This is a genomic window from Caldimonas sp., assembly GCF_046291045.1.
Classification (GTDB): Bacteria; Pseudomonadota; Gammaproteobacteria; order Burkholderiales; family Burkholderiaceae_C; genus Caldimonas.
Genome location: NZ_JBKBSL010000014.1, coordinates 1 through 56,700 on the forward strand (window position 1 = coordinate 1; position 56,700 = coordinate 56,700).

At 67.7% G+C, this 56,700-nt stretch carries 48 protein-coding genes (1 of these 48 only partly in view); 22 read left to right on the top strand and 26 right to left on the bottom strand.

The window, feature by feature from the left end:
* Together ACK4ZD_RS06870 and htpG are read left to right on the top strand one after the other, a co-directional pair.
* The coding region (locus ACK4ZD_RS06870; protein ID WP_409659935.1) for an Imm72 family immunity protein at positions 1-962 on the top strand (962 nt) is incomplete at its 5' end.
* Positions 963-1,184: 222 nt separating this feature from the next.
* Positions 1,185-3,056 (top strand): molecular chaperone HtpG, encoded by a 1,872-nt coding sequence (gene htpG, locus ACK4ZD_RS06875; protein ID WP_409659936.1) that lies wholly within the window; start codon positions 1,185-1,187, stop codon positions 3,054-3,056.
* A 4-nt stretch (positions 3,057-3,060) separates the two neighbouring features.
* Here the strand turns inward: htpG and ACK4ZD_RS06880 are convergent, their stop codons facing one another.
* From ACK4ZD_RS06880 to ACK4ZD_RS06890, 3 genes are all read right to left on the bottom strand, one after another.
* Positions 3,061-4,065 carry a serine/threonine protein kinase gene (locus tag ACK4ZD_RS06880; protein ID WP_409659938.1) on the bottom strand — a complete coding sequence of 335 codons (1,005 nt, stop codon included), beginning with the start codon at positions 4,063-4,065 and terminating at the stop codon, positions 3,061-3,063.
* Positions 4,066-4,093: 28 nt separating this feature from the next.
* Complete coding sequence (locus ACK4ZD_RS06885; RefSeq protein WP_409659940.1) at positions 4,094-4,864, bottom strand: DUF2726 domain-containing protein; 771 nt, start codon at positions 4,862-4,864, stop codon at positions 4,094-4,096.
* 148 nt (positions 4,865-5,012) lie between these two features.
* A complete protein-coding gene (locus tag ACK4ZD_RS06890; RefSeq protein WP_409659942.1) occupies positions 5,013-5,759 on the bottom strand; it encodes a GNAT family N-acetyltransferase in 747 nt (248 codons plus the stop codon).
* Between the two features lie 400 nt (positions 5,760-6,159).
* Between ACK4ZD_RS06890 and rplM the strand changes: the two genes are divergently transcribed.
* The 6 genes from rplM to erpA all read left to right on the top strand — a co-directional run bounded on the left by rplM (position 6,160) and on the right by erpA (position 9,885).
* Positions 6,160-6,588 (top strand): 50S ribosomal protein L13, encoded by a 429-nt coding sequence (rplM, locus tag ACK4ZD_RS06895; protein WP_019561105.1) that lies wholly within the window; start codon positions 6,160-6,162, stop codon positions 6,586-6,588.
* A 9-nt stretch (positions 6,589-6,597) separates the two neighbouring features.
* A complete protein-coding gene (gene rpsI / locus ACK4ZD_RS06900; RefSeq protein WP_409659944.1) occupies positions 6,598-6,990 on the top strand; it encodes a 30S ribosomal protein S9 in 393 nt (130 codons plus the stop codon).
* Between the two features lie 138 nt (positions 6,991-7,128).
* Entirely contained in the window at positions 7,129-8,181 is a 1,053-nt protein-coding gene (argC, locus tag ACK4ZD_RS06905; protein ID WP_409659946.1) for an N-acetyl-gamma-glutamyl-phosphate reductase, read from the top strand.
* A 22-nt stretch (positions 8,182-8,203) separates the two neighbouring features.
* Positions 8,204-8,911 (top strand): DUF6776 family protein, encoded by a 708-nt coding sequence (locus tag ACK4ZD_RS06910; protein WP_409659948.1) that lies wholly within the window; start codon positions 8,204-8,206, stop codon positions 8,909-8,911.
* A gap of 144 nt (positions 8,912-9,055) precedes the next feature.
* Positions 9,056-9,481, top strand: a complete 426-nt coding sequence (locus tag ACK4ZD_RS06915; protein WP_409659950.1) for a polymer-forming cytoskeletal protein — start codon at positions 9,056-9,058, stop codon at positions 9,479-9,481.
* A gap of 38 nt (positions 9,482-9,519) precedes the next feature.
* Positions 9,520-9,885 carry an iron-sulfur cluster insertion protein ErpA gene (gene erpA, locus ACK4ZD_RS06920; protein ID WP_409659952.1) on the top strand — a complete coding sequence of 122 codons (366 nt, stop codon included), beginning with the start codon at positions 9,520-9,522 and terminating at the stop codon, positions 9,883-9,885.
* An 80-nt stretch (positions 9,886-9,965) separates the two neighbouring features.
* On the opposite strand, the gene ACK4ZD_RS06925 is transcribed toward erpA, so the two are convergent.
* Positions 9,966-11,078 carry an anhydro-N-acetylmuramic acid kinase gene (locus tag ACK4ZD_RS06925; RefSeq protein WP_409659953.1) on the bottom strand — a complete coding sequence of 371 codons (1,113 nt, stop codon included), beginning with the start codon at positions 11,076-11,078 and terminating at the stop codon, positions 9,966-9,968.
* A gap of 22 nt (positions 11,079-11,100) precedes the next feature.
* On the bottom strand, positions 11,101-12,474 hold the full coding sequence (locus ACK4ZD_RS06930; RefSeq protein ID WP_409659955.1) for a M23 family metallopeptidase: 1,374 nt from the start codon (positions 12,472-12,474) through the stop codon (positions 11,101-11,103).
* A gap of 295 nt (positions 12,475-12,769) precedes the next feature.
* Here ACK4ZD_RS06930 and tyrS point away from each other — a divergent pair, with 295 nt between their 5' ends.
* The 3 genes from tyrS to dtd are packed head-to-tail and all read left to right on the top strand — an operon-like array spanning position 12,770 to position 15,304.
* Positions 12,770-13,948, top strand: coding sequence for a tyrosine--tRNA ligase (gene tyrS / locus ACK4ZD_RS06935; protein WP_409660047.1), 1,179 nt, complete (start codon positions 12,770-12,772; stop codon positions 13,946-13,948).
* A 22-nt stretch (positions 13,949-13,970) separates the two neighbouring features.
* A complete protein-coding gene (locus ACK4ZD_RS06940) occupies positions 13,971-14,864 on the top strand; it encodes a cation diffusion facilitator family transporter (protein WP_409659957.1) in 894 nt (297 codons plus the stop codon).
* Complete coding sequence (gene dtd / locus ACK4ZD_RS06945) at positions 14,864-15,304, top strand: D-aminoacyl-tRNA deacylase (protein WP_409659958.1); 441 nt, start codon at positions 14,864-14,866, stop codon at positions 15,302-15,304. Before ACK4ZD_RS06940 ends, dtd begins: the two co-directional genes overlap by 1 nt.
* 67 nt (positions 15,305-15,371) lie before the next feature.
* Here dtd and ACK4ZD_RS06950 read toward each other — a convergent pair whose 3' ends face one another.
* From ACK4ZD_RS06950 to ACK4ZD_RS06990, 9 genes are all read right to left on the bottom strand, one after another.
* A complete protein-coding gene (locus ACK4ZD_RS06950; protein WP_409659961.1) occupies positions 15,372-16,346 on the bottom strand; it encodes a tripartite tricarboxylate transporter substrate-binding protein in 975 nt (324 codons plus the stop codon).
* Positions 16,347-16,493: 147 nt separating this feature from the next.
* Entirely contained in the window at positions 16,494-17,765 is a 1,272-nt protein-coding gene (locus ACK4ZD_RS06955) for a phenylacetate--CoA ligase family protein (RefSeq protein WP_409659963.1), read from the bottom strand.
* Positions 17,762-18,055 carry a hypothetical protein gene (locus ACK4ZD_RS06960; RefSeq protein ID WP_409659965.1) on the bottom strand — a complete coding sequence of 98 codons (294 nt, stop codon included), beginning with the start codon at positions 18,053-18,055 and terminating at the stop codon, positions 17,762-17,764. The genes ACK4ZD_RS06955 and ACK4ZD_RS06960 overlap by 4 nt, the downstream gene beginning before the upstream one ends.
* A gap of 4 nt (positions 18,056-18,059) precedes the next feature.
* Entirely contained in the window at positions 18,060-18,866 is an 807-nt protein-coding gene (locus ACK4ZD_RS06965; RefSeq protein ID WP_409659966.1) for an ABC transporter ATP-binding protein, read from the bottom strand.
* A 67-nt stretch (positions 18,867-18,933) separates the two neighbouring features.
* A complete protein-coding gene (locus ACK4ZD_RS06970) occupies positions 18,934-20,271 on the bottom strand; it encodes an ABC transporter substrate-binding protein (RefSeq protein WP_409659968.1) in 1,338 nt (445 codons plus the stop codon).
* A gap of 72 nt (positions 20,272-20,343) precedes the next feature.
* Positions 20,344-21,408, bottom strand: a complete 1,065-nt coding sequence (locus ACK4ZD_RS06975; RefSeq protein ID WP_409659970.1) for a branched-chain amino acid ABC transporter permease — start codon at positions 21,406-21,408, stop codon at positions 20,344-20,346.
* 17 nt (positions 21,409-21,425) lie between these two features.
* On the bottom strand, positions 21,426-22,355 hold the full coding sequence (locus tag ACK4ZD_RS06980; RefSeq protein WP_409659972.1) for a branched-chain amino acid ABC transporter permease: 930 nt from the start codon (positions 22,353-22,355) through the stop codon (positions 21,426-21,428).
* A gap of 9 nt (positions 22,356-22,364) precedes the next feature.
* Positions 22,365-23,228 carry an ABC transporter ATP-binding protein gene (locus tag ACK4ZD_RS06985; protein ID WP_409659974.1) on the bottom strand — a complete coding sequence of 288 codons (864 nt, stop codon included), beginning with the start codon at positions 23,226-23,228 and terminating at the stop codon, positions 22,365-22,367.
* On the bottom strand, positions 23,228-25,162 hold the full coding sequence (locus ACK4ZD_RS06990; RefSeq protein WP_409659976.1) for an AMP-dependent synthetase/ligase: 1,935 nt from the start codon (positions 25,160-25,162) through the stop codon (positions 23,228-23,230). The genes ACK4ZD_RS06985 and ACK4ZD_RS06990 overlap by 1 nt, the downstream gene beginning before the upstream one ends.
* Positions 25,163-25,297: 135 nt before the next feature.
* On the opposite strand from ACK4ZD_RS06990, the gene ACK4ZD_RS06995 reads away from it, so the two are divergent.
* Positions 25,298-26,032, top strand: coding sequence for a Crp/Fnr family transcriptional regulator (locus tag ACK4ZD_RS06995; protein ID WP_409659978.1), 735 nt, complete (start codon positions 25,298-25,300; stop codon positions 26,030-26,032).
* Between the two features lie 6 nt (positions 26,033-26,038).
* Here the strand turns inward: ACK4ZD_RS06995 and ACK4ZD_RS07000 are convergent, their stop codons facing one another.
* From ACK4ZD_RS07000 to ACK4ZD_RS07010, 3 genes are all read right to left on the bottom strand, one after another.
* Positions 26,039-26,704, bottom strand: a complete 666-nt coding sequence (locus tag ACK4ZD_RS07000) for a hypothetical protein (RefSeq protein WP_409659980.1) — start codon at positions 26,702-26,704, stop codon at positions 26,039-26,041.
* Between the two features lie 84 nt (positions 26,705-26,788).
* Positions 26,789-30,082, bottom strand: coding sequence for a fused isobutyryl-CoA mutase/GTPase IcmF (gene icmF, locus ACK4ZD_RS07005; protein ID WP_409659982.1), 3,294 nt, complete (start codon positions 30,080-30,082; stop codon positions 26,789-26,791).
* A gap of 127 nt (positions 30,083-30,209) precedes the next feature.
* Positions 30,210-31,070 (bottom strand): PPK2 family polyphosphate kinase, encoded by an 861-nt coding sequence (locus tag ACK4ZD_RS07010; RefSeq protein WP_409659984.1) that lies wholly within the window; start codon positions 31,068-31,070, stop codon positions 30,210-30,212.
* Positions 31,071-31,124: 54 nt separating this feature from the next.
* Here ACK4ZD_RS07010 and ACK4ZD_RS07015 point away from each other — a divergent pair, with 54 nt between their 5' ends.
* Entirely contained in the window at positions 31,125-31,907 is a 783-nt protein-coding gene (locus tag ACK4ZD_RS07015) for a type III pantothenate kinase (RefSeq protein WP_409659985.1), read from the top strand.
* A gap of 20 nt (positions 31,908-31,927) precedes the next feature.
* On the opposite strand, the gene hslU is transcribed toward ACK4ZD_RS07015, so the two are convergent.
* The 5 genes from hslU to ACK4ZD_RS07040 all read right to left on the bottom strand — a co-directional run bounded on the left by hslU (position 31,928) and on the right by ACK4ZD_RS07040 (position 37,720).
* A complete protein-coding gene (gene hslU / locus ACK4ZD_RS07020; RefSeq protein ID WP_409659987.1) occupies positions 31,928-33,259 on the bottom strand; it encodes an ATP-dependent protease ATPase subunit HslU in 1,332 nt (443 codons plus the stop codon).
* The gene (gene hslV, locus ACK4ZD_RS07025; protein ID WP_409659989.1) at positions 33,256-33,792 is read right to left on the bottom strand and encodes an ATP-dependent protease subunit HslV; all 537 of its coding nucleotides are present in this window, start codon (positions 33,790-33,792) and stop codon (positions 33,256-33,258) included. Before hslV ends, hslU begins: the two co-directional genes overlap by 4 nt.
* A gap of 116 nt (positions 33,793-33,908) precedes the next feature.
* The gene (locus ACK4ZD_RS07030) at positions 33,909-35,606 is read right to left on the bottom strand and encodes a hypothetical protein (RefSeq protein ID WP_409659990.1); all 1,698 of its coding nucleotides are present in this window, start codon (positions 35,604-35,606) and stop codon (positions 33,909-33,911) included.
* 22 nt (positions 35,607-35,628) lie between these two features.
* Positions 35,629-36,495 (bottom strand): RNA polymerase-binding protein DksA, encoded by an 867-nt coding sequence (gene dksA, locus ACK4ZD_RS07035; RefSeq protein WP_409659992.1) that lies wholly within the window; start codon positions 36,493-36,495, stop codon positions 35,629-35,631.
* Between the two features lie 181 nt (positions 36,496-36,676).
* Positions 36,677-37,720 (bottom strand): CobW family GTP-binding protein, encoded by a 1,044-nt coding sequence (locus ACK4ZD_RS07040; protein ID WP_409659994.1) that lies wholly within the window; start codon positions 37,718-37,720, stop codon positions 36,677-36,679.
* Positions 37,721-37,883: 163 nt separating this feature from the next.
* Here ACK4ZD_RS07040 and ACK4ZD_RS07045 point away from each other — a divergent pair, with 163 nt between their 5' ends.
* The 7 genes from ACK4ZD_RS07045 (at position 37,884) to ACK4ZD_RS07075 (ending at position 45,744) form a co-directional block, all read left to right on the top strand.
* A complete protein-coding gene (locus ACK4ZD_RS07045; protein ID WP_409659995.1) occupies positions 37,884-38,765 on the top strand; it encodes an HlyC/CorC family transporter in 882 nt (293 codons plus the stop codon).
* Positions 38,765-40,270: an apolipoprotein N-acyltransferase gene (gene lnt / locus ACK4ZD_RS07050; RefSeq protein WP_409659997.1), complete on the top strand. Its 1,506-nt coding sequence runs from the start codon at positions 38,765-38,767 to the stop codon at positions 40,268-40,270. The genes ACK4ZD_RS07045 and lnt overlap by 1 nt, the downstream gene beginning before the upstream one ends.
* A 74-nt stretch (positions 40,271-40,344) precedes the next feature.
* Complete coding sequence (gene glyQ, locus ACK4ZD_RS07055; protein ID WP_409659999.1) at positions 40,345-41,262, top strand: glycine--tRNA ligase subunit alpha; 918 nt, start codon at positions 40,345-40,347, stop codon at positions 41,260-41,262.
* Positions 41,263-41,264: 2 nt separating this feature from the next.
* Positions 41,265-43,418: a glycine--tRNA ligase subunit beta gene (gene glyS, locus ACK4ZD_RS07060; protein WP_409660001.1), complete on the top strand. Its 2,154-nt coding sequence runs from the start codon at positions 41,265-41,267 to the stop codon at positions 43,416-43,418.
* A gap of 10 nt (positions 43,419-43,428) precedes the next feature.
* Positions 43,429-44,067, top strand: coding sequence for a D-glycero-beta-D-manno-heptose 1,7-bisphosphate 7-phosphatase (gene gmhB / locus ACK4ZD_RS07065; RefSeq protein WP_409660002.1), 639 nt, complete (start codon positions 43,429-43,431; stop codon positions 44,065-44,067).
* Positions 44,067-44,834, top strand: a complete 768-nt coding sequence (locus ACK4ZD_RS07070) for a lysophospholipid acyltransferase family protein (protein WP_409660003.1) — start codon at positions 44,067-44,069, stop codon at positions 44,832-44,834. Before gmhB ends, ACK4ZD_RS07070 begins: the two co-directional genes overlap by 1 nt.
* A gap of 16 nt (positions 44,835-44,850) precedes the next feature.
* On the top strand, positions 44,851-45,744 hold the full coding sequence (locus ACK4ZD_RS07075; protein ID WP_409660005.1) for a M48 family metallopeptidase: 894 nt from the start codon (positions 44,851-44,853) through the stop codon (positions 45,742-45,744).
* Between the two features lie 69 nt (positions 45,745-45,813).
* On the opposite strand, the gene ACK4ZD_RS07080 is transcribed toward ACK4ZD_RS07075, so the two are convergent.
* Complete coding sequence (locus tag ACK4ZD_RS07080; protein ID WP_409660007.1) at positions 45,814-46,923, bottom strand: ABC transporter substrate-binding protein; 1,110 nt, start codon at positions 46,921-46,923, stop codon at positions 45,814-45,816.
* A gap of 49 nt (positions 46,924-46,972) precedes the next feature.
* Positions 46,973-48,094: an ABC transporter substrate-binding protein gene (locus tag ACK4ZD_RS07085; RefSeq protein ID WP_409660009.1), complete on the bottom strand. Its 1,122-nt coding sequence runs from the start codon at positions 48,092-48,094 to the stop codon at positions 46,973-46,975.
* Between the two features lie 222 nt (positions 48,095-48,316).
* On the opposite strand from ACK4ZD_RS07085, the gene uvrA reads away from it, so the two are divergent.
* On the top strand, positions 48,317-54,010 hold the full coding sequence (gene uvrA, locus ACK4ZD_RS07090) for an excinuclease ABC subunit UvrA (RefSeq protein ID WP_409660010.1): 5,694 nt from the start codon (positions 48,317-48,319) through the stop codon (positions 54,008-54,010).
* A gap of 82 nt (positions 54,011-54,092) precedes the next feature.
* On the opposite strand, the gene ACK4ZD_RS07095 is transcribed toward uvrA, so the two are convergent.
* Positions 54,093-54,848 carry a LytR/AlgR family response regulator transcription factor gene (locus ACK4ZD_RS07095; RefSeq protein ID WP_409660012.1) on the bottom strand — a complete coding sequence of 252 codons (756 nt, stop codon included), beginning with the start codon at positions 54,846-54,848 and terminating at the stop codon, positions 54,093-54,095.
* A gap of 12 nt (positions 54,849-54,860) precedes the next feature.
* Positions 54,861-55,952, bottom strand: coding sequence for a sensor histidine kinase (locus ACK4ZD_RS07100; RefSeq protein WP_409660014.1), 1,092 nt, complete (start codon positions 55,950-55,952; stop codon positions 54,861-54,863).
* Between the two features lie 163 nt (positions 55,953-56,115).
* On the opposite strand from ACK4ZD_RS07100, the gene argH reads away from it, so the two are divergent.
* Positions 56,116-56,700, top strand: partial view of an argininosuccinate lyase gene (argH, locus tag ACK4ZD_RS07105; protein WP_409660016.1) — the start only. It continues 813 nt past the right edge of the window; only the first 585 of its 1,398 coding nucleotides appear in the window; its start codon is at positions 56,116-56,118; the stop codon falls past the right edge of the window.

Below are 56,700 nucleotides of genomic sequence, written 5' to 3' on the forward strand. Positions count from 1 at the left end.
CAGCCGACGATGCGGACATCGACGAGTTCAATCAGGACGCCACCAAGAGCATCCTCACCGGCCGCATCGGCTTCGAGAAAGGGCTGGCCCGGCTGAAGAAGGGCGACCGGTCGGTGTGGCGCGGCAACTATGACCGCAGTTTTGCGGCCTGGGGGGCCCTGCAGCAAGCGTCCTACGAGATCGACTTCATCCGCAAGATCATGGACCCGGTGGAGTACGTTTTCGACTGGATGAAGAACAAGGAGGAGGTGATTGCTGCTGCGGCGGCCTTGAAGGACATGCGATTCGGGCAGGAGTCGGTGATGGAGCGGCTGGAAGAAAACGTTGCGCCCGGGTCACCCTGGAATGCGCTGGCCACCTTCCACCCGGTGTACCAGTTGCCGATGAACGACCCCAAGCACCTGAACTTCCCTGCTCAGTTGCCCGAAGTGCCCGCTCCCACGGACCTCACCGTGAACACCGGCGAGGAGGTGCCTGTTGATGGCATCTATGAGCCCGAATGGGGCGAACCCGTGCAGCCCGACCCCGGACTGTGGGCGCGCATGCAGGCGGCCCTGGGCATGCGCCCCAGCCTGTTCGAACCCGCCCCCCAGCCCCTGGTTCGCCGCCGGCACATCGGCTGCATGAACTACCTGGTGGCGCACACGGTGGCGCCCACCTATCGGGATGAGGAACGAGACAAGCCCTGGCCGGTGACGTGGCGGCTGATCTGGAAGGACGAGCGCTACCTCGACGGCACGATCCCCGAGGAAGAAGCGCAGTACATGGCCGCGGTGGAACCGGCGGCCAATGAACGGCCTGCTTCGACCCCCGCCGGCCAGCCCTGCCCGCGCACGGGCTGGTGGTTCACCCCCGCCAAGGCCGGCAGCCGCCGGCACTTCCAGGCCGGCCAGATCATGCCCGACTTGCACGCCGACTACGGCTTGACCCTCTGGCAGTGGGATGAGCAGCAGGGGGATTGAGCCGCCGTTCTTTTCTTTTGAGTCACTCCGCCCGGCCAATGAGTCATCACCTCCCTGGAGGGCCGGGCCCTGGCCCCTGCAGGCTCGGCCTGCGGGGGCATTTTTTTGGGTTCGGATCCTACGGGTCTTGAAATCGCCTCAACCGCCCCCAGATAAAAGGGTCGCTTGGGCGCGGAATTGCTTTGCGCCCTTCTTCCTCTCACCTGACGCCGTGACGCCGCCATGGACAAAAAAACCCTCTCGTTCCAAGCCGAAGTCAAGCAGCTGCTCCACCTCGTCACCCACTCGCTGTACTCCAACAAGGAAATCTTCCTGCGTGAGCTGATTTCCAACGCCTCGGACGCCTGCGACAAGTTGCGCTTCGAAGCCTTGAACCACAACGAGCTCTACGAGGACCAGCCCAACCTCGAGATCCGTGTGAGCTTCGACAAGGCCGCGCGCACCCTCACCATCAGCGACAACGGCATCGGCATGAGCGCCGAAGAGGCCATCGCCCATCTCGGCACCATTGCCAAGAGCGGCACCCGTGAGTTCATGGACCGGCTCTCGGGCGACCAGCAGAAAGACGCCCAGCTCATCGGCCAGTTCGGTGTGGGCTTCTACAGCGGCTACATCGTGGCCGACCGCATCACCGTGGAATCCCGCCGCGCGGGCCTGAAGCCCGAAGAGGGCGTTCGCTGGAGCAGCGAGGGGACCGGCGACTTCGAGGTCGAGACCATCACCCGCGCCCAGCGCGGCACCGACGTCATCTTGCATTTGCGTGAGAGCGAGACCGATTTTCTCAGCCGCTGGCGCCTGAAGTCCATCATCGGGAAGTATTCCGACCACATCTCCTTGCCCATTCTGATGCGCAAGGAGGAGTGGGACAAAGACAAGGGCGAGTACGTCCTGAAGGACGAGTGGGAGACAGTGAACCAGGCCGCGGCCCTGTGGACGCGGGCCAAGGGCGACATCACCGAAGAGCAGTACCACGAGTTCTACAAGCAGATCAGCTACGACACCCAGGCGCCGCTGGCCTACACCCACAACCGCGTCGAGGGCCGCACCGAATACACCCAGCTGCTCTACATCCCGGCCAAGGCCCCCTTCGACCTATGGAACCGCGACAAGCGCGGTGGCGTGAAGCTCTATGTCAAGCGCGTCTTCATCATGGACGACGCTGAGGCGCTGATGCCCGTCTATCTGCGCTTCGTCAAGGGCGTGGTGGACAGCGCCGACTTGCCGCTCAACGTCTCGCGCGAACTGCTGCAGGAAAGCCGCGACGTCAAGGCCATCCGCGAGGGGTGCACCAAGCGTGTGCTGTCCATGCTGGAGGATCTGGCCGAGAACCACCCGGACAAGTACGCGACCTTCTGGCGCGAGTTCGGCGCCGTGCTCAAGGAAGGACTGGGCGAGGACAACGCCAACCGCGAGCGCCTGGCCAAGCTGCTGCGCTTTGCCTCCACCCAGGCCGAAGAGGGCATGGTGTCGCTGGCCGACTACGTCTCGCGCATGAAGGCGGGCCAGGAGGCCATCTACTACCTCACTGCCGACACCCTGGCCGCGGCCAAGAACAGCCCCCAACTCGAGATCTTCCGCAAGAAGGGGATCGAGGTGCTGCTGCTGACCGACCGTGTCGACGAGTGGATGCTCAACTACCTCTATGAGTTCGACGGCAAGCCCCTGCACAGCGTGGCCAAGGGTGCGGTCGACCTCGGTTCGCTGCAGGACGAGGACGAGAAGAAAAAGGCCGAACAGGCCGCCGAGGCCTTCAAGCCCATCGTCGAGCGCCTGAAGGAGGCCCTCAAGGACAAGGCCAAGGACGTGCGTGTCACCACCCGCCTGGTGGACTCCCCTGCCTGCCTGGTGGCCGACGAGGGCGAGATGAGCGCTCACCTGGTGCGCCTGCTCAAGCAGGCTGGCCAGAGCGCGCCGCAGACCCGCTTCATCCTCGAAATCAACACTGAGCACCCGCTCGTCCAGCGCCTCGATGGCAGCGAGCGCTTCGAGGATCTGGCCCACATCCTGTTCGACCAGGCCCTACTGGCCGAAGGCGGACAACTGGACGATCCAGCGGCCTACGTCAAGCGGGTCAACGCCTTGCTCGTCGGCTGATCCTTCACCCCGCCAGAGGCGGCTCGGCCATGGCCTCCAGCTGCTCGCGCAGCTGAACCACCTGGCCGCTCCACCAGGCCGAGCTGCCGAACCAGGGGAAGGCGGCCGGGAAGGCCGGGTCGTCCCAACGCCGCGCCAGCCAGGCGCTGAAGTGCAACTGGCGCAGCGTGCGCAAGGCCTCCACCAGGTGCAGCTCGCGCCGGTCGAAGGCCATGAAATCCTCATAGCCGGCCAGCACCTCACCGAGTTGGCGCGTCATCGCGCCGCGGTCGCCCGACAACAGCATCCACAGATCCTGAACCGCCGGGCCCATGCGTGCATCGTCCAAGTCCACGAAATGTGGGCCAGCCTCGGTCCACAGGATGTTGCCCACGTGACAGTCGCCGTGTAGGCGCAACCGGCGTACATCCCCGGCCGCATCGAAGCAGCGGCGCACACCGTCCAGCGCCGAGCGCGCGGCCGCCGTCCAGGCCGGCGCCACATCGGGCGGTACGAGGCCGTGATCGAGCAGCCAGGCCAGCGGCTCCTCGCCGAAGCTGCTCGCGTCCAGCGTGGGCCGGTGCACGAAGGGCTGCAACGCTCCCACGGCATGGATGCGGCCGATGAAACGCCCCAGCCATCGCAGGGTCCGGGCATCGTCGAGTTCGGGCGAGCGCCCGCCGCGCCGTGGGCTCACCGAGAAGCGCAGTCCCCCGAGGTGGCCCAGGGTCTGCCCGGCCGCCGCCCCCGACAGCACCAGCGGAGCCACCACGGGAACCTCGGCCTGGGCCAGTTCGCAGGCATAAGCATGTTCCTCGAGGATCTGCGCATCGTTCCAGCGCTGCGGCCGGTAGAACTTCACCACCACGCTGCCACCGTCTTCCAGATGACACAGGAACACGCGGTTTTCGTAGGAGTTGAGCTGCAGCAAGCGCCCGTCACCGCGCATCCCGGCGTGCTCCAGGGCGTCGAGCACCCGATCGGGAGTCAGGTCGGCATAGGGGTGTGCACAAGACGTGGGATCGCTCATCCCGACATGCTACGCGCTCGGCTGCCGCTCAGCGGGCAGGACCTGCCGGTGCCGGTTCGTCCACCACCACGCCGCCGATGTCGTCGTGTCGCCCGGCCGGCCGCGCGGCAGAGGCCGGGGGCAAGGGGGTGAAGCCGCTTTCGACCATGCCGTCCAGCCGGCTGTCGGGCGCGAAGAAGGAGTCCTGGGCGAACGTCGAGTCTTGCCACAGCGCGCTGCGCTGCTCGCGGCGCTGTCGCACCGTGCGCTCCAGCGTATGGCGGGCATCGTCCAGCGGCGACGGGGCGCTGGCTGCTCCGCGCGCGGCCGGCATCGACATCGGGCCGTCGTGCAGCACCAGGCGCTGCACCTCCAGCAGCGAAGGCAGGTCGTCCACCATGAAGCACAGATAGCGCACCCGACAGGCGTTGAGCACGCCCGTCTTGATGGCCGTGGCGCGCCGCGATCCGCCGCGCGCGCCCTCGATGTCGATGGCCGCGATCACCCGGCCGTTGAGATTGCAGATCGCAAAGGTGACATGCAAGTTGCCGATGAGCTGGTGCCAGTAGCCGGCACGCTCGGGCTCGCTGGCCTGGGTGAAGCGCGTCAGCGGCAGCTTCACCAGGATGGCGTGTTCAGGAAAGGCCTCACGCAACTGGCGGTACATGCGCCGCTCGTCGGCCGTGAACACCGGACGCAGCGTCAGGTGCCATTCGCGCGGCAGGGACTCGGCGCGATGCCGATGGGTGATCCACAGGCTCAACCCTGCTCCCAGCAGCACGGAACTCACCACGACGAGGATCAGGGTCAGGGATTGCATGGCCATTGCGGACAGGGCCCGCAACGTCAGGGGTGCTCGCGCTACCGCGGGCCGCCCGTGGGGCCATCACACAGGCGGCATGCTAAGGGGGCCCGGCCGGGTCGGCCATCGCCCAGTTGAGGGGCTCGGTCGCCGGCAGGGTGCCCGTTCAACTGCTGCTCGGGTGATGTGGCCCGATGTTGGCCTTCACTTCGGCCAAGGCATCCAGCCACTCGGCGAATCGGCGGGCGTGGAGCTTGAGCCGGTAGTCCATTTCGGCAGCCTGGGTCTCCAACAGCGCCTCGAAATGCGTGGCCAGCGTGTCCGGCGGCAGCTTCAGCCAGGCCTCGGACTCGCTGCCGTCGCGCACCACGGTGGCGCCAGCCTTGCGGGCGATTTTCAGCATGGCCGTGTTCTCGCTCAGGGCGTGGATGTAGAGCGTGTCGACCTGCCGGTTGCGGGCATGCATCACCGCCCGCTGGAACAGCCGGGCCCCGTAACCGCGTCCGCGGGCCGACTTCGACACCGACACCCCGAACTCGACCATGGCCGGCTGCCCGCGGATCTGCTGAGGCGCCTGGTAGGCCAGATGGGCCACCGCAATCAGCTGAAGCCGCCGATTGAAGATGCCGAACACCTCGTCGCGCTCGAAGTCGAGCTTGCGCACGTACTGTTCGATTTGAGCGTCACTGGCCGGGTAGCCGAAGCGCAGATAGCGATCCTGCTCGTCCAGGCTCAACAGGTGAGCCAGGATGCGGGGGCGGTGCCGCGGAGCCAGCGCTCGGATCGGCACCCAGCTCGCCAGCCAGGACGGCGTCGAGCTGCCCCGGGTCGGGGTCTGCGCTTCGGACGGGGGCCGGTCGTGCCGGTCCAGTCCATACTTCGGCCGGCTCAGGATGTCGCCGGGATAGCCCATGACATGCTCTCCGATAAGGGTAAACCCTAGTATGCCTCGAAATCGAGGATCTGGCCACACCCGGGCTGCCGCTGCCCAGATGTCCGTGAGGTTTTGTCCGTGAGGTTTTGTCCGTGAGGTTTTGTCCGTGAGGTTTTGTCCGTGAGGTTTTCATCTGGCCCCCACGGGGGCGCTGGAAGCGCACTCCGGGAGCCTGTATACTTGCGCGTTTTCCCGAGAACGACCCCGGGAAAAGCGCTGCCTGGGCTTGCGGCTTCTGCGGTTGACCGTGGGGGCTTCGGGCTTGGGGCGTGAGGAAGATTTGCGTTGTCTAAAGAGGGCCTAAGAGGCTGCGAATCACAAGCAGCACCGACCGCCCGCGCAGGCCTTCCAGGGTTGAACCTCACTGATCGGAACTTCCATGAAAACCTTCAGCGCCAAGCCCGCTGACGTGAAGCACGATTGGTTTGTGATCGACGCCACCGACAAGGTGCTCGGACGAGTGGCCAGCGAAGTCGCTCTGCGCCTGCGTGGCAAGCACAAGCCCATCTACACGCCCCACGTCGACACGGGCGACTACATCATCGTCGTCAACGCCGACAAGATCCGCGTCACCGGCAACAAGGCCGAAGACAAGATCTACTACCGTCACTCCGGCTATCCGGGCGGCATCTACGCCACGAAGTTCAAGGACATGCAGGCCAAGCATCCGGGCCGTGCCCTGGAGAAGGCGGTCAAGGGCATGCTGCCCAAGGGGCCCCTGGGCTACGCGATGATCAAGAAGCTGAAGGTGTATGCCGGGGCCGAGCACCCGCACACCGCCCAGCAGCCCAAGACGCTGGAAATCTAAGGAGCGGCGATGATCGGCAATTGGAACTATGGCACTGGCCGCCGCAAGTCGTCGGTGGCCCGCGTCTTCCTCAAGAAAGGCACTGGCCAGATCCTGGTCAACGGTCGCCCGGTGGACCAGTACTTCGGCCGCCAGACTTCTATCATGGTGGTCAAGCAGCCGCTGGTGCTGACCAACAATGACGGGGCCTTCGACATCAAGGTCAACGTGCATGGCGGTGGCGAGTCCGGCCAAGCCGGTGCGGTGCGCCACGGCATCACCCGCGCCCTGATCGACTACGACGCGGCCCTCAAGCCCGCGCTCAGCCAGGCTGGCTTCGTGACCCGCGATGCCCGCGAAGTCGAGCGCAAGAAGGTCGGTCTGCACGGCGCCCGTCGCCGCAAGCAGTTCAGCAAGCGCTGACACGCCCACTTTCTGCGGCCCGCGCCCGTCCCTCGAAGGGACGCGCTGCTGGCGAGGCAGTTTGCAACAAAGGCCACCCCAGGGTGGCCTTTGTGTTTGGGCTCCTACAATGGCAAATTCTTTGCGGGAGAGTGATCCATGATCAAAGTCGGCATCGTCGGAGGAACGGGTTACACCGGGGTGGAGTTGCTGCGCCTGTTGTCTCAGCACCCTCGGGTGAGCATCACGGCCATCACCTCGCGCAAGGAAGCGGGCATGCGGGTGGCCGACATGTTCCCCTCGCTGCGTGGCCGGGTAGACCTGGCTTTCACCACGCCCGACGAGGCCCGACTGACCGCATGCGACGTGGTGTTCTTCGCCACGCCCCATGGGGTGGCGATGGCGCAGGCCCGCGAGCTCTTGGCCGCGGGCGTCAAGATCATCGACCTGGCGGCCGACTTCCGCCTCAAGGACACGGCCGAGTTCGAGCGCTGGTACGGCATGCCCCATGCCTGCCCGGACCTCCTGGCCGAGGCGGTCTACGGTCTGCCCGAACTGCACCGCGAGGCCATCCGCCAGGCCCGCATCGTGGGCAACCCGGGTTGCTACCCCACCAGCGTCCAGCTCGGCTTTGCGCCGCTGCTCAAGACCCCGGGCCTGGTCGATGCGGCCCACCTGATCGCCAACTGCGCCTCGGGCGTGTCGGGCGCGGGCCGCAAGGCCGAGGTTCATACCTTGCTGGCCGAAGCGTCCGACAACTTCAAGGCTTACGGCGTCAGGGGCCACCGTCACGGCCCCGAGATCAACCAGCAGTTGCGTGTGATCGCCGGCGTGCCTCCAGGGTCTGCCGAGGTGCACTGCGTGTTCGTGCCGCATCTGATCCCGGCCATTCGCGGCATCCACGCCACGCTCTACGCCCGCCTCACGCCCGCCGGCCAGCAGACCGACCTGCAGGCCCTGTTCGAGGACCACTATCGCCACGAACCCTTCGTGGACGTGATGCCGGCCGGTTCGGCACCCGAGACCCGTTCGGTGCGCGCCTCCAATGTCGTGCGCATCGCGGTGCACAAGCCCGCGCCCGATTTGGCCATGGTGCTGGTGGTGGAAGACAATCTCACCAAAGGCGCCTCGGGTCAGGCCGTGCAGTGCATGAACCTGATGTGCGGTCTGGACGAAACCACCGGCCTGCTGCAAGTGCCGGTGCTGCCCTGAGCCGCGTCGCCGGAGGCTGCGCGTGCGCTGGAAGCTGATCAGGCGGCGGCTGTCGGTCAGTGCCCCGCGCATGATCGTGCGCAGCCATCTGCCCTGGCCGCTGCGCTGGGCCGCCCTGGCACTGATGCTGGGCTTTTCCGGCGCGATCGCGCTGTGGGCCTTCGAGTTCGGCAAGGACATTGCCGGGCTGGACAGGGTCGAGCGCGCTGAGCTGGCGCGCCTGCAGGCCGAACTGCGCCAGTTGCGTGAGGAGCGCGACCAGGCCCAGTCGATTGCCAACACGGCCGAGAGCCTGCTGAAGATGGAGCGTGCCGCCCAGGAACGTCTGGTCGAGCAGATGCGGCAGCTCGAAGCCGAGAACCTTGCCTTGCAGGACGACCTGGGGTTTTTCGAGCGTTTGTTGCCGGCCACGAGCGGGCCGCTGGCCTTGCGGGGACTGCAGGCCGAGGTCGCCCAGCCCGGGCAGATGCGTTACCAATTGCTCATCATGCAAAACGGCCGCGCCCAGCCCGAATTCCGCGGACACTATGAGATCCGGCTCGTGGGCACGCTCGACGGCCGGCCGTGGAACCAGACCCGGGCGGATGGAGCGCGTCCCGTGGCTGTAAAACATTACAAACGTGTGCAGGGCGTCATCGACTTTCCCCCGACGGCCGTGGTACAACAACTCGAAGTCCGCGTGACCGATGCCGACGGCACGGTGCGGGCTCAGCAGACGCTCAAGCTCTGAGCCGCGGCGCCGCCGGAAGCTGCTTTCGGCGGCCTTGCAGGCCGCAGCCACACCAGAGCCGGGCGGGACATCGACATTCGCACGAGCGACCCAGGCTGCGCCTTGCCGCTGACGCCTCGGGGAGCCACCACGTTGGAGAGCACCATGTTCGGACGCAAGAAGCAGCCCCCCATCCGCACCCTCATCGGCGAGGGCACCCGTATCGAAGGGCGCGTGGCTTTCGCCGAGGGCTTGCGTATCGACGGCGAGGTGCTGGGCGACGTCGTGGCCCAGGGCGAGGCGCCGAGCGTGCTGGTCGTCAGCGAGAAAGCCCGGGTCCGTGGCAAGGTCAAGGCCGGCCATGTCATCATCAATGGCACCGTTGAAGGCCCCGTGGAGGCCGAGGATCTGCTGGAACTGCAGCCGCGGGCTCGCATCTTCGGGTCGGTGCGTTACGAGTCTCTGGAGATGCACCAGGGGGCCACGATCGACGGGGAGTTGCACCCGCTCAAGGGCGATGCGCCCGGGCTGGCCGCCGAGTCGGCCGGCAGCGGATCTGTTGCGTTGAAGCTGGCGTCCAATAACGGATAATCCCGCCATCGGCCCAAGATGGGCCCCCAGGAGTTTGCATGAGTGCCGCCCTTGAATCCCCCACCGCCGAGATGCCCGCCCCGCTGATCTTCACCGACAGCGCCGCCGACAAGGTCAAGCAGCTCGTCGACGAGGAAGGCAATCCCGACCTGAAGCTGCGCGTGTTCGTGCAGGGGGGTGGCTGCTCGGGCTTCCAGTATGGCTTCACCTTCGACGAAGTCGTCAACGAAGACGACACCCAGATGCAGAAGAACGGTGTCACCCTGCTGATCGACGCGATGAGCCTGCAGTATCTCGTGGGCGCCGAGATCGACTACAAAGAAGACTTGCAAGGCGCTCAGTTCGTGATCAAGAACCCGAATGCCACGACCACCTGCGGCTGCGGTTCGAGCTTTTCGGTCTGAGGGCCCTGCGGGGTCTGAGGTGCCGCACGGCGCGCCTGCGTTGGAGGAGCGGATCGAATGGCCTGGGGTCGGAAACAGGCTCAGGCGTGATGCACGGCGCCCAGCACGCGCGGGCCCGCTGCCCCGGTGACGGCGGGCAGGTTGCCCGGGCGGCCTCGCAGGCGCGCACGGGCCAGCCAGGCGAAGGCGGCGGCCTCCACCTGTAGCGGGGGCAGGCCGCGTTGGCCGGAGTCCAGCACCGCCACCCCGGGCAGCCGCGCGCGCAACCGTTCGAGCAGGTCGGTGTTGAACGCTCCACCGCCGCAGACGATCAGCTCCCGCGTGGCCGGGGCATGTCGCTGCAGGTGGGTGGCGGCGCAGGCGGCCGTGAACTCGCATAGCGTGGCCTGCACGTCCATCGGCGCGCTGCCCGGTAGCAGGTCGAGCCGGGCTTGCAGCCAGTCGGCATGGAAGAGGTCGCGCCCGGTGCTCTTGGGCGGAGGCAGAGCGAGCCAGGGTTCGGCCTCCAGGGCCTGGAGGAGTCCAGGGAGCACCCGGCCCTGAGCCGACCAGCGGCCCTGCGCGTCATACGGCTGTCCGAGATGGCGCTGGCACCACAGATCCAGCAGCACATTGCCCGGACCGCAGTCGAAGCCGCGCACCTCGCCGTGCGGGCCGAGCAGGCTGAGGTTGGCGATGCCACCCAGGTTGAGCACAGCCACCCAGACGCCGGGCCGGGCGAAACAGGCGGCATGGAAGGCCGGCACCAGCGGAGCACCCTGGCCCCCGGCGGCCACGTCGCGGCTGCGCAGATCGGCCACCACGTCCACGCCGGTGAGTTCGGCCAGCAAGGCGGCGTTGAGCAGCTGAAGGGTGTAGCCCTGTCCATCGAATTCGCCGGGGCGGTGGCGCACCGTCTGCCCGTGGGCTCCGAGGGCTCGCACGGGACCGGCGTCGCTGGGCAGCGAGGCTCGAAGGCGCTGCACCACGTCGGCATAGGCCCGGGCAAGGGCGTTGCCTGCGAGGGCGGCGCGATGCAATTCGTTGTCGCCCGGCGTATTCAACGCCAGCAGCTCCTGGCGCAGCGTCTCGTCGAAGGGGCAACAGGCATGGGCGAGCACCCGGGGGCTGCCGTCCTCGCCAAAAGTGGCGGCCACGCCGTCCACGCCGTCCAGCGAGGTGCCGGACATCAGGCCGATGTAGAGCTCGCTCATGTGCCCTCCATCGGGCCTGGAATCATTCAGCCTGAGCGAACTGCTGCTGCGAGGCCAGGGCGAGCTGGTTCCGGAAGGCCAGGGCCTGGGCCTGAAACTGCACGCGCGAGGCCGGGGCGATCGAGAAGGCCTCGGAGCTGCGGGCCACGCGCAGCGGATCCACATGCTGGCCGTTCTCGCGGATCTCGAAGTGCAGGTGCGGGCCGGTGGCCCAGCCGGTGGCGCCCACGGCGCCGATGTGTTGGCCCTGCTCGACGCGCTGGCCCTGGCGCACGTTCATGCGGCTCAGGTGGGCATAGACGGTGACGCGACCCCCGGTGTGGCGGATGAAGACCACGTTGCCGTAGCCGTTTTGCCAGCCGGCGAACTCGACGACGCCATCGGCCACGGTGCGCACGGGGGTGCCCGTGGGGGCGGCGTAATCCACCCCCAGGTGGCGGCGCCAGGTCTTCAGGATGGGGTGGAAGCGCATCGCGAAGCCCGAGGACACCCGCGAGAATTCCATCGGCGAGGCCAAGAAGGCGCGGCGCAGGCTTTCGCCTCGTCGGTCGAAGTAGGCCGCTTTGCCCAGCACCGGATCGCGGAACCAGTAGGCCTCGTGCACCCGGCCGGCGTTGGTGAACTGGGCGGCCAGCACGCGCCCGGCCGCCTGGTTCCAGGTGATGGGTTCACCGTCGGCTTCGAGGGACTCGAAGACCACGGCGAAAAAGTCGCCACGGCGCAGGTCGCGCCGGAAGTCGATCTCGTTGGCGAAGATCTCCGCCATCTGGATGGTGATGGTGTCGGGGATCTGCGAGGCCGCGGTGGCCGCCCACAGTGAGCTTTCGATGGTGCCGCTGCGCAGGGCCACCTGGGCCTTGAGTTCGGCCTGCTCGACCCGGGCGGTGAAGCCTGCGGCTTCCCGCTCGATCGTCAGGCGGGTGAAATGGGTGGCGAACTGCTCGGTCTTTTCGGCCGGGTAACGGGCGACGAGCTGATGCAGCTGCCCCGAGGGGCCCACCTGGACTTGCACCATCTTGCCCGCCCGGCCTTGCATCAAGCGGCGGGCGACAGGGTCGTTGCGCAGGAAGGCCGCTGCCTGGGCATCGGTGACGTTCAGCCGTGCCAGCAAGGTGTCGATGGTGTCGGTGCTGCGGGTGAGATCGTTGCGGGTGAGCTGCAACTCGAACTCACCGAGGGCCTCGATCTGGGCCTGCCAGTCGGGCGGCTCGACTTGCTCGGCGATCAGACGCTTGGGCAGGTCGGCAGCATCCGGGGCGAGCGGCGCCACGCCGAAGGCCGTGACGGCCGAGCCGAACAGGGCGGCCAGCACGACACCGGCCAGACTGCGGTGATGACGATGCGCCCACGAGGCGGCGCGGCGCGCTTCGCGCTCCCAAGACTCCAACAACTTCACGGATCTTCTGATGACTTGAGGAGCGACACGCCGCACCGGTCGAACCGGCCCGGGGCCCCGCCCGCGAGTTGAACCACCCCTGGCGTTCCGGCAGAGGGCTTGGCCGCTCCACTAGAATCCAAGGCGCCTGCCAGGGGCTGCTTATGAAGCGTTGCAGTATATCAACCGCCTCTTGCTCCAACCCTCTGAAATAACCCGTATGTCCACCTCCTTGGCTCAGTCTTCCGCCTCGGGCAGCCCCTCCTCGTCAAGCCCGTCGCCGCGCTACCCCGTGACTGACAAAGTGCGCGCCGCGATGAACATTTCGTTACGAGGTTGCGAGGAATTGTTGCCGCAGGAAGACTGGCTGAACAAACTGGCTCGTTCTGAAGCAACTGGCGTGCCACTGCGCATCAAGCTCGGCCTGGACCCGACGGCGCCGGACATCCATCTGGGCCACACCGTGGTGCTGAACAAGATGCGCCAGCTCCAGGATCTGGGTCACACGGTGATCTTCCTGATCGGCGACTTCACTTCGATGATCGGCGACCCGTCCGGGCGCAACTCCACCCGTCCGCCGCTGACGGCCGAGCAGATCAAGGCCAATGCCGAGACCTACTACCGCCAGGCCAGTCTGGTGCTCGACCCCGAGAAGACCGAGATCCGCTACAACTCGGAATGGAGCGATGCGCTGGGGGCACGCGGCATGATCCAGTTGGCGGCCAAGTACACGGTGGCGCGCATGATGGAGCGCAACGACTTCCACGACCGCTTCAAGGCCGGCACACCGATCTCGGTGCATGAGTTCCTCTACCCGTTGATGCAGGGCTATGACTCGGTGGCGCTCAGGAGCGACCTGGAGCTGGGCGGCACCGATCAGAAGTTCAACCTGTTGATGGGCCGCCACCTGCAGCAAGAGTACGGCCAGGAGCCACAGTGCATCCTGACCATGCCGCTGCTGGAGGGCCTGGACGGTGTCGAGAAGATGTCGAAGTCCAAGGGCAACTACATCGGCATCACCGAGCCGGCCAACGCGATGTTCGGCAAGCTCATGTCCATCAGCGACACGCTGATGTGGAAGTACTTCACGTTGCTGAGCTTTCGCAGCGAGGCCGAGATCGCCGCACTGAAGGCCGAGGTCGAGGCCGGGCGCAATCCGCGCGACGCCAAGGTGATGCTGGCCAAGGAAATCACCACCCGCTTCCACAGCGCCGCCGCGGCCGATGCGGCCGAGCAGGACTTTGTCAACCGGTCCAAGGGGGGCATTCCCGAGGACATTCCCGAGGTGCAGCTTGGCGGGGCGCCGCTTGGCATTGGAACCTTGCTCAAGCAGGCGGGGCTGGCACCGTCGACGAGCGAGGCGCTGCGCCTGATCGAGCAGGGTGGGGTGCGCATCGATGGCGCCGTGGTGTCCGACAAAGCCCTGAAGGTCCAGGCGGGCCGCTTCGTCGTGCAGGTGGGCAAGCGCAGGTTTGCGCGTGTGACGCTCTCTTGAGCCTCAGGCGTAGGCCGCTGCGATGAAGGTTGCCCGCTACCTGCAGTGGTCGGTCGTTGCGGCACTGGCGACGATCGCGTTGAAGACGGCGGCTTGGGGGCTCACCGGATCGGTGGGCCTGCTGTCCGATGCGATGGAGTCCTTCGTCAACCTTGCCGCGGCCGTTTTCGCGTTGGCGATGGTGACGGTCGCCCACGCCCCGGCCGACGACGAACACCCCTTCGGGCATGGCAAGGCGGAGTATTTCTCCAGCGGCTTCGAGGGCTTGCTGATCCTGGGGGCGGCCCTGGCCATCATCTGGGCGGCGCTGCAGCGCCTGATGGCTCCCCAGCCGCTGGAGGCCCTGGGGCTGGGCGTGGCGCTGTCGGTGCTCAGCTCGGCGATCAATGGCGGCGTGGCCTGGATGCTGCTGCGTGCCGCTCGCGAGCACGACTCGATCGCGCTGGAAGCCGACGGCCGCCATCTGATGACCGATGTCTGGACGTCCATCGGTGTGGCAGGCGGGGTGCTGCTGGTGCCGCTGACGGGCTGGTGGTGGCTGGATCCGCTGCTGGCCATGGCGGTGGCGCTGAACATCACGCGCGAGGCCTGGGGCCTGCTGCGCCGATCGATCGACGGGCTGATGGACCGGGCGCTGGGCGAATCCGAGCAGGCGGTGATCCAGCGGGTGCTGGCGGAGCTGGCCAGCGAGGAGGTCCGCTTCGATCACCTGCGCACGCGGCGGGCGGCGCGTCACAAGTTCTGCGAGTTCCACATGCATGCGCCCGGGCGCTGGAGCTTGTCGCTGGCGGCGGCCCGGCGGGCCGAGGTCGAACGCGCGTTGACCGAGGCGGTGCCGGGCCTGAAGGTGACGATCGAGTTGCTGCCGCAGTCGGTGGAGCCGGTGGGGCTGCACGAAGCGGCGAGGGGGGCCTGATGCTGGCGCTGGTGCAGCGTGTGCGCGAAGCTCGTGTGGAGGTGGCCGGTGACGTGGTGGGTGCGATCGGCCGCGGCCTGCTGGTGCTGGTGTGCGCGCAGCCTCAGGACACTGAGATCCAGGCCGCGCGCTTGGTGGACAAGCTGCTCAAGTTGCGCATCTTCGGCGATGAGACCGGCAAGATGAACCGCAGTGTGGTGGACGTCGGAGGGGGACTGCTCATCGTCTCGCAGTTCACCTTGGCGGCGGACGTGTCGGGCGGCAACCGGCCCAGCTTCACCGGCGCTGCGCCGGCCGGGCAGGGGCGGGCGCTGTACGAGCAGGTTCTGGCCTGCGCCCGCGCACGCCACACCCCGGTGGCGGCCGGCGTCTTCGGTGCAGACATGCAGGTGCACCTGGTCAACGACGGGCCGGTGACGATCCCCTTGACGGTGGGCTGAGCCCTGGCGCACAGCACAACGGCCCGCCGAGGCGGGCCGTGGGTTCAGACCATGAGCGGCGGGGCGTTCAGTCGGCGTACTGACCGGCGGCCTTGATGACCGGGCCCCACTTGTTGATCTCGGACTCGACGAACTTTTTGTGCTCGGCGGGGTTGACGCGGTTGTCGGTGACGACCACGGCCCCCAGGGCGGCTTGGCGCTTGATGAACTCGGGATCCTTCAGCGCTTCTTTGAGCGCGGCGTTCAGTTTGTCGAGAACCGGCTTGGGCGTGCCCTTGGGGGCGTACAGGCCGTGCCAGATGCTCACGTTGAAGCCCTTCAGGCCGGATTCATCCAGCGTGGGCAGGTTGCGCAGCTCGGGCGTGTTCAGACGTTGCAGCGAGGTGACGGCATAGGCCTTGACCTTGCCCGCGGCGATCTGCGGCGTGGTGTTGGTGGTCTGGTCGCACATGATGTCGACCTGGCCGCCGATCAGGTCGGTCATGGCCGGGCCGGTGCCCTTGTAGGGCACGGTGGTCATGTCGGCCTTGAGCTGCGACATGAAGAGCAGGCCGCACAGGTGCGAGGCCGCGCCCAGGCCGGCGTTGGCCAGGTTGACCTTGCCCTTGTTCTCGTTGATCCACTTGACCAGTTCGGCGTAGTTGTTGGGCGGCAGGTTGGGGCGGCCCAGCAGGGTCATCGGCACTTCGTTGATCAGGCCGAGGTATTCGAAGTCTTCCAGCGGCTTGAACTGCAGGTTGCGGTACAGGGCCGGCGAGGTGGAGATGCCGATGTGCCACAGCAGCAGCGTGTAGCCGTCTGGGTTGGCCTTGGCTACGCGCGTGCCGCCTAGCGTGCCGCCGGCACCGGCGACGTTCTCGACGATGATGTTGCCACCCAGGGGTTTGCGCATCGCCTCGGCCAGGTCGCGAGCGACCTTGTCGGTCGGGCCGCCGGCGGCAAAGGGCACCACGAAGGTGACGGGCTTGCTGCCGGGGAAGTCCTGGGCAGCGACGCCGCTCATGGCAAGGGCCGCGGTGGCGGCCAGCAACAGGCGTTTCATGGCTTGATCTCCTGGATGGGCGAAAGGCGGAAATGGTACAACGAGGCGATCGTAGGCTTGCGGCGCGTTCGCGCCATGACGGAAACTACGTAAGCGGGGCTGCGAGATGGCCCTGGCCCCGTGCCGCACCCGGCAGGATCAGCCGTATCAGTCGTAACGGCGGGCGTCCTCGATGAGCTTGCCGTCGTTGGGCAGACTGCCGGGAGGCACCACGACGACATCCCCGCGCAGCTTGGTGACCTCGCGGATCGATTCGGCCACCCGCTCGGCCAGCCCTTCGGGCGCCCGGGCGCATTCGACGTGCAGGCGCATGCGGTCCTGCGCCATCTCACCCTCCACCACCAGGCGCACCCGCCCCAGCTCGGGATGACGGCGGGCGATCTCGGCCACCTGGCCCGGGTGCACGAACATGCCGCGCACCTTGGTGGTCTGGTCGGCCCGCCCGAGCCAGCCCCGGATGCGAGTGTGGGTGCGGCCGGTGGGGCAGCGCCCTGGCAGCACGGCCGAGAGGTCGCCTGTGCCAAAGCGGATCAGCGGGTAGTCGGGGTTGAGGGTGGTGACCACCACCTCGCCGACCTCTCCGTCGGCCACGGGGTCGCCGGTGCCGGGGCGCACGATCTCGACGATGACGCCTTCGTCGAGCACCAGGCCCTCGCGCGCAGCCGTCTCGTAGGCGATGAGCCCCAGGTCGGCCGTGGCATAGCACTGATAGCCCTCGATGCCTTGATCACGCAGGTGCTCGCGCAAGGCCGCGGGAAAGGCCTCGCCCGACACGAGGGCCTTGCGCAGGCTGGGCAGGCTCAGGCCGGTCTCGCGTGCCCGGTCGATCAGGATCTTCAGGAAGCTGGGGGTGCCGGCGTAGCCTTGGGGGCGCAGCTCGGCCATGGCCTGCAGTTGCAGCTCGGTGTTGCCCACGCCGCCAGGGAAGACCGTGCAGCCCAGGGCATGGGCGCCAGTCTCCATCATCGAACCGGCCGGGGTGAGGTGGTAGCTGAAGCTGCAGTGTACGAGGTCGCCGCGCCGGAAGCCCGCGGCAAACAGCGCGCGGCCCATGCGCCAGTAATCGGTCGCCTCGCCCTCGGGCTCGTAGATGGGCCCCGGGGACTGGAACACCCGGCGTGCGCCGGCGCCGCCGGCCATGCCGCGCCAGCCGATGGTGGCGAAGCCGCCGAAGACGTCATGGCTGCGCTGGGTCTTTTGGCGCTCGAGCAGCTCGTGCTTGCGCGTCACGGGCAGCCGGGCCAGGGCTTCGCGGCTCGTGACCGAGCGGGCGTCGATGCCCTCGAGGATCTGGGCAAAGGCCGGCGAGCGGGCCTGGGCATGAGCCACCTGGCGAGGCAGTGCGGCCATCAGAGCGGCTTCGCGCTCGGCCGGATCGCGGGTTTCCAGCGCGTCAAAGAACTCGGGCGTGGCACTCATTCCTCACTCCATTGGGCCAGGCGGCGCTTGACTTCGTCGATGAAGCTACGCACCTCGGCGGCGTTCTTCAGTTGTCGTGTCTCCCATTCGGGGCTGCGTGCCGGTCGTTTGGCGATGCGGATGTGCACGTGGTCGCCAAGGGCCGACAACTGCAACACCGGCAGGCCCTGCAGCTCGAAGCCTTCGCCGCGCTCGACCAGCGGCCGCAGCTCGCGCAGGCTGCGCTTGAGCTGGACCAGCGCCGCATCGGGCTTGAAAGGAGGCGGCGCGAAAAAGCTGTCGTCGCTCATGTCGTCAGGCCAGCCAGCGCTTGCGGCGCTTGTAGCTCTTCACGTCGCGGAAGCTCTTGCGATCACCGCCGCCCATGCCGAGGTAGAACTCCTTGACGTCCTCGTTCTCGGCCAGGGCCTTGGCCTCGCCGTCCATCACGATGCGGCCGTTCTCGAGGATGTAGCCGTAATCGGCATAGCGCAGCGCCATGTTGGTGTTCTGCTCGGCCAGCAGGAAGGTCGTGCCCTCCTTGGTGTTGAGGTCTTTCACGATCTCGAAGACCTCTTCGACGATCTGCGGCGCCAGGCCCATCGAGGGCTCGTCGAGCAGCACCATCTTGGGGTTGGCCATCAGCGCGCGGCCGATCGCGCACATCTGCTGCTCGCCGCCGGAGGTGTAGGCGGCTTGCGAGTTGCGGCGGGTTTTGAGGCGGGGAAAGTAGTTGTAGACCTTCTCCAATGTGGCGTTGATCGCGGCCTTGCCGTCCTTGCGGGTGTACGCGCCGGTCAGCAGGTTTTCCTCGATGGTGAGGTGGCCGAAGCAGTGCCGGCCCTCCATCACCTGGATCACGCCGCGCTCGACCATGTCGGCAGTGGTGAGCTTTTCGATGCGCTCGCCGCGCAGCGTGATCGAGCCCTTGGTGACTTCGCCGCGCTCGCCGGCCAGCAGGTTGCTCACGGCGCGCAGCGTGGTGGTCTTGCCGGCCCCGTTGCCGCCCAGCAGCGCGACGATGCGCCCCTCGGGCACCTGCAGGGACACGCCCTTGAGCACGAGGATCACATGGTTGTAGATGACCTCGATGCCGTTGACGTTGAGTAGCGGTGTGGCCATGAAACCTGTCCTTGTCGGGTGTATGCCCCGCAGCGGGGCGAGCCACTGCGGGGGAGAGGGGTGAGGATCAGCCCTGGCAATCCGCGGGGGTGCGGCGCTGGAGCTTCTTCTCGGCGGCGTACTTGTCGGCCGCCGCCTTCACCATGGGCTTGAGGATCTGTTCGTCGGCCTGATACCAATCAGACGTGAAGTTCCACTTGGCGCCATCCCAGGTGTGGATGCGTGCCCAGGCCGACCCCATATGGTCGGTGCAGGACGTGCTGACCGGGCGCATCACACCGGCAAAGCCCAGAGCGTCGAGCTTCTTCTGGTCCAGGGCCAGGTTCTCCAGGCCCCAACGGACCTGCTCGCCGGTCATGACCTTGCCGCGGCCGTACTTCTCCTGGGCGCGCTTGACGCCTTCGACTCCGAGCATGGCCGAGATCAGGCCGCGCATGTAAAGCACCGAGCCCACCTCCTCGCGCGGGCCGGTGCCCTGGCCCTTGCCGTGCACCAGGGACAGGATGTCCTTGACGACCTTGGCATTGGGCTCGGCGCCATGCTGCATGGCCAGGCCGTTGTAGCCCTTGGCGGCGTCACCCACGTCCTTCACATCCGGCTCGGCCGCGGCCCACCATACGCCGTAGATCTTGTCGCGCGGGTAGCCGGTGGCCACCGCCTCCTTGATGGCGGTGGAGTTCATCACCCCCCATCCCCAGAGGAAAACGTAGTCCGGCCGCTGCTGGCGGATCTGCAGCCAGGCGGCCTTCTGTTCCACGCCCGGATGGGTGACGGGGATGGTCGTGAGCTCGAAGCCGTGCATCTTGGAGCGTTCCTGCAGCAGCGGGATGGGCTCCTTGCCATAGGGGCTGTCGTGGTAGACGAGCGCGATCTTCTTGCCGCGCAGCTTGTCCAGACCGCCCAGCTGCTTGCCCACGTGCTGCACCAGGATGTCGGCTGCCACCCAGTAGGTGCCCAGCAGCGGGAAGTTCCACTTGAAGACGCCGCCATCGGCCGATTCGGAACGGCCATAACCGGCCGTGATCAGCGGGATCTTGTCGATGGGAGCCTTCTCGGTCAGCGCGAAGGTGATGCCCGTGGACAGCGGCTGGAACACGGTGGCGCCGCCGTTCTTACCCTTCAGCCGCTCGTAGCATTCGACGCCGCGGTCGGTGGCGTAGCCCGTCTCGCATTCTTCCCAGCTGATCATCACGCCGTTGATGCCACCTTGGGCGTTGACGAGCTTGAGATAGTCGACGTAGCCATTGGCGAAGGGCACGCCGTTGGGAGCATAGGCGCCTGTGCGGTATACCAGCACGGGGAAGAACTGTTCTTTGGCCTGGGCCTGAGCGGCGGTGGTGGTGACCAAGGCGGTGGCACCGGCGGCGGCCAGGGTGGCGGCAAGAGCGAGCGACTTGAGTTTCATGCCTGTCTCCTAGGGGTGGATGCACTCGAGGTGCGTAAGGGTGGTTGTTGGTGAGGGAAACGTCCGGGGGACTCAGTGGGGGAAAGGCCACAAGCGCAGCTTTTCCTTGCCGATGGACCACAGCCTTGCCAGGCCGTGAGGTTCGACGATCAGGAAGAAGACGATCAGGGCGCCGAAGATCATGAACTCCAGGTGCGAGGCCAGGGCCGTGGAGATCGGCACCCCGAGCCACAGCGGCACCTGGTTGAGCAGGATGGGCAACACCACGATGAAGGCCGCACCGAAGAAGCTGCCCATGATGGAGCCCAGGCCGCCGATGATGATCATGAACAGCAACTGGAAAGAACGGTCGATGCTGAAGGCGGCCGGCTCCCAGGAGCTCAGGTGCACGAAGCCCCACAGCGCGCCGGCCACGCCCACGATGAAGGAGCTCACCGCAAAGGCCGTGAGCTTGGCGTACACCGGTCGGATGCCGATGACGCTGGCGGCGACGTCCATGTCGCGGATGGCCATCCACTCGCGTCCGATCGCGCTGCGCACCAGGTTCTTGGCCAGCAGCGCGAACACCACGACGAAGACCAGGCAGAAGAGGTACTTCTCCATCGGGGTGTCGATGCGCCAGCCCAGCACCTCGAGGTTGGACACCGACACCGAACCCGAGGCCGAGTTGTTGGTGAACCACTTGATGCGCAGGAAGGCCCAGTCGGCGAAGAACTGCGCCGCCAGCGTGGCCACGGCCAGGTACAGGCCCTTGATGCGCAGCGACGGAATGCCAAAGAGCACGCCCACCGCCGTGGCGCACACGCCGCCCATCAGCAGCGAGGCGATGAGCGGCATGCCCTCGATGCGGATCTGGAAGTTGTAGGCCGCGTAAGCGCCCACCGCCATGAAGGCGCCGGTGCCCAGGGAGATCTGGCCGCAGTAGCCCACCAGGATGTTCAGGCCCAGCGCTGCCAGCGACAAGATCAGGAAGGGGATGAGGATCGCGCGGAAGAGGTACTCCGAGGCGAACGCCGGCACCACGATGGCCGCAAAGACGAGGATCAGGCCGATGGCGATGCGGTCCTGCCGGATCGGGAAGATGGCCAGGTCTGCCGCGTAGCTGGTCTTGAACTGGCCGTTTTCACGGTAGAGCATGTTGTTCTCCCTCTCGCTCAGACGCGATCGATGATTTTCTCGCCGAACAACCCTTGGGGCCGGAACAGCAGGAAGACGAGGGCCAGCACGTAGGCGAACCAGATCTCGATGCCGCCGCCCAGAATGGGGCCGAGGTAGATCTCCGAGAGCTTCTCACCCACGCCGATGATCAGCCCGCCGATGATGGCGCCGGGCACCGAGGTCAGGCCGCCCAGGATCACCACCGGCAGGGCCTTGAGCGCCACCAGCGACAGCGAGAACTGCACGCCCAGCTTGCTGCCCCAGATGATCCCCGCCACGAGGGCGACGAAGCCGGCCACGCTCCAGACGATGACCCAGATGCGCCCGAGCGGGATGCCGATCGACTGCGCGGCCTGGTGGTCGTCGGCCACCGCGCGCAACGCACGGCCGGTGCCGGTCTTCTGGAAGAAGAGCGTGAGCGCGATCACCAAGGCGGCGGCGATGCCCGCGGCGTAGAGGTCCTCCTTGCCGATCAGCACGCCACCCTGGAAGGTGTTCTCGAAGAGGAAGAGCGGGTCCTTGGGCAGGCCGACGTCGATCTTGTAGATGTCCGATCCGAAGATCGTCTGGCCAGCGCCGTCGAGGAAGTAGGTGATGCCCAGCGTGGCCATCAGCAGCGTGATGCCCTCCTGGTTGACGAGCTTGCCCAGCACCAGCTTCTCGATGAGCCAGGCGACGATCACCATCACCGCCATGGCCAGGACGAAGGCGCCGACGTTGGCGAAGAGGCGGCTCTCGATCCCCGTCCATTGCGGAATCCATTCCGAGAAGCGCGCCATCGCCATCGCAGCAAAGAGCACCATCGCGCCCTGGGCGAAGTTGAACACGCCCGAGGCCTTGAAGATGAGCACGAAGCCCAGGGCGATGAGCGAGTACAGCATGCCGGCCATCAGGCCGCCGAACAGGGTTTCGAGGAAGAATCCCATCGCAAGTCCTCAGTGGCTGGTGCCCAGGTAGGCGCGGATCACGTCTTCGTTGCGGCGCACCTCGTCGGGCGTGCCGTCACCGATCTTCTTGCCGTAGTCGAGCACCACGACACGGTCGGAGATGTCCATCACCACGCCCATGTCGTGCTCGATCAGCACGATGGTGGTGCCGAACTCGTCGTTCACGTCGAGGATGAAGCGGCACATGTCCTGCTTTTCCTCCACGTTCATGCCGGCCATCGGTTCGTCGAGCAGCAGCACCTGGGGCTCCATGGCCAGCGCGCGGCCGAGGTCGACGCGCTTTTGCAGGCCGTAGGGCAGGCGCCCCACGGGCGTCTTGCGGTAAGCCTGGATCTCCAGGAAGTCGATGATGCGTTCGACGAATTCGCGGTGGGCGATCTCCTCGCGCTCGGCCGGTCCCCAGCGAAGGGCCTGCCAGAAGAGGTTGCTCTTCATGCGCAGGTTGCGACCCGTCATGATGTTGTCGAGCACGCTCATGCCCTTGAACAGGGCCAGATTCTGAAAGGTGCGCGCCACCCCCATCTCGGCCACCTGGCGCGAGTTCATGTGCTTGAAGGTCTGGCCGCGGAAGACGATCGACCCTTCCTGGGGCTGGTAGACGCCGTTGATGCAGTTGAGCATCGAGCTCTTGCCCGCGCCGTTGGGGCCGATGATGGCGCGGATCTCGTGCTCGCGCACGTTGAAGCTGATGTCGGTCAGCGCCTTGACGCCGCCGAAGCTCAGCGAGATGTTGCGCACATCCAGGATCACGTCGCCGACCTTGCGGCCGGCCGCGGGCGGGGCCGCGTCGTTGGCGGCCGGGAGGTCGTCGCCCACCGGCAGGGGGGCGCGCAGTGCAGTGGCGGTGGTCATCAGGCAGCCCTTTTCACGGCAGGGTAGGTCTTGGTATCGACGATGCGCAGGTCTGCACTGACGACGCCGGTGCGGCCGTCCTCGAACTTGACCTGGGTCTCGATGTACTGCGAGGTCTTGCCGCCGTACAGCGCATCGACCAGGACGCCGTATTTCTCGGCGATGTAGCTGCGGCGCACCTTGCGCGTGCGGGTGAGCTCGCCGTCGTCGGCATCGAGCTCCTTGTGCAAGATGAGGAAGCGGCTGATCTGGCTGCCTGCGAGCTTCTCGTCCTGTGCGAGGTCGGCGTTGACCTTCTCGACGCATTCGCGGATGAGCTCATACACCTGCGGCTTCTGCGCGAGGTCGGTGTAGCCCGCGTAGGGCAGGTTGCGTTTCTCGGCCCAGTTGCCCACGGCCTCGAAGTCGATGTTGATGAAGGCGCAGACCTTGTCGCGCTGGTCGCCGAAGGCCACGGCCTCCTTGATGTGGGGGAAGAACTTGAGCTTGTTCTCGATGTACTTGGGCGCGAACATCGAGCCGTCGGCCATGCGGCCCACGTCCTTGGCGCGGTCGATGATTTTCAGGTGGCCGGTGGCGTCGAGGAAGCCGGCGTCGCCGCTGCGGTACCAGCCGTCCGCGGTCTTGACCTCGGCGGTGGCCTGAGGATTCTTGTAGTACTCCTTGAGCAGGCCGGGCGAACGGATGAGGATCTCTCCGTTCCCATCGAGCTTGATCTCCACGCCCTCGATGGGTACGCCCACGGTGTCGGCCTTGACCTCGTGGTCGGGTTGCAGGCAGACGAACACGGCGGTCTCGGTGGAGCCGTAGAGCTGCTTGAGGTTGATGCCGATGGAGCGGTAGAAGGTGAACAGGTCCGGGCCGATGGCCTCGCCGGCGGTGTAGGCCACGCGGATGCGGCTCATGCCCAGGTTGTTGCGTAGCGGGCCGTAGACGAACAGGTTCCCGAGGGCGTAGGCGAGCCGGTCGCCCAGCGACAGGGGTTTGCCGTCCATGCGGGCCGGCCCCACGCGGCGTGCCACGTCCATGAAGTGGTGGAAGAGCCAGCGCTTGAAGCGCCCAGCGTCTTCCATGCGGATCATCACGCTGGTGAGCAGGCCCTCGAAGATGCGCGGCGGTGCGAAGTAGTAGGTGGGACCGATCTCCTTCAGGTCGATCATCACGGTGGAGGCCGATTCGGGGCAGTTCACCACGTAGCCGCACACCAGCCACTGGGCGTAGCTGAAGCAGTTCTGACCGATCCAGGCCGGTGGCAGGTAGGCCAGCACTTCTTCGTGCTCGGTGAGCCGATCGAACTTCGCGCCGGCCAGGGCCCGGTCGATCAGCGCATGGTGCGTGTGGACCACGCCCTTGGGGTTGCCGGTGGTGCCCGAGGTGAAGAACATCGCGGCGACGTCGTCGGGACGGGCCTTGTCCACCTCGGCCTGGAAGAAGCTGGGGTGTTGGGCGTCGAAGGCCCGGCCGGCCTCGATGAGGTCATCGAGGCTGGCCAAACCGCTCTCGCGGTAGTTGCGCAGGCCGCGCGGGTCGTCATACCAGATGCGTGCGAGACGGGGACACTGCTCGCGCACCTCCAGCATCTTGTCGACCTGCTCCTGGTCCTCGACGATCGCGAAGGCCACCTCGGCGTTGTTGAGGGGATAGACAAACTCGGCGGCCACCGCGTCCTGGTACAGCGGGACGGGAATGGCGCCCAGCGACTGCGCCGCCAACATCGTGGCATACAGGCGGGGGCGGTTCTCGCCCACCACCACGAGATGCTGGCCGCGCTGCAGGCCCGCCTGCGCCAGGCCGCCGGCCAGATGCCTCACGAGCGTGGCCAGCTCGGCCCAGCTCATCGTCTGCCAGATGCCGTATTCCTTCTCGCGCAGGGCCGGCGCGCCCGGTCGGCGCGCCGCGTGCTCGAGCATGAGCTTCGGAAAGGTGGTCTGCACCGTCGTCTCCTGGTGGGGCCGGCGCTTGCCGGCTCATCGCATGCCAGGGATGCTAGGAAGGTGTTTGACGTCGTGTTGTCGTTCTGACGACAATCCTAGGGTCGCCCCCCTGGGGAATTACCCGCGTCTGCCGCCGTGTCCAAGGACTTGCCGCCCGCCGGTGCCCTGTTGCGCCGAGCCCGCTCGCCCAGTGACGCCGAACTGGCCGACGTGCCCTGGCTGGTGCACCTCGACGAGGGCGACCGCGCGCTGGCGGCGGCGCGCATTCAGGTGGTGCGGGCTGAACCGGGAGAACTGGTGTGCCGCATCGGGCGGGCCCCCACCTATTGGTTCGGTGTGATCGACGGCCTGCTGAAGATGAGCAACGACTCCTCGGCCGGCACGCCCATCACTTTCACCGGCTTGCCGCCGGGTGCCTGGTTCGGCGAGGGCACGCTGCTCAAGCGCGAGCCCTACCGCTACAACGTCCAGGCCCTGCGGGCCAGTTTGGTGGCGGGGCTCGACATCGAGACCTTCCACTGGCTGCTGGACAACAGCATTCCCTTCAACCGCTTCGTGATGCGCCAGCTCAACGAACGTCTGGGCCAATTCATCGCCGCGCGCGAGATCGACCGCATGAACGACCCGGATGCCCGCGTGGCTCGCAGCCTGGCGGCGCTCTTCCATCCCGTCCTCTATCCCGGCGTGGGTACCTTGCTGCGCATCACCCAGCAAGAGCTGGGGGCGCTCGTCGGGCTTTCGCGCCAGCGGGTCAACGAGGCGCTGCACGTGCTGCAGGGGCAGGGCCTGATCCGCATCGAGTACGGCGGCGTGCGTGTGCTCGACCTGCAGGGGCTGCAGCGGCAGGTCTTCCGTGCGCTGCAGGAGTGAGGGCGCTCAGCGCATCAGGTCCAGGTGGCGCAAGAAGAACTCGCGTACCGTCTTGCGATGGAACCGGCGCCACTGCCATGCGCCGGCGGCGATCAGCCCGATGGCGCTCAGTTCGAGCAGGTGGTTCAGCGTCAGGCCCGCCAGGCCCCGGCCCAGCAGGAGGTCGATGTGGTGGAAGGTGGCGGCGCGAATCACGATGAAGGCCAACAGCAGGGCCACGCCCACCGCGCTGAGGCGGTAGCCTTGCCAGCGCCGGCGCAGTTGGCGCCACAGCAGCACCGAGACGCCGGCCGCCCCTGAGGCCAGCACCAGGATGAAGCCGGCCTGCACGACGCGCCGCTGCTCGTACCAGCCCTGGGCCAGGGCCAGGTCGCGCCCGACCTGGGTGAACCAGGTCTGCAGGTCGAGCTGCTTGTTCAGAGCCAGCAGGGCCATCAGGGCCGCCACGAAGGCCCAGTAGAGCCAAGGCAGCCGGGTGCGACGCGCCGCGCACACGTTCAACCAGGCCAGCCAGGCCGTGACCAGGTAGGCCAGCACGGTCAGCCAGCCCATCACGGTCGGGTCGCCGATGCCGGGCGCCCAGCGGCCCGTGGCAGGGTCCACGACGGCCAGGGCAGGGCCGCCGGCCAGGGCCAGCAACCAAGGGGTCGCGCGAACGGCGGGGCGGTTCATGGGACCATTGTCGCCGTGCCTTGGCGCAGGGCAATCCCACGCCAAGGGGGGCGGACGTCGAGCAGCCCCATGTCGGGCACAGGGTCACATGTTGCGCCGGTACTGTCCCCCCACCTCGAAGAGCGCGTGCGTGATCTGGCCCAGCGAGCAGCAGCGCACCGCGTCCATCAGCACCTCGAAGACGTTGCGGTTGTCGATCACGGCCTGCTTCAGGCGCTGCAGCATCGCCGGCGCCTCGTGGGCGTGGCGCGCATGGAAGTCCTGCAGGCGCCTGAGTTGCGACTGCTTCTCCTCCTCGGTCGAGCGCGCCAGCTCCAGCGACTCGGGGATGGGGTCGCCGTGCGGGTTGCGGAAGGTGTTCACGCCGATGATGGGCAGCTCGCCGGTGTGCTTGAGCATCTCGTAATGCAGCGACTCCTCCTGGATCTTGCTGCGCTGGTAGCCGGTCTCCATCGCACCCAGCACGCCGCCGCGCTCGGCGATCTTCTCGAACTCGGCCAGCACCGCTTCTTCCACCAGTTCGGTCAGCTCGTCGATGATGAAAGCGCCCTGGTTGGGGTTCTCGTTCTTCGCCAGCCCCCACTCGCGGTTGATGATGAGCTGGATGGCCATCGCGCGGCGCACCGATTCCTCGGTGGGCGTGGTGATGGCCTCGTCGTAGGCGTTGGTGTGCAGGCTGTTGCAGTTGTCGTAGATGGCGATCAGCGCCTGCAGCGTGGTGCGGATGTCGTTGAAGGCGATCTCCTGCGCATGCAGGGACCGGCCGCTGGTCTGGATGTGGTACTTGAGCTTCTGGCTGCGCTCGTTGGCACCGTACTTCTCCTTCATCGCCACGGCCCAGATGCGCCGTGCCACCCGGCCGAGCACGGTGTACTCCGGGTCCATGCCGTTGCTGAAGAAGAAGGACAGGTTGGGCGCGAAGTCGTCGATGTGCATGCCGCGGGCCAGGTAGGCCTCGACGAAGGTGAAGCCATTGGCCAAGGTGAAGGCGAGCTGGCTGATCGGGTTGGCGCCGGCTTCGGCGATGTGGTAGCCGCTGATGGACACCGAGTAGAAGTTGCGCACCTTGTGGTGGACGAAGTACTCCTGGATGTCGCCCATGACCTTGAGGCTGAACTCGGTGGAGAAGATGCAGGTGTTCTGGCCCTGGTCTTCCTTCAGGATGTCGGCCTGCACGGTGCCTCGCACGTTCTCGAGCACCCACTCGCGGATCTTCTGGGCTTCGTCGTCGGTGGGCTCGCGGCCGTTGTCGGCGCGGAACTTGTCGAGCTGCTGGTCGATGGCGGTGTTCATGAACATCGCCAGGATGGTGGGCGCCGGGCCGTTGATGGTCATCGACACCGAAGTGCTCGGGTTGCACAGGTCGAACCCGCTGTAGAGCACCTTCATGTCGTCCAGCGTGGCGATGGACACGCCCGAGTTGCCCACTTTGCCGTAGATGTCCGGGCGCGGGTCGGGGTCGGCGCCGTAGAGCGTCACCGAATCGAAGGCGGTGGACAGGCGCTTGGCCGGCATGCCTTCGGACAGCAGCTTGAAGCGCCGGTTGGTGCGCGCGGGATCCCCCTCGCCAGCGAACATGCGAGTGGGATCCTCGCCCTCGCGCTTGAAGGCGAACACGCCGGCGGTGTAAGGGAAGGAGCCGGGCACGTTTTCCAGCATCAGCCACTTCAGGCGTTCGCCGTGATCCTCGAAGCGGGGCAGGGCGACCTTGCGGATCTTTTGGCCCGACAACGTGGTGTGCACCAGCGAGGTGCGGATCTCCTTGTCGCGGATCTTCACGACATATTCATCGCCCGCGTAGGCCTGCTGCATCTGCGGCCACTGGGCCAGCAGCTTCTTGGCCGTCGGATCGAGCCGATCCTCGCGCCGCTGCGCCTGTTCGAGCAGGGCTTCCACGGCCTTGTTCTTCTCGGGGATGGCTTCCTTGAGCATGCGCGCCGATTCGCGCAACTGCTGGATCTCCCGCGCGAGCGTGGACTGTTGGCGCGCCCGTGCTTTGTAGCCACGCACCGTTTCGGCGATCTCGGCCAGGTAGCGAGTGCGTGCGGGCGGCACGATGGGGTTTTGGTGGGTGCTATGGCGGGTCGATACCGCCGGCAGGCGGCCCTCCTTCACCGGCAGGCCCAGCTCGGCCAGCCGGACACGCAGCGCCTGGTACAGCGCGGTCACGCCGTCATCGTTGAAGCGGCTGGCCATGGTGCCGAAGACGGGCATGTCCTCGGGGCGCTGGCCGAAGGCCTCGCGGTTGCGCTGCACCTGCTTGGCCACGTCACGCAGGGCGTCCAGCGCGCCCTTGCGGTCGAACTTGTTGATGGCCACGAACTCGGCGAAGTCGAGCATGTCGATCTTTTCGAGCTGGCTGGCCGCACCGAATTCCGGCGTCATCACGTACAGGGGCACGTCCACGTGCGGCACGATGGCCGCATCGCCCTGGCCGATGCCGGAGGTCTCGACGATCACCAGGTCGAAGCCGGCTGCCTTGCAGGCGGCCACCACGTCGGGCAGGGCCTGGCTGATCTCGCTGCCGGCCTCGCGGGTGGCCAGGCTGCGCATGTACACGCGCGGCCCTTGCTGCCAGGGGCCGATCGCATTCATGCGGATGCGGTCGCCCAGCAAGGCGCCGCCGCTTTTGCGCCGCGAGGGGTCGATGCTGATGACCGCGATGCGCAGCGAGTCGTCCTGGTCCAGGCGCAGGCGGCGGATGAGCTCGTCGGTGAGGCTGGACTTGCCCGCTCCGCCGGTGCCGGTGATGCCTAGCACCGGGATGCGCGCCTGCGCGGCGCGTTCATGCAGGGCCTCGCGCAGTGCGCTCGCCGCGGCACCGGCCTCCAGCGCGGTGATGAGCCGGGCCAGCTCCCGCCAGGCCTTGTCGTCGTGACCCTCCAGCGCGGACAGTTCGCGCGGGGCGCGCACCGTCAGATCCTGGTCGGCGCGCATCAGCATCTCGCCGATCATGCCCTGCAGCCCCATGCGCTGGCCGTCCTCGGGGCTGTAGATGCGCGCCACCCCGTAGTCCTGCAGTTCCCGGATCTCGGCTGGCACGATCACGCCGCCGCCGCCGCCGAAGACCTGGATGTGCTCGCCGCCGCGCTGGCGCAGCAGGTCCACCATGTACTTGAAGTACTCGACGTGCCCGCCCTGGTAGGAGCTGATCGCGATGCCGTGGGCGTCCTCTTGCAAGGCGGCGGTCACCACCTCGTCCACCGATCGGTTGTGGCCCAGATGGATCACCTCGGCGCCCATGCTCATCAGGATGCGGCGCATGATGTTGATCGAGGCGTCGTGGCCGTCGAAGAGCGAGGCGGCGGTGATGAAACGCACCTTGTGCGTCGGACGGTACGCGGCCAGGGCCTGGTATTCGGCGGAAAGGTCGGTCATCTCGGTACAGCCTGTGGGTTGGACGGGGCAGGGGGCGCGAATTGACGTTTACGTCAACGTCAATCATGCCATCAAAGTCCGGCGCTCCGGCCCTTTGGAGTCGCCAGCCTATGGATAACCCTAGGTTTCAGTCGATCCGAATGCTCTTCGGGTCGAAGTCGGGCCGCGGGTAGCGCAGATCCAGGCTTTGGAGCACGTCGCGGATTAGCGTGGCGACCATCAGGTTGCGGTGGGTCTTGGAATCGGCCGGGACCACCGTCCATGGGGCCCATGGCGTCGCCGTGGCGGCCAGAGCGGCCTCGTAGGCTCGCTGGTAGTCGTTCCAGCGGGCGCGGGCGTGCAGGTCGCGCGGGTCGAACTTCCAGTGCTTCTGGTCGTCGTCCAGGCGGGCCTGCAGGCGCTCCTTCTGCTCGTCCTTCGAGATGTGCAGCATGCACTTGACGATGACCGTGCCGGTCTCGGCCAGCATCCGCTCGAAGTCGCAGAGGTGGCGGTAGCGGCGCTGCGCCTCGTCCTCATCGATCCAGCCTTCGACCACCGGCACCAGCACGTCCTCGTAGTGGCTGCGGTTGAAGATCACGATCTCGCCGGCGCGCGGCACGCGCTGGTGCACGCGCCAGAGGTAGTCGTAGGCGAGTTCGGTGCTGTTGGGCGTCTTGAAGGCCACGGTGTGCACGCCCAGCGGGCTCATGCGGTTGAACACGCTGCGCACTGTCCTATCTTTGCCGCTGGTGTCCATGCCCTGCAGCACCACCAACAGCTTGTAGCGGCCGTCCGCGTAGAAATGCTCCTGCAGCACGTCGAGTTCTTCGGCCAGTTGATCCACGCGCTGCCTGTCGCCGTTTTTCGGGCCGTTGGCAAAGGGTTGATCCCCCGGCGACAGCCGCTCCAGATGCACGGGCGCTAGCCCGCCGCGACCGTCGGCTTGGTTGAAATGCCAGCCTTCGAAGCGCGGATCTTTCAGGACTGGAAATGGGGGCTCCAACATGATGTCTCCCGCGGAGCGAGCGCCAGGCGCTCGTCGCGACCATAATGCCACCCCATGAGCTTCCTCGCCATCGACATCGGCAACACGCGCCTGAAGTGGGCTGTCTACGACGCCATGCATCCAGGCGCGCGCCTGCTGGCGCATGGAGCGGTGTTCATCGAGAACATCGACACCCTGGCCGAGGACGAGTGGAAGGATTTGGCGGCGCCTGCGGCCATGATCGGCTGCTGCGTGGCCGGCGATGCGGTGCGTCGCCGCGTCGAGGAGCAAATCGAGGAGCTGTGGGACTTCCCCCCGGTGTGGGTGGTCGCTAGCAGCCAGGAGGACGAGGTCGTCAACGGCTACGACCATCCTTCGCGCCTGGGCGCGGACCGCTGGGTCGCGATGATCGGGGCGCGCTGGCATCTGCTCAACGCCGGGCGGCCGCGTCCGGCATTGGTGGTGATGGTGGGCACGGCCGTGACGGTCGATGCTCTGGATGCGAGTGGCCACTTCCTGGGGGGCTTGATCCTGCCTGGTCACGGCATCATGCTGCGCGCACTGGAAAGCGGCACGGCCGGGCTGCGCGTGCCCACCGGGGAGGTGCGCGATTTCCCCACCAACACCAGCGATGCGCTGACCACCGGCGGCACTTTTGCGATCGCCGGGGCGATCGACAGGATGTACCGCAACCTCACCGCGCGCTGCGGCGAGCCGCCCTCGTGCTGGCTGACTGGGGGCGCGGGCTGGAAGATGGCCCCCCATCTGGGCCAGGAGTTCGAGCTGGTCGAGACGCTGATCTTCGACGGCCTGCTGCACATCGCGCAGCGGCGGGCCCAGGCCAAGCTGGCCCGCTGAGCACGCCGCCCAGTCTGGGCTCAGAGGATGTAGCGCGAGAGATCTTCGTCCTTTGCCAGCTCGGCCAGCCGGTCGTCCACGTAGGCCGCGTCGATGGTGACGGTCTGGCCTTCGAGCCGGGTGGCCTCGAAGGAGACTTCGTCGAGCAGCTTCTCGAGCACGGTGGACAGGCGGCGCGCACCGATGTTCTCGGTGCGGTCGTTCACCTCGTAGGCGATCTGCGCAATGCGGCGGATGCCCTCGGGCGTGAACTCCAGCGTCACGCCCTCGGTGGCAAGCAGGGCCTGGTACTGGCGCGTCAGGTTGGCATGGGTCTGCGTCAGGATGGCCTCGAAGTCCTGGACCGACAGCGGCCCCAGTTCGACGCGGATCGGGAAGCGCCCCTGCAGCTCCGGGATGAGATCGCTGGGTTTGCTGAGATGGAAGGCGCCCGAGGCGATGAACAGAATGTGGTCGGTCTTGACCATCCCGTATTTGGTGTTGACGGTCGTGCCCTCCACCAGCGGCAGCAGGTCGCGCTGCACGCCCTGGCGCGAGACGTCGGCACCGCCCACGTCGGAGCGCGAGGCCACCTTGTCGATCTCGTCGATGAAGACGATGCCGTTTTGCTCCGCATTGGCCACCGCTCGGGTGCGGATCTCGTCTTCGTTGAGCAGCTTGGCGGCTTCTTCGTCCACCAGCAGCTTCAAAGCCTCGGCAATCTTGAGCTTGCGAGTCTTGCGCTTGGCGGCCCCGAATTGCGAGAACAGGCCGCGCAACTGCTCGGTCATCTCCTCCATGCCCGGCGGGCCCATGATCTCCAGCGCGGGGCGAGGGTCGGCGATCTCGATTTCGATCTCTTTGTCGTCGAGCTGTCCTTCGCGCAGGCGCTTGCGCATGGTCTGGCGCGCGGTGCTGTCGGGGGGGGAGGTCGGGGTCAGGCCGAAGTCGCTGCGCGGCGCGGGCACCAGCACGTCCAGGATGCGTTCCTCGGCGGCATCCTCGGCGCGCGAGCGCAGCTTGCGCATCTCGGCCTCGCGCGTTTGCTTGACCGACATGTCCACCAGGTCGCGGATGATGGAGTCCACGTCCTTGCCCACATAGCCCACCTCGGTGAACTTGGTGGCCTCCACCTTGATGAAGGGCGCGTCGGCCAGCCGGGCCAGGCGGCGCGCGATCTCGGTTTTACCCACGCCGGTGGGGCCGATCATCAGGATGTTCTTGGGGGTGATCTCGGGGCGCAACTTCTCGTCGACCTGCTGGCGGCGCCAGCGGTTGCGCAGCGCGATGGCCACCGAGCGTTTGGCCTGCTGCTGGCCGACGATGTGGCGGTCGAGTTCGGAGACGATCTCCTGGGGTGTCATGGCGCTCATCCCAGCACCTCGATGGTGTGATGGTGGTTGGTATAGATGCACAGGTCGCCGGCGATCTCGAGCGACTTCTTGACGATGTCGGGCGCGGCCAGTTCGGTATGTTCGAGCAGCGCGCGGGCCGCCGCCTGCGCATAGGCGCCACCCGAGCCGATGGCGATGATGCCGTGCTCGGGCTCGAGGACGTCGCCGTTGCCGGTGATGATCAGCGAGGCGTCGCGATCGGCCACGGCCAGCATGGCTTCCAGGCGGCGCAGCACGCGGTCGGTGCGCCAGTCCTTGGTGAGTTCGATGGCGGCGCGCACGAGATGACCCTGATGCTTTTCCAGCTTGGCCTCGAAGCGCTCGAACAGCGTGAAGGCATCGGCCGTGGCGCCGGCAAAGCCGGCCAGCACCTGATCGCGGTAGAGCTTGCGCACCTTGCGGGCCGAGGCTTTGACGACGATGTGACCGAGCGTGACTTGGCCGTCACCGCCCAGGGCGACCTGGTGGCCGCGGCGCACGCTGACGATGGTGGTGCCGTGAAAGGGTTCCATGGATATGTGCAGATGAGGGAGACTGGAAAAGTTTCAAGCTCGGCGGCCGCCCCTGAGGGCGCAAAGGCCTCTTCGGGGCCTGGGCCGCCGTCCCGGCCGGTGGCGCGCACGCCCTTTCAGACGTTGCGCACCTTGACCCGGGCGTGCTCGGTGATGCCCATGGCACCGAAGAACAACGCCACCAGCCGGTGGGTGTCCTCGAACACGATGTGGCGGTTCTCGCCGCGGCGGTTGAGCACCCAGTTGAGCAGGTCACCAGCGGCAATGAAGTCCACCCGAATCAACCGGGTGCAAGAGACGTTGACGATCGAGGCCTTGCCCAGGCGGGCGTCCAGGCCTTTGAGTGTGTCGGAGATGTCGCCGACGAGCTGGCCGGACAGTTCCAACGATGCGACTTCGACCATGGCTTCGTCTGCAAGCTGCGACTCGACGAAGCTGGTGGAGACGTCGCTGACCACCGACAGCGGCGCCGTGGACGCCGAGGGCTGGCCCGCGCCGCCGCCGAGCTTGACCACGCAGCGCGCGGCCTCCCAGGACGGCGGGGAGACCTCGTAGGTGACGCAGTAGTCGATGGCCACTTCGTCGAACTGGTCGGGGCGGTTGACCAGGCGCAGTACGTCCAGCCGCAGCAACCACAGGGCCGGATCGGCATCGCGCACGCCGGTGGGTGCGGCATCCGACAAGGCTTGCAGCAGTTGCTCGCCCGCCAGCCAATGCATCTCCAGCGGCTCGCGAGCCCAGTGGCGGAACAGCTCGCTCAGCTGAGCAGCGGCTTCGGCATCCACTCGGCGCAGCGGACTCCAGTCCAGCACCCAAGGCAGGGGCATCTGCAGGCTCTGCGAGCGCAGCCTCGCCACCGCCTCGACGTCGAGCAGCTCGGGGCACACCCATCCGATCTGGCCTTCCAACCGGGCCGCGCCGGTCATCGGAGCTTCTTCGGCAGCGGCTTCGGCGACCATGCGCGGCAGCGAGAACCACTGGGGCGCCGACCAGCCGAACTGCTGCGCGTAGTCCAGGGCCAAGCCTTCGAACTTGGGCTGCTGGCCGGTGGCGCGGTACAAATCGAACAGCACCATCCAGGTGTCGGCGTGCTGCGCTCGGCTGGCGCCAGCGCGCACCATGGCGACCAGCGACTGTTCGCAGGCGTCGAAATCGGCGTTGGCGAAGGCGATCACCGCCTCGTCGAGCTCGGGGTCGTGCACCACCTCACTCACTTCCACCGCAAAGCCTTCGCCCAACGGGGCGGGTGCGGCCGAGGGGCTCACCACGGCAGCCGGGGGGTCGGCCAGGCCCACGACCACTGCCGGAGGGCCGGCCGGACCATCGGCCAAGGCGCCGGCGCGGCTGGGCCCGGCGGCGGGCTCGGTTCCGAGCGAGCGCGTCGAGGGACCGTCCAGGCCGGCGGGCTGGGTGGGGGCGTTGTAGAACGAAGGCGAGCGCCGCGTGCCGATGGACTCGCCCACCATCTGCTGCTCGATCTCGTCGATCTTGGCCTTGACCTCGACCACGTCGGAGCGCACGAGCGCGCCGCGCAGGTCGACCTCGTCGAGGTTGGACGTGGCATCGAGCAACCCGGCGTTGGCATCGGTGAGGCCTTCGCGGCGCACCTTGCGCAGCATGTCGAACTCGCGCTTGCGCACGAAATCGTTGCGCCGCTTGCGCTCGATCATCGCCTTCAGCTCGGACTTGGCGTACTCGCTCTCCCGCGATTCCGCCGCCGGTTGGCCCAGGTCGGCCCAGTCGGTCGTCGGATTGGCGACGAACCGGACGACCTTGCGCAGAAAACCGGGGGGGTTGTCCTTGGAATCCGACATGACCAGGGGAAGACTGAGGCGTTCAGTCTCCGAACATCTTTTGTTTCAGCTCGCGGCGCTGCTGGGCTTCGAGGGACAGTGTAGCGGTGGGACGGGCGATCAGACGGCCCAGGCCGATGGGTTCGCCGGTTTCGTCACAGAAACCGTAGTCGCCGGCGTCGATGCGGGCCAGGGCCTGGGCGATTTTCTTCAGCAGCTTGCGCTCGCGGTCGCGGGTGCGCAGCTCCAGGGCGTGTTCTTCCTCGATGGTGGCCCGGTCAGCCGGGTCGGGGACGATCGAGGTGTCCTCACGCAGGTGCTCGGTGGTCTCGCCGGCGTTGCTCAGCAGGTCTTCCTTGAGCGACAGCAGCTTGTGGCGGAAGAACTCGAGCTGCTTGTCGTTCATGTACTCCGATTCGGGCATGGCCAGCACCTCCGCGTCGGTGAGGTCCTTGCCGGCCTTGGTCTTCCAGGCATTGGCGAGCTTGGGATCGGCTGCGGCGGGGCTGGGGTGGGGGGGGTCGAGGACGACGTTGGACTTGTTCATGGCGGATGGGGAGGACGCTCGCCCGGAGGAGGCCTGAGAGAAAGCCTTGGCCGGGCTGGGGCTGGGGCTGGGGGATGGCGCCGGCGCGGCGGCCGGAACCGGGGCGCTCACCGGGGCCTCAGGCGAGCGGACCGATACCGTGGGCTTGGACGCTGAGGCCGTCTTGGTTGCGCCGGTCTTGGCCGGTGCTGCCGCACGCGGGCTGCGCGTGGGGGACACCGAAGTCTTCTTGGCCGGTGCCTGGGCCGGGGCCGCTTTGGCAGCCTTTTTGGCGGCCGGGGCTGCTTGGGCGCGAGCCGGGGCCGCGGTCTTCTTGGCCGCCGTCTTGGCTGGTAGGGCTCGCTGGGCCGGGGTCTTGCTCACGTTCCATCTCCTCGCAGTGGCAGTTATATACCTGCTCTTGTCGGAATCAGGGAAGAAGAGCCTTGGGACGGGGCCGCTCCAGTGGCCTTGCGGCGCCGGGGACACCCCCAAGGGCGCCGCGGATTGTAGCGATCTGGCGTCATCGTGCGTGGGAGTTTTCCCGCCCCGGCCCGACCGTGGGTCAGACGAGACATTGCTCCAGGCCCTGCCGGAAGATGTCCTGGGGCAGATCCAGGCCGATGAAGACCATTTTGCTGGTGCGATGCTCGCCGTCGGCCCACTTCGGGCCCAGGTCGCTGCCCATGAGCTGATGCACCCCCTGGAAGATCACCTTGCGGTCGGTGCCCTGCATGTGCAGCACCCCCTTGTAGCGCAGCATCCGAGGGCCGTAGATCTGCACGATGGCGCCCAGGAAGTCCTCCAGCTTGGCCGGGTGGAAGGGCCGGTCCGAGCGGAAGACGAAGGACTTCACGTCGTCGTCGTGATGGTGGTGGTGCGGGTGGTCGCAGTGCTCGCCGTGCTCGTGGTCGTGATCATGGTCATGGTGATGATGGTGGTCGTGATCGTCCTCCTTGAGGAAGTCGGGGTCGATCTCGAGCTTGGCGTTCAGGTTGAAGCCCCTCAGGTCGAAGACCTCGGCAATGGGCACCTCGCCGAAGTGCACCCGGCGCTGGGGCGCCCGCGGGTTCATGTGCTTGATGCGGTGGGCCAGGGCCTCCACGGCGTCGGGCTCGACCAGGTCGGTCTTGCTGATGAAGATCTGATCGGCAAATCCCACCTGGCGGCGGGCCTCCTGGCGCGTGTCGAGCTGGTGCTGGGCATGCTTGGCGTCCACCAGGGTCAGGATGGAGTCGAGCAGGTAGCTCTCGGCAATCTCGTCGTCCATGAAGAAGGTCTGGGCGACGGGGCCGGGGTCGGCCAGGCCAGTGGTCTCGATCACCACGCGGTCGAACTGCAGCTCTCCCTTGCGGCGCTTGGCGGCCAGGTCGGACAGCGTGGAGCGCAGATCCTCGCGGATGGTGCAGCAGATGCAGCCGTTGCTCATCTGGATGATCTGCTCCTGCGTGTCAGCCACCAGGATGTCGTTGTCGATGTTCTCCTCGCCGAATTCATTCTCGATGACGGCGATTCTCTGGCCATGGGCTTCGTGGAGCACGCGCTTGAGCAGCGTGGTCTTGCCGCTGCCCAGGAAGCCAGTGAGGATGGTGGCGGGGATGAGGCTCATGATGGATCCGTCGCAAAGGGGGCGTGCCGGCAGATGGGGTCGCCAGCCGGTGTTTCAAGGCTCGAACCGAGTGTATCGAGCTTGTCAAGCCTTCGGTCGGCCTGGATACGCCTTGTCACGGGCCTGGGGTATCCTTCGCTGATCTGAACTTCTCGCGCAAGCGATGTCCGACCCCCACCCTCGACGCCCGGGACGTCCCGCGGGCGACAAGCGCAACTTCTTCGAACGCCTGGTCGAGTTCCTCTCGCCGGGGCCTGACTCCAAGGACGAGCTGTTCGAGACCCTGGCCGAAGCCGAGGACCGTGAGCTGATCGAGCCGGAATCGCGGCTGATGCTCGAAGGCGTGCTGCGCATGGCCGACATGACGGCCGGGGACGTGATGGTGGCGGCGCCTCGCATGGACCTGCTCGACATCAACGCGCCCTACGAGGAGCTGCTGCGCATCGTGATCGACACGGCGCACTCGCGCTTCCCGGTGTTCGAAGGCGATCGCGAGAACATCATCGGCATCTTGCTGGCCAAGGACTTGCTCAAGCTGCAGCGTGCCCCCGAGCTCAAGCTGCGCACGTTGCTGCGCCCAGCCGTTTTCGTGCCCGAGTCCAAGCGGCTGAACGAACTGCTGCGCGACTTCCGCTCCAACCGCAACCACCTGGCGCTGGTGGTGGACGAATTCGGCAAGACTGCCGGCCTCATCACCATCGAGGACGTGCTCGAAGAAATCGTCGGCGAAATCGAGGACGAGTTCGACGAGGAAGACGCTCACAACGGCATCTACACCCTGGCCGACGGCAGCCAGCGCGTGGCCGGCGATGCCGACATCGAGACCGTCAACGAGGCCTTCGGCACCCACCTGCCCGAGGAGGACTTCGACACTATCGGGGGGCTGGTGGCCCACGAACTGGGCCATGTGCCCCGTCGCGGCGAGGTCGTCGACATCGGCGGCCTGCGTTTTTCGGTGATGCTCACGCGCGCCGGCGCCGTGCGCTGGTTCAAGGTGACGCGCAGCCCCGAGGCGCCGGCGGCAGCGCCCGCGCCTGAGGCCTGATGCCGGCGGCGCTGGACGCGCTCGTCGCGCTGCTGGCTGGCTGGGTGCACGCCCAGGCCTTCGCGCCGCGCGAGGGCTGGGCCTTGCAGGGGCTGGCCGCGGCGGTCCTGGCCTGGCGCGTGATGCGCGCACCCACCGTGCGCCGGGCGGCGGTGCTGGGCTGGTGCTTCGGTCTGGCCTGGCTGGCCGGCGGGGTGTGGTGGTTGTTCATCAGCATGCACCGCTATGGTGGCCTGCCCGCGTGGCTGTCGGCGCTGGCGGTGGCGGCGCTGTCGGCGGCGCTGGCGATCTACCTGGCCCTGGCGATGGCGGCTTTTGCGCGCTGGCGCAGCGACCGCCCGGGGGCCGACGCCCTGCTCTTTGCCGCTTGCTGGCTGCTGGCCGAGCTGGCCCGTGGCCTGCTCTTTACCGGGTTCCCCTGGGTGGCGTCCGGCTATGCGCACAGCGACGGGCCGCTGTCGGCTCTGGCGCCCTGGGTGGGCGTCTACGGCATGGGGTTCATCGCGGCCTGGCTGGCGGCGGCTGCGGCTGCCCCACTGGCCCCCGCAAGCCGTGGCCTGCGGGCGTGGTGGGCTGCCGGGGCTCCGCCCTTGGCGCTGGTGCTGGCGGCCGCGGTGGCGCCGGCCGACTTCACCCGGCCGGCCGGTCGCTTCGACGTCACGCTGCTGCAGCCCAACGTGGCCCAGGACGAGAAGTTTTCGGCCGAGCATCTGCCGGCTGCCTTGGAATGGCTGGGCCGTGAACTGGTTTCGGCGCGCACCGCGCTGGTGGTGGCGCCGGAGACGGCCATCCCCTTGCTGCCCGCCCAGCAGCCCGAGGGTTACTGGGACGCCCTGGCAGCCCATTTCGCCCGAGGGCCCGGCGCCGCGCTCATCGGCGTGCCGCTGGGCGACTTCACCGAGGGGTACACCAATTCGGTGGCCGGCCTCGCCCCAGGGCAGCCGATGTACCGCTACGACAAGATCCATCTGGTGCCCTTCGGCGAGTTCGTGCCCTATGGCTTTCGCTGGTTCGTGGAGATGATGGACATGCCGCTGGGCGACTTCACCCGCGGGCGCGACACACGGCCTTTCGAGTTCGATGGCCAGCGCATCCGCCCCACCATCTGCTACGAAGACCTCTTCGGTGAGGAGTTGGCCGTCAATTTCGTCGGGCCGGGCCAGGCCACGGTGATCGCCAACGTCAGCAACATCGGCTGGTTCGGCCCCACCGAGGCGGTAGACCAGCATCTGCAGATCTCGCGGCTGCGCGCGCTGGAGTTTCAGCGCCCTCTCGTGCGAGCCACGAACACCGGGGCCACCGCCCTCATCGACCACCGTGGTCGGGTGACGCAGGCGCTGGCCCCGCACACCCGGGGGGTGCTGGTGGGCGAGGTCGAGGGCCGCGAGGGCAGCACGCCATATGCCCGCTGGGTGGCGGCTCTGGGCCTGTGGCCGTGGACGGCCCTGGCCGGGGGCGTGCTGCTGCTGGCGATGCGTCGCCGGAAGGCCGGGGCGGGCGCCTAGAATCAAGGGTTTGTTTCGCCGGGGCCGGCGCAACGCCCGTGCTGCCCCTTGCCCGCACATCGACCCTCAATACCATGCTGACCTTCCAGCAACTCATTGCGCGTCTGCAGGACTACTGGGCTGCCCAGGGCTGCGCCTTGCTGCAGCCCTACGACATGGAGGTGGGCGCCGGCACCAGCCACACGGCCACCTTCCTGCGCGCCCTGGGCCCCGAGCGTTGGCGCGCCGCCTACGTGCAGCCCAGCCGCCGCCCCAAGGACGGCCGCTATGGCGAGAACCCCAACCGGCTGCAGCACTACTACCAGTACCAGGTGGTGCTGAAGCCGGCGCCCGAGAACATCCTGGAGCTCTACCTGGGCTCGCTCGAGGCCCTGGGCTTCGACCTGAAAAAGAACGACGTTCGCTTCGTCGAAGATGACTGGGAGAACCCCACGCTGGGCGCCTGGGGCCTGGGCTGGGAAGTCTGGCTCAATGGCATGGAGGTCACGCAGTTCACCTACTTCCAGCAGGTCGGCGGCATCGACTGCAAACCCCTGACCGGCGAGATCACCTATGGTCTGGAGCGCCTGGCGATGTACCTGCAGGGCGTGGACAACGTCTACCACCTCACCTGGACGGAGGGCCTGAGCTACGGCGACGTGTACCTGCAAAACGAGCAGGAGCAGTCGGCCTACAACTTCGAGCACAGCGACGTGGAGTTCCTGCTCACCGCCTTCGGCGCGCATGAGAAGCAGGCCCAGCACCTGATGGCCCAGCAGCTGGCGCTGCCGGCCTACGAGCAGGTGCTCAAGGCCGCGCACACCTTCAACCTGCTGGATGCGCGCGGGGCGATCAGCGTGACTGAACGCGCGGCCTACATCGGCCGCATCCGCAACCTGGCGCGCGCGGTGGCGCAGAGCTACCTCGACAGCCGTGCCCGCCTGGGCTTCCCGATGGCTCCGCGCGAATGGGCGAACGAGGTGCTGGCCCAGCGCGAGAAGAAGGCCGCCTGATCATGACGATGAAGAAGAACCTGCTGGTCGAGCTCTTCGTGGAGGAACTGCCCCCGAAGGCACTGAAGAAGCTGGGCGACTCTTTCGCGACCGTGCTGACCGACAGCCTCAAGGCCCAGGGGCTGGTGGACGCCGCCGTCGTGCCCACACCCTTTGCCTCCCCCAGGCGCCTGGCGGTGCGGGTGGAGGCCGTGGCCGAGCGGGCGCCCGATCGGTCGGTGCAACGCAAGCTCATGCCGGTGTCCGTGGGCCTCACCGCCGAGGGCCGGCCCACGCCGGCCCTGCTGAAGAAGCTCGAGTCCCTGGGCCTGGACGCCAGCGTGGTGGACCAGCTCAAACGGGTGAACGACGGCAAGGCCGAGGTGCTGTTGCATGACAGCCTGGCTCCCGGCGTCGCGCTGGCCGAGGGCCTGCAGAAGGCTCTGGACGAGGCCATCGCCAAACTGCCCATCCCCAAGCTCATGAGCTACCAGCTCGCCGACGGTTGGACCAGCGTGCACTTCGTGCGCCCCGCCCATGGCCTGGTGGCGCTGTGGGGGACCGAGGTGGTGCCGGTGCAGGCTCTGGGCCTGAAGGCGGGCCGCCAGACGCGCGGCCACCGCTTCGAGGCCCGGGTCGATCCGGTGGTGATCCACGAGGCCGACAGCTACCCCGAGCAATTGCGCCACGACGGGGCTGTGATCGCCAGCTTCGAGGCCCGCCGGGCCGAGATCGTGCGTCAGCTCGGCGAGGCGGCCGAGCGCATTGGCGGGGGCGTGCGGCCGGTGGATGACGAGGCCCTGCTCGACGAAGTCACCGCGCTGGTGGAGCGCCCGAACGTGCTGGTGGGTCAGTTCGAGGCCGAGTTCCTGGAGGTGCCGCAGGAGTGCCTCATCCTCACGATGAAGGCCAACCAGAAATACTTCCCGCTGCTCGATGCCCAGGGTCGGCTCACCAACCGTTTCCTGATGGTGAGCAACATCAGCCCTGAGGATCCGAGCGCGGTGATCGGTGGCAACGAGCGCGTGGTGCGCCCGCGCCTGGCCGACGCCAAGTTCTTCTTCGACCAGGACCGCAAGAAAACGCTGGAGTCGCGCGTGCCGGGCCTGGACAAGGTCGTCTACCACGGCAAGCTGGGCAGTCAGGGCGAGCGCACGCAGCGCGTGCAGGCCATCGCGCACGCCATCGTCAACCAGTTGCGTATGGCCACCGTCCCCTACACCGTCGAAGCCAAGGACGAGTTCGACGTGCTCGACGGCAAGGTGCAGCAGGCCGCCCGCCTGGCCAAGGCCGACCTGCTCACCGACATGGTGGGCGAGTTCCCCGAACTGCAGGGCATCATGGGCGGCTACTACGCTCGCCATGAAGGCCTGCGCGATGGCGTGGCCATCGCCATCGAAGACCACTACAAGCCTCGCTTCGCCGGCGACGCCCTGCCGCGCAACCACACCGGCACCGTGTTGGCCCTGGCCGACAAGCTGGAGACGCTCGTGGGCCTGTTCGGCATCGGCCAGTCGCCCACCGGCGACAAGGATCCCTTTGCGCTGCGTCGGCATGCACTGGGGGTGATCCGCCTGTTGATCGAAAAGAACCTGCCTTTGCAACTGCCCGAGCTGGTCGCGGCTGCGGTGCCGGTCTTCGGCTCACGCATCACCGACCCGCGCGAGCCGCTGCTGGACTTCATCTACGACCGACTGGCCGTGTCCTTGCGCGACCAGGGCTACAGCGCCCAGGAGGTCGAGGCGGTGCTGGCCCTGCGCCCCGGCCGTCTGGGCGAGGTGCCGCGGCGTCTGGCGGCCGTGCGCGCCTTTGCCGGCCTGCCCGAGGCCCAGGCGCTGGCTGCGGCCAACAAGCGCGTGGGCAACATCCTGAAGAAGGCCGAAGGGGCGGTCGAGCCGCGGGTGGACACCGCCTTGCTGCGCGAAGCGGCCGAGGCGGCCTTGCACGAGGCTTTGCAAGCCGTGCGTCCCCGTGCCGATGCGGCGTTCGAGCAGGGGGACTACACCGGCTCGCTGCAGGTCTTGGCCGCCTTGAAAGCCCCGGTGGACACCTTCTTCGACCAGGTGATGGTCAATGCCGACGACGCGGCGCTGCGGGCCAACCGGCTCGGCCTGCTGGCCACGCTGCACGCGGCGATGAACCGCGTGGCCGACCTGTCGCGTCTGGCGGCCGCCTGAGGAGCCCGCCGTGCCTGCGCCGCGCCCCGTGGAACGCCAGCTCAAGCTCGTCGTGCTCGGGCGCGATGGCGTGCTCAACCGCTACCGCACCGAGCACGTGGCCCAGCCCGAGGAATGGGAGCCGCTGCCCGGTGCGCTGGACGCCGTGGCGCGGCTGAACCATGCCGGCTGGCACGTGGTGGTGGCCACCAACCAGCCGGGCCTGGGCACGGGATTGCTCGACATGTCGGGCCTCAATGCGGTGCACTTGCGCATGAACGAGCTGCTGGCTCGGCAGGGCGGTCGGATCGACGCCGTCTTCATCTGCCCGCACACGCCCGAGGACGGCTGCGACTGCCGCAAGCCGCAGCCGGGGCTGCTGCTGCGCATCAGCGAACGCTTCGGGGTGCCGTGCAACGAGATCGTCGTGGCCGGCGACACGGTGCGCGACCTGCAGGCCGCGCACGCGGCCGGCTGCGAGCCGCACCTGCTGCGCACAGGCCGCTGCGAGGGACTGAGCGATGAAGAGGTGGCCGCGCTGGCGGTGCAGGTGCCAGGCACCCGCGTGCATGACAACCTCGAAGCTCTGGCCCAGCATCTGATCCAGCGAGAGCGCGAGACGCGCGGCGAAGCCGCCAGCTCGACGTCCGGTTTTGGAGGTTTGAACTGATGTTGAGGGTTGTGCGTTCCCTCCTGTTCCTGTTGTGGATGACGGTGACGGTCGTCCCCTGGGCGCTGGCCGTGCTGCTTCTGTCCGTTTTCGTGCGGGGCCGCCCCCTGTACTGGGCCTGTGTGGGCTGGCTGCGCTTGGTGATGTGGGGGGCGCGAGTCTTCTGCGGTGTGAGCTACCGTGTGCAGGGGCTGGAGCACCTGGGCGACGAGGCGGTGATCCTGTGCCCGAAGCACCAGTCCACCTGGGAGACCTTTGCCTTTCCGTGCCTGATGAGCCATCCGCTGTGTTATGTGTTCAAGCGCGAGCTGCTCTTCATTCCCTTCTTCGGCTGGGCGATGGCTCGGCTGGACATGATCCACATCGACCGCAGCAAACGCTCGGAGGCGTGGAGCAAGGTGGCCGAGCAGGGGCGGCGTTACATGGCCCAGGGCAACTGGGTGATCATGTTCCCCGAAGGCACGCGCACTCCGCGCGGCGGGCAGGGCGTGTACAAGTCGGGCGCCGCGCGCCTGGCCGTGGCCACGGGTGTGCCGGTGGTGCCCATCGCCGTGACCTCGGCACGCTGCTGGCCGCGCAAGTCCTTTCTGCTGACGCCTGGGGTCATCGACGTGTCGATCGGCAGGCCGATTCCTTCGGCGGGGCGCGAGCCGGAGGAACTGATGCGGGAGGTGGAGGCTTGGATCGAGGCCGAGATGCGCCGGCTCGATCCGCAGGCCTACCCCGCCGGCGAGGCAGTGTCTGGCGGCACGCCGCAGCGGGTCTGAACCTATACTGCCGGCCATGGCACGCCCGGCATCCGGCCCTTGCGAACCTCGACAACTGTCGCTGTTTTCCGGCGAGCCGCCGAGTGTCGCGCGGGCTGTACCGACGCAGCCGGCCGCCGCCCACCCTGAAGCCTCGCATCCCGGGTCGTCGGTGATGTTCGCCCATCCTCGGGCGACACACGACGTGCTGCTCGAAGGACATCGCGTGGCCTTCGCGTTGCGGCGCGCCAAGCGCCGCTCCATCGGTCTCGTCGTCGGCCCCGAGGGCCTGACGGTGAGCGCCCCGCGCTGGGCGGGGCTGGGCGAGGTCGAGGCGGCGCTGCGCGAGAAGGCGCGCTGGGTGTTGCGCAAGCTGGCCGAGCAGAACGAGCGCAATGCCCGGCTGCAGCAGGCGAAGGTGGAATGGCGCGACGGCACCAGCGTGCCCTTCCTGGGCGAGACGGTCATCGTGGTGCTCGACCCGCGGGTCTCCGGGGCCGTGCTCAACACCGATGCACAGGCCCTGCCCGGCGTGCCCCGCCTGGCCCTGCACGTGGGCCTGCCGCAGCACGCCGGCCCGCCACAGATCCGCGACGCAGTGCAGAGCTGGTTGCAACGCCAGGCGCGCCGCGTCTTCGAGGAACGCTGCGGCCACTTCGCCGAGCGGCTGGGTGTGCGCTACACGCGCCTGAGCCTGTCATCGGCCCAGACGCGCTGGGGCAGTGCCTCGGCCGACGGCTCCATCCGCCTGAACTGGCGTCTCATCCACTTCGCCCTGCCCACCATCGACTACGTGGTGGCACACGAACTGGCCCACCTGCGCGAGATGAACCACAGCCCCCGCTTCTGGGACGTGGTGCGCTCGGTCCTGCCCGACTACGAGCACGCCCGCGGCACGCTGAAGGACGCGGTGCTGCCGGTGCTGGACTGAGGGTCAGGGCCGCAAGGCCAACATCACTCCCGTCACGGCCACCGCGCCGCCGCGTCGGCCCAGAAGGACTCAGCGCCGGAATTTGCCGTCCGGCCCGATGATCGACAGGTCGGCGTAATCGAGGCCGGTGTGGTCGGTGGGCGAGTAGCTGATTTCCATCCCGCCGATGTCGAAGTTGCGGATGCCGTTCAGGGCGTTGATGATCTGGGTGCGCGACGGGCTGGGGCCGGCTCGGCGCAGGCCCTCGACCAACACCTTGGCGGCGGCAAAGCCTTCCATCATCGCGGGCGAGACTTCCGTGCCGCCCTTGGCACGCATCAGGTCCACGGCTTCCTTCACGATGGGGGCCGAAAGGGAGCGCTCATAAGGGAAGACCTGGCTCACGATCACGCCGCGCGCGTGCTCCCCGAGTGACTTGATGAAGCCCGCCGAGGCGTTGTTCGACAGGGTCACCACCTGGGCGCGAGAACCGGCGGCGCGCAACGCCTTCACGCCATCGACCACCGCCGAGCCCGAGCCGATGATCACCACGGCCTGGGCGTCGGCGTTCACGATTTTCGGCACGATGGGCGCGAAGTCGGGTTTGGCACGGTCGAACTTCTCCAGCACCACCGGCTGCTTGCCCACGGCGTCGAAACCTTTCTGGGCGCCAGCCATCGAGTCGGCGCCGAAAGAGTCGTCCACCTGCATCACGGCGATACGTTCCAGGCCAATCAGGCTCAAGTGACGGATGGCCCGCTCGGCTTCGCGCTGGTAGGTGGCCCGCACGTTGAAGACGTAGGGGTTGACCGGGTCGTGCAGCACCATGGCGCCGGTGGAGGGCCCGATCACGGCGATTTTGTGCTCGGCCAGCAGCGGCATGATGGCCTGGGTGTGGGGTGTGCCTCGCGTCAAGAACAGTGCCAGCACTTTCTTGTCGACGATCAGTTCGCGGGCGTTCTCGGCGGCCAGCTTGGGATCGAACTTGTCATCCAGTGAGATCAGCTCGATTCTTTGTCCGTTCACGCCCCCGCGGGCATTGACGGCATCGATGTAGAGCTTTGCGCCGTCGGTGGTTTCCTTCACGCCGGCAGCCACCGGACCGGAGAAGCCGGCGGTTTGGCCGATCAGGAGCTGTGCCTGGGCCGTCAGGGTCGGAAGGGCCACGGCCAATGCCGCGGCCCACAGCCGAAGTTGCATGGTGTGTCTCCTTGTCGTGGTTCTGGTCTCGGGGGCGGGAAACAGGTCGTCAACGGCGGAACTTGCCGTCCGGCCCGATGATGGACAGGTCGGCGTAGTCCAGGCCCGAGCGGTTGTTCGGGCCGTAGCTGATTTCCAGACCGCCGATGTCGTAGCGGCGCATGCCTTCCAAGGCCTGCACCAGGCGTGCCGGCGTGGGGTTCGGGCCGGCACGGCGCAGGCCCTCGACCAGCACCTTGGCGCCGGCAAAACCTTCCAGCATGGCCGGCGTCACCTCGGGCAGGCCCTTGGCACGGGCCAGGTCGGCGGCTTCCTTCACGATGGGGGCCGACAGCGAGCGCTCATACGGGAACACCTGGGTCACGATCACGCCGCGGGCGTGCTCGCCCAGCAGCTTGATGAAGCCGCCCGAAGCGTTGTTCGACAGGGTCACGATCTGGGCGCGCGAGCCGGCTTCGCGGATGGCCTTCGTGCCGGCGGCCACGGTGCCGGCCGAGGCGATGAAGATCACCGCCTGGGGCTGGTGCTTGGCTACGACGGCCGCCAGCCCGGCCAGGTCGGGCTTGGCGCGGTCGAGCTTTTCCAGGAACAGCGGCTTGAGCCCGGCCTTGTCCAGGCCGCGCAGCGCGCCCAGCACCGAGTCGGCGCCGAAGCTGTCGTCGGTCTGCAGGATGCCGATGCGGGTGATGCCGATGGTGGTGAGGTGCCCGATGGCCTTCTCGGCCTCGCGCTGGTAGGTGGCACGCACGTTGAAGATCAGCGGGTGGGGTGGCTCGTGCAGTGCCATCGCGCCGGTGCTCGGAGCGATCAGCGGCACTTTGAATTCCTCGATCAGCGGGATGAGCGCCTGGGCGTGGGGCGTGCCCCGGTTCATGAAGAGGGCGATCACGCGGTCTTCGGTGATCAGCTTGCGCCCGACCTCGACAGTGACTTTCGGGTCGAACTTGTCGTCCACCGAGATCAACTCGATGCGCTGGCCATTCACCCCTCCGCGGGCGTTCACCGCATCGAAGTAGAGCCTGGCGCCGTCCGTGTTCTCCTTCACGCCAGGGGCCACCGGGCCGGTGAAGCCCGAGGGTTGGCCCACTCGGATCTGGGCCCAGGCAGGCAGGGCGCACAGGGCGGCGGCCACCGCGCCGCCGACCAGGCGGGCCAGGAAGGACTGCAACATCGACACTTTCCCTTACTTCGCTGCGAAGGCGCGCAGTTTTACATGGCAGTCTTGCAGCGCATTGTGGAAAACCACAAGGATCGCGGACGTTTTACACATGGTTGCGAGTCGTGTGCGCCAGGCGCGCGGCCTTCGCGCAAGGCCCCTGTCAGCAGTCTTGTCAAGGCGGCTGCCTAGAATGCTTGGCCACTGTCGTTCGACCCCACCCGAAAGACGTTCTTCATGACTTCCGGTGTCATTCGCATCCGCGGCGCGCGCCAGCACAACCTCAAGAACCTGGACCTGGATCTGCGCACCGGCGAGCTCACGGTGGTGACCGGCCCCTCGGGCTCGGGCAAGTCCAGCCTGGTCTTCGATACCCTCTATGCTGAAGGCCAGCGCCGCTATGTCGAAACCTTCAGCGCCTACGCCCGGCAGTTCCTCGACCGCATGGACCGCCCGGCCGTGGACCATGTCGAGGGCGTGCCCCCGGCCATCGCGATCGACCAGACCAACCCGGTGCGCACCTCGCGCTCGACGGTGGGCACGATGACCGAGCTGAACGACCACCTCAAGCTGCTGTTCGCCCGCGCCGCGCAGCTTTACGACCGGCAGACCGCCCGGCCGGTGCGCGAGGACAACCCCGAGACGATCTACGCCGACCTGAAGGCGCGCACGCAAGGCAGCGACCCGCGCCTGGTGGTGACCTTCCCGGTGGAGCTGCCTGCGAACACCACGCCTGAAGAAATCGAGCAGTGGCTCTCGGCCAGCGGTTACACACGCGTGCAGGCCGAGCGCGAGGTGAGCACGCCGGGTGGTCCAAGGAAGGTGCTGGACGTGGTGGCTGACCGCTTCCGCCTGGGCGGCGCCGAGAAAGCCCGCGTGATCGAGGCCCTGGAAGTGGGGCTCAAGCGCGGTGGCGGGCGCGTCAATGTGTATGCCCTGAAGGACGAGGGCGAGCCCGACGTGTGGCGGTTCTCGTCCGGCCTGCACAGCCCCGACAGCGACCTGCGCTACAACGCACCCTCGCCGGCCCTGTTTTCGTTCAACTCGGCCTACGGCGCCTGCGAGGCCTGCCGCGGTTTCGGCCGCGTGATCGGGGTGGACTGGGGCCTGGTCATTCCCGACCACCGCAAGACCCTGCGCTCGGGCGCCATCAAGCCCCTGCAGACGCCCGCCTGGAAGGAGATCCAGGACGACCTGCTCAAGTACGCCGGCGAGGCCGGCATCCCACGCGACACCGCCTGGAGCCAGCTCAGCGAGGCCCAGCGTGCCTGGGTGCTGGACGGCTCGCCGCACTGGAACGGCAACTGGAACAAGCAGTGGTACGGCATCAAGCGCTTCTTCGAATACCTCGAAAGCAAGGCCTACAAGATGCACATCCGGGTGCTCTTGTCGAAGTACCGCAGCTACACCCCCTGCGAGACCTGCGGCGGCGCGCGCCTGAAGCTCGAATCGTTGCTGTGGCGCCTGGGGGGCAAGGAGGATGCCGATGCGGTGCTGGGCGATCGTTACGCGCGCTTCCGGCCCGTGGGCGTGGCCTGGTCGCGCGAGCAGCTCGATGCGCTGCCCGGCCTGTGCCTGCACGACCTGATGCTGCTGCCCATCGAGCGGCTGCGCGTGTTCTTCGACCGCATCGCCCCGCCGGCCGCGGCCGGGGCCGACAAAGACCCCCTGCACCTGCTGTATGAGGAGATCCGCACGCGGCTGAAATACCTCTGCGACGTCGGCCTGGGCTACCTTACGCTCGACCGGCAAAGCCGCACGCTCAGCGGCGGCGAGGTGCAGCGCATCAACCTCACCACTGCGCTGGGCACCTCGCTCGTGAACACGCTGTTCGTGCTCGACGAGCCCAGCATCGGCCTGCACCCGCGCGACATGAACCGGATCAACGAGGCCATGCTGCGCCTGCGCGATGCCGGCAACACCCTGGTGGTGGTCGAGCACGACCCGGCGGTGATGCTGGCGGCCGACCGTGTCATCGACATGGGCCCGGGCCCTGGGGAGCGCGGCGGCCAGGTGGTGTTCGACGGAACGCCCGAGGCCCTGCGCCAGGCTGACACGCTCACTGGCGCGTATCTAGGGGGGCGCAAGCGCATCGGCATCGGCATGCGCCGCCTCGTCACCGACAGCACGCCCCGACTGGTGCTGGAGGGCGCGAGAGAGCACAACCTGCGCGGTGTGACCGTCGAGTTCCCGCTGCAGCGCCTGGTGTGCGTCACCGGCGTGAGCGGCTCGGGCAAGTCCACGCTGATGCAGGACGTGCTCTATCCCGCGCTGGCCCGCCACTTCGGCAAGGCCACGGAAACCCCCGGCGCGCATGACCGCCTGCTGGGCGCCGACTGGCTCACCGATGCGGTGTTTGTCGACCAGTCGCCCATCGGCAAGACCGCTCGCTCCAACCCCGCCAGCTACGTGGGCGCCTTCGACGAGATCCGCACGCTGTTTGCGCAGGCGCCCCTGGCCTTGCAGCGCGGCTATGGCGCGGGCATGTTCAGCTTCAACGCCGGCGACGGCCGCTGCCCCACCTGCGGCGGCTCGGGCTTCGAGCATGTGGAGATGCAGTTCCTGAGCGACGTCTACCTGCGCTGCCCCGACTGCGACGGCCGCCGCTACCGCGCCGAGATCCTGGAAGTGCACCTCGACCGCCAGGCCGCCGACGGCCGCTGGCGCTCGCTCAGCGTGGCCGACGTGCTGGAGCTCACCGTGAGCGAAGCCGCCGAACTCTTCCGCAGCGACCGCGAGGTGCTGCGCGTGCTGCAGCCGCTGGTGGACGTGGGCCTGGAATACGTCAAGCTCGGCCAGCCCGTGCCCACGCTGTCGGGCGGCGAGGCCCAGCGCCTCAAGCTGGCGGGCTTTCTGGCCGAGGCGGCCCAGAACGCCACGCCCAGCAAGCAGGCGCTGGCGCGCAAGGGAACGCTGTTTCTCTTCGACGAGCCCACCACCGGATTGCACTTCGACGACATCGCCAAGCTGATGCGCGCCTTCCGCAAGCTGCTGGACGCCGGCCATTCGCTCTTCGTCATCGAGCACAACCTCGACGTGATCCGCTCGGCCGACTGGATCGTGGACCTGGGCCCCGAAGGCGGCGAGGCCGGCGGCGAGGTGGTCTGCACCGGCACGCCCGAGGACGTGAAAGCCTACCCCCAGTCGCACACCGGCCGCGCGCTGCGCGAGTACGAAGCCGCGCTGGGCCTGGGGGAGGCCAAGGCCGAAGAGGGCGCTCCGCTGCAGACCCTGGTGCGCGCGCGCCGTGCCGCCGCCCAGGCCGACGGCCTGGACGCCATCCGCATCGTCAATGCCCGCGAGCACAACCTCAAGGCCCTGAACGTGGACATCCCGCGCGGGAAGTTCAGCGTGGTCACGGGCGTGTCGGGCTCGGGCAAATCCACGCTCGCCTTCGACATCCTTTTCAACGAAGGCCAGCGCCGCTACCTCGAATCGCTCAACGCCTATGCGCGCTCCATCATGCAGCCGGCGGGCCGCCCCGAGGTGGATGCCGTGTACGGCATCCCGCCCACCGTGGCCATCGAGCAGCGCCTGAGCCGTGGCGGGCGCAAGAGCACGGTGGCCACCACCACCGAGGTCTATCACTTCCTGCGCCTGCTGTACGTGAAGCTGGGCGTGCAGCACTGCGTGCATGACGGCGCCGAGGTGCGCCCGCAAACGCCCGAATCCATCGCCGCCCAGCTGCTGCGCGACCACAAGGGCCAGCACGTGGGCCTGCTGGCGCCGCTGGTGGTGAACCGCAAGGGCCTCTACACCGACCTGGCCAAATGGGCCAAGGCGCGCGGCCACACCCATTTGCGCGTGGACGGCGAATTCGTGCCCGTGGCCCCCTGGCCCAAGCTCGACCGCTTCAAGGAACACACCATCGAACTGCCGGTGGGCGACCTCGTGATCCGCGCCGACAACGAAGCCGAACTGCGCGAGCTGCTGGGCCGCACGCTCGAGCTGGGCAAGGGCGTGATGCACCTGCTGGCCCCGCTGGATGGCCTGAAGGGCGCGATGGCCACGGGCGCGCCCACGGGCCGCATCGGCCAGGTGAAGGTGTTCTCCACCAAGCGCGCCTGCCCGGTGTGCGGCACCAGCTACCCCGAGCTCGACCCGCGCATGTTCTCGTACAACTCCAAGCACGGCTGGTGCACCGACTGCGTGGGCACCGGCGTGCAGCTCACGCGCGAGCAGCGCCGTGCGCTGGACGACACGCGCCGTGATGATGACAAGGGCCGCGAGCAGACCTTCGCCGAGCCCGAGGTGGAAGACGTGTCCGACCAGCCCTGCGGCACCTGCGGCGGTGCGCGCCTGAACCCCATCTCGCTGGCCATCCGCTTCCGTGGCGAGTCGATCGCGCAGATTGCCGCCCGCCCGGTGGGCGAGGCGCGCCGTTGGGTCGAAGCCCTGGCCCTGGAGGGCCGCGAGGCCGCCATCGCGCGCGACCTGGTGAGCGAAATCCGCAGCCGCCTCGAATTCCTGGAAGACGTGGGCCTGGGCTACCTCACCCTCGACCGCGCCGCCCCCACGCTGAGCGGTGGCGAGGCCCAGCGCATCCGCCTGGCCGCTCAGCTGGGCTCCAACCTGCAGGGCGTGTGCTACGTTCTCGACGAGCCCACCATCGGCCTGCACCCGCGCGACAACCACATCCTGCTCGACGCCCTGCACAAGCTGGGCGACCAGGGCAACACCCTGGTGGTGGTGGAACACGACGAAGACACCATCCGCCGTGCCGACCACATCATCGACATCGGCCCGGGTGCCGGCAAGCGCGGCGGCCGCCTCATCGCCCAGGGCACCGCCGGCGAACTGGCCGCGCATGCCGATTCCCTCACCGGCCGCTTCCTCTCGCGCCCGCTGGTGCACCCGCTGCAGCCCCGCCGCCCGGTGGAGCGCGGCGCACCCCGGCTGTCCTTGCGCGGCGCTTCGCTGCACAACCTGCGCGGCATCGACGTGGAGGTGCCGCTGCACCGCCTGGTGGCCGTCACGGGCGTGTCGGGCTCGGGCAAGTCCACGCTCGCGCGCGACGTGCTGCTGGCCAACGTGCAGGCCGTGGTGAACAGCCGCGGCAAGGGTCTGCCCGCCTGGAGCGGTTGCACCGGGCTGGAGGGCTGGGAGCATGTGGACCGTGTGCTGGAAGTGGACCAGACCCCCATCGGCAAGACGCCGCGCTCCTGCCCGGCCACCTATGTGGGCTTCTGGGACGTGATCCGCAAGCTCTTTGCCGACACTCTGGAAGCCAAGGCCCGGGGCTACACGCCGGCCCGGTTCTCGTTCAATACCGGCGACGGTCGCTGCCACGCCTGCGAAGGCCAGGGCCTGCGCACCATCGAAATGAGCTTCCTGCCCGACGTGAAGGTGCCCTGCGACGTGTGCCACGGCGCGCGCTTCAACCCCGAAACCCTGGCCGTCACCTGGCGGGGAAAAAGCATCGGCGATGTGCTGGCCATGGAAGTGGACGAGGCGGTGGACTTCTTCGCCTCCATGCCCAACATTGCCCACCCGCTGCAACTGCTGAAGGACATCGGCCTGGGCTACCTCACGCTGGGCCAGCCCTCACCCACGCTCTCCGGCGGCGAGGCTCAGCGCATCAAGCTCGTCACCGAACTGAGCAAGGTGCGTGATGACGTGACGCGGCGAGGTCAGAAACCGCCGCATACCTTGTACGTGCTGGACGAACCCACCGTGGGCCTGCACATGGCCGACGTGGAAAAGCTCATCCGCGTACTGCACCGCCTGGTGGACGGCGGCCACAGCGTGGTCGTGATCGAGCACGACCTGGACGTCATCGCCGAAGCCGACTGGATCCTCGACCTGGGCCCCGAAGGCGGCGTGGGCGGCGGCCAGGTGGTGGTGGCCGGCACGCCGGAAGCGGTGGTGGCGTCCGGCAGCCACACGGGGCGGGCGCTGGCGCCGGTGTTGGCGCGGGGGCGCCAGGGTTGAGATCGCTTCCCAAGTTTTTGGGAGGATGCGTGGCTGAAGTGGTCCTGTAGGCTGCGAAGTGAGCCACACAGAGCGGGCGCGTTCACAGCCCTTCGCTGCTGAGCGCCTCGCGCACGGCCGCTACCTGCCGGCGCGAGACGGCCAGCCATTCGTCCAAGCCCTGCAGTCGCACGGCCCAGCCTTCCTTGCCGTTGTCCTCGTCGTCGCCGGGCACGTGGCGGCGTTCCAGCGCGCGCACGGCGCGGCGGGCCACCAGGGCGTTGCGGTGGATGCGCAGGAAGCGATCGCCCAGGCGTTCTTCCAGCACGGCCAGCGAGTCGTCCAGCACGTAGGTGTGTTCGGCCGTGCGCAGGGTCACATACTTGAGTTCGGCTTTCAGGTACAGCACTTCGTGTACCGGCACGCGCGTGACGCGGCCGCGGTCGTTGACCACGAGCACCGGGCCATCCTCGGTGTTCTGGGCCCGGGCCCTGATCCGTTCGGCCGCGCGTTCGAGCGCTGCCTGCAGCCGCTCGCGGCGCACGGGCTTGGTGAGATAGTCCACCGCATTGAGCTCGAAGGCGGTGACGGCATGCTCGGGGTGGGCGGTGACGAAGACCACGGCTGGTGCGTGGGGGCGGGTCTGCCACTGCGCGGCCAGTTGTGTGCCGTTCAGTCCGGGCATTTGCACGTCCAGCAGCACGAGGTCGCAGCCCTGGGTGGACAGCCAAGCCTGGGCCTGCCGGGCATCGGCGGCTTCGCCGACCACCTGGTTGGGCGGCATGCCGGGTTCCTGCAGCAGGCTGCGCAGCCTCACGCGGGCCAGTTCCTCATCATCGACGATGAACACCTTGAGCATGCTCGGTCTTCCTCAGCTTTTCAGCGGTACGGCGATGTGCACGCGCCAGACGCCATTGTCCGGGCCGGCAGCGAATTGCGCGCTGACGTCGTGCATCAGCCGCAGGCGCTCTTTCACGTTGCGCAGGGCCATGCCGTGCCCTGCTGTGCCCGGCGTTCCGGCCGGCGGCAGCGAGTTCGTCACGGTCAGCACGGCCAGCGAGCCGCGCACCCGGGTGCGGATGCGCACGAAGCCGCCCTCGGGAGCGGGTTCCACGCCATGCCGCACGGCGTTCTCCACCAGGGGCTGCAGCACCAGCGGGGGCACGCGCACTTCGCCGGCGGCGGGATCCAGATCCCATTCGACTTGCAGTCGCGCGCCGAAGCGGATCTGCTCGATGGCCAGGTAGCGCCGGGCGAGGTCCACCTCCTCGGACAGGGTGACCGCACGGCCCGACTCGATCAGGGCCACGCGGAAGAGTTCGGACAGATCCTCGAGCACAGCCTCGGCGCGTGCCGGATCGACCCTCACCAGCGTGATGGCGGTGTTGAGCGTGTTGAACAGGAAGTGCGGCCGGATGCGCGACTGCAACTCGGCCAGGCGGGCCCGTGTGACCGCCGGCAGCTGGCTGCGCGACCGCAGCTTCAGGGCATAGAACATCATGGCCGACAGGCTCGCGCCGGCCAGCATCGGTGCCAGGCCATGCACGGTCTCGGTCAGCGGCAGTCCCACCAGGCCCACTTGCCACCAGCCGTAGCCGGCACAGGCGGCCCCCAGGCCCACGGCCACCAGCCACTGCATCGGGTCGGACGCGCGGGCCAGCACTCGCTTGAGCGCACAGCACAGCACCAGCCACAGCAGGGTGGCCGGCAGGGCCACGGCGGCGCCATAGGCCAGCGCCAGCAGCCAGTCCTGCCAGCCGCGGGCCAGGAAGCTCACGGCCACACCCACCACCGCATGCACGAACAGCACCGCACGCAGCACCACGCCGACCTGGCAGGCGTCGAAGGGCGACAGGGCCGCCTGCGCGGCGGCGCCCCCCGGCTGCAGTTGGTCGAAGATCGTGGTGCCGAACTGACTGGTCGGCGGGTTCGGGCGCGACGGCGAGGGGCCTGGGCTGGACAAGGCGGCAGTCTCCACGGGCCCGGGCAGCCGAGCCCCTTAAAATCGAGAGGTTCCGGGGCGGCCCAAGCCTGCGGCCGCCGCCGCCGATTCTCCCGGACGCCCACCTGCCCCGGCAAGCCGCCGGGTGTGCGTCCATCCAGCCGGCCCGCGCCGCTCATCCGCCATGTCCGCCAACCAACTCGACAAGAAATCCGAAGCCTGGTCTGCGCTCTTCTCCGAACCGATGAGCGAGCTGGTCAAACGCTACACCGCCAGCGTGTTCTTCGACCAGCGCCTGTGGCGCGCCGACATTCAGGGCTCGCTCGCACACGCCGAGATGCTGGCCGCCCAGGGGGTGATCTCGGCCGACGACCACGCCGCCATCCAGCGCGGCATGGCCACCATCACGCAGGAGATCGAATCCGGCGCCTTCGAGTGGAAGCTCGACCTGGAGGACGTGCACCTGAACATCGAAGCCCGCCTGACCCAGCTCATCGGTGACGCCGGCAAGCGCCTGCACACCGGCCGCAGCCGCAACGACCAGGTGGCCACCGACGTGCGCCTGTGGCTCAGAGGCGAGATCGACCTGATTGTCGGCCTGCTCACCGACCTGCAGAAGGCCCTGGTGGACATCGCCGAGAAGAACGCCGAGGTGATCCTGCCCGGCTTCACCCACCTGCAAGTGGCCCAGCCGGTGAGCTTTGGCCACCACATGCTGGCCTATGTGGAGATGTTCGCGCGCGATGCCGAGCGCTTTGCCGACGTGCGC

What these genes read in the sequence shown, in the direction of transcription:
- htpG (WP_409659936.1), top strand. Translation starts at nt 1,185, where the DNA reads ATGGACAAAAAAACCCTCTCGTTCCAAGCCGAAGTCAAGCAGCTGCTC.
- ACK4ZD_RS06880 (WP_409659938.1), bottom strand. Translation starts at nt 4,065, where the DNA reads ATGAGCGATCCCACGTCTTGTGCACACCCCTATGCCGACCTGACTCCC.
- ACK4ZD_RS06885 (WP_409659940.1), bottom strand. Translation starts at nt 4,864, where the DNA reads ATGCAATCCCTGACCCTGATCCTCGTCGTGGTGAGTTCCGTGCTGCTG.
- ACK4ZD_RS06890 (WP_409659942.1), bottom strand. Translation starts at nt 5,759, where the DNA reads ATGGGCTATCCCGGCGACATCCTGAGCCGGCCGAAGTATGGACTGGAC.
- rplM (WP_019561105.1), top strand. Translation starts at nt 6,160, where the DNA reads ATGAAAACCTTCAGCGCCAAGCCCGCTGACGTGAAGCACGATTGGTTT.
- rpsI (WP_409659944.1), top strand. Translation starts at nt 6,598, where the DNA reads ATGATCGGCAATTGGAACTATGGCACTGGCCGCCGCAAGTCGTCGGTG.
- argC (WP_409659946.1), top strand. Translation starts at nt 7,129, where the DNA reads ATGATCAAAGTCGGCATCGTCGGAGGAACGGGTTACACCGGGGTGGAG.
- ACK4ZD_RS06915 (WP_409659950.1), top strand. Translation starts at nt 9,056, where the DNA reads ATGTTCGGACGCAAGAAGCAGCCCCCCATCCGCACCCTCATCGGCGAG.
- erpA (WP_409659952.1), top strand. Translation starts at nt 9,520, where the DNA reads ATGAGTGCCGCCCTTGAATCCCCCACCGCCGAGATGCCCGCCCCGCTG.
- ACK4ZD_RS06925 (WP_409659953.1), bottom strand. Translation starts at nt 11,078, where the DNA reads ATGAGCGAGCTCTACATCGGCCTGATGTCCGGCACCTCGCTGGACGGC.
- tyrS (WP_409660047.1), top strand. Translation starts at nt 12,770, where the DNA reads ATGAACATTTCGTTACGAGGTTGCGAGGAATTGTTGCCGCAGGAAGAC.
- ACK4ZD_RS06940 (WP_409659957.1), top strand. Translation starts at nt 13,971, where the DNA reads ATGAAGGTTGCCCGCTACCTGCAGTGGTCGGTCGTTGCGGCACTGGCG.
- dtd (WP_409659958.1), top strand. Translation starts at nt 14,864, where the DNA reads ATGCTGGCGCTGGTGCAGCGTGTGCGCGAAGCTCGTGTGGAGGTGGCC.
- ACK4ZD_RS06950 (WP_409659961.1), bottom strand. Translation starts at nt 16,346, where the DNA reads ATGAAACGCCTGTTGCTGGCCGCCACCGCGGCCCTTGCCATGAGCGGC.
- ACK4ZD_RS06955 (WP_409659963.1), bottom strand. Translation starts at nt 17,765, where the DNA reads ATGAGTGCCACGCCCGAGTTCTTTGACGCGCTGGAAACCCGCGATCCG.
- ACK4ZD_RS06960 (WP_409659965.1), bottom strand. Translation starts at nt 18,055, where the DNA reads ATGAGCGACGACAGCTTTTTCGCGCCGCCTCCTTTCAAGCCCGATGCG.
- ACK4ZD_RS06965 (WP_409659966.1), bottom strand. Translation starts at nt 18,866, where the DNA reads ATGGCCACACCGCTACTCAACGTCAACGGCATCGAGGTCATCTACAAC.
- ACK4ZD_RS06970 (WP_409659968.1), bottom strand. Translation starts at nt 20,271, where the DNA reads ATGAAACTCAAGTCGCTCGCTCTTGCCGCCACCCTGGCCGCCGCCGGT.
- ACK4ZD_RS06975 (WP_409659970.1), bottom strand. Translation starts at nt 21,408, where the DNA reads ATGCTCTACCGTGAAAACGGCCAGTTCAAGACCAGCTACGCGGCAGAC.
- ACK4ZD_RS06980 (WP_409659972.1), bottom strand. Translation starts at nt 22,355, where the DNA reads ATGGGATTCTTCCTCGAAACCCTGTTCGGCGGCCTGATGGCCGGCATG.
- ACK4ZD_RS06985 (WP_409659974.1), bottom strand. Translation starts at nt 23,228, where the DNA reads ATGACCACCGCCACTGCACTGCGCGCCCCCCTGCCGGTGGGCGACGAC.
- ACK4ZD_RS07000 (WP_409659980.1), bottom strand. Translation starts at nt 26,704, where the DNA reads ATGAACCGCCCCGCCGTTCGCGCGACCCCTTGGTTGCTGGCCCTGGCC.
- icmF (WP_409659982.1), bottom strand. Translation starts at nt 30,082, where the DNA reads ATGACCGACCTTTCCGCCGAATACCAGGCCCTGGCCGCGTACCGTCCG.
- ACK4ZD_RS07010 (WP_409659984.1), bottom strand. Translation starts at nt 31,070, where the DNA reads ATGTTGGAGCCCCCATTTCCAGTCCTGAAAGATCCGCGCTTCGAAGGC.
- ACK4ZD_RS07015 (WP_409659985.1), top strand. Translation starts at nt 31,125, where the DNA reads ATGAGCTTCCTCGCCATCGACATCGGCAACACGCGCCTGAAGTGGGCT.
- hslU (WP_409659987.1), bottom strand. Translation starts at nt 33,259, where the DNA reads ATGAGCGCCATGACACCCCAGGAGATCGTCTCCGAACTCGACCGCCAC.
- hslV (WP_409659989.1), bottom strand. Translation starts at nt 33,792, where the DNA reads ATGGAACCCTTTCACGGCACCACCATCGTCAGCGTGCGCCGCGGCCAC.
- ACK4ZD_RS07030 (WP_409659990.1), bottom strand. Translation starts at nt 35,606, where the DNA reads ATGTCGGATTCCAAGGACAACCCCCCCGGTTTTCTGCGCAAGGTCGTC.
- ACK4ZD_RS07040 (WP_409659994.1), bottom strand. Translation starts at nt 37,720, where the DNA reads ATGAGCCTCATCCCCGCCACCATCCTCACTGGCTTCCTGGGCAGCGGC.
- ACK4ZD_RS07045 (WP_409659995.1), top strand. Translation starts at nt 37,884, where the DNA reads ATGTCCGACCCCCACCCTCGACGCCCGGGACGTCCCGCGGGCGACAAG.
- lnt (WP_409659997.1), top strand. Translation starts at nt 38,765, where the DNA reads ATGCCGGCGGCGCTGGACGCGCTCGTCGCGCTGCTGGCTGGCTGGGTG.
- glyQ (WP_409659999.1), top strand. Translation starts at nt 40,345, where the DNA reads ATGCTGACCTTCCAGCAACTCATTGCGCGTCTGCAGGACTACTGGGCT.
- glyS (WP_409660001.1), top strand. Translation starts at nt 41,265, where the DNA reads ATGACGATGAAGAAGAACCTGCTGGTCGAGCTCTTCGTGGAGGAACTG.
- ACK4ZD_RS07070 (WP_409660003.1), top strand. Translation starts at nt 44,067, where the DNA reads ATGTTGAGGGTTGTGCGTTCCCTCCTGTTCCTGTTGTGGATGACGGTG.
- ACK4ZD_RS07075 (WP_409660005.1), top strand. Translation starts at nt 44,851, where the DNA reads ATGGCACGCCCGGCATCCGGCCCTTGCGAACCTCGACAACTGTCGCTG.
- ACK4ZD_RS07080 (WP_409660007.1), bottom strand. Translation starts at nt 46,923, where the DNA reads ATGCAACTTCGGCTGTGGGCCGCGGCATTGGCCGTGGCCCTTCCGACC.
- ACK4ZD_RS07085 (WP_409660009.1), bottom strand. Translation starts at nt 48,094, where the DNA reads ATGTTGCAGTCCTTCCTGGCCCGCCTGGTCGGCGGCGCGGTGGCCGCC.
- uvrA (WP_409660010.1), top strand. Translation starts at nt 48,317, where the DNA reads ATGACTTCCGGTGTCATTCGCATCCGCGGCGCGCGCCAGCACAACCTC.
- ACK4ZD_RS07095 (WP_409660012.1), bottom strand. Translation starts at nt 54,848, where the DNA reads ATGCTCAAGGTGTTCATCGTCGATGATGAGGAACTGGCCCGCGTGAGG.